Annotated in this window: 49 protein-coding genes and 2 tRNA genes (1 of these 51 running past the window's edge); 32 read left to right on the top strand and 19 right to left on the bottom strand. The window is 61.1% G+C overall.

Translation table 11 applies throughout. From position 1 onward, the window contains the following. Positions 1-33: 33 nt before the first annotated feature. The 5 genes from BM338_RS10260 to BM338_RS10240 all read right to left on the bottom strand — a co-directional run bounded on the left by BM338_RS10260 (position 34) and on the right by BM338_RS10240 (position 7,368). Positions 34-2,073 carry a hypothetical protein gene (locus BM338_RS10260; protein ID WP_090450776.1) on the bottom strand — a complete coding sequence of 680 codons (2,040 nt, stop codon included), beginning with the start codon at positions 2,071-2,073 and terminating at the stop codon, positions 34-36. Continuing rightward, a complete protein-coding gene (locus BM338_RS10255) occupies positions 2,070-4,148 on the bottom strand; it encodes a tetratricopeptide repeat protein (RefSeq protein ID WP_255367255.1) in 2,079 nt (692 codons plus the stop codon). The genes BM338_RS10260 and BM338_RS10255 overlap by 4 nt, the downstream gene beginning before the upstream one ends. A gap of 110 nt (positions 4,149-4,258) precedes the next feature. Beyond that, a complete protein-coding gene (locus tag BM338_RS10250; RefSeq protein ID WP_090450775.1) occupies positions 4,259-4,699 on the bottom strand; it encodes a pilin in 441 nt (146 codons plus the stop codon). Between the two features lie 342 nt (positions 4,700-5,041). Next, on the bottom strand, positions 5,042-5,476 hold the full coding sequence (locus BM338_RS10245; RefSeq protein ID WP_090450774.1) for a pilin: 435 nt from the start codon (positions 5,474-5,476) through the stop codon (positions 5,042-5,044). Positions 5,477-5,628: 152 nt separating this feature from the next. After that, positions 5,629-7,368, bottom strand: coding sequence for a peptide MFS transporter (locus BM338_RS10240; protein ID WP_090450773.1), 1,740 nt, complete (start codon positions 7,366-7,368; stop codon positions 5,629-5,631). A 139-nt stretch (positions 7,369-7,507) separates the two neighbouring features. On the opposite strand from BM338_RS10240, the gene BM338_RS10235 reads away from it, so the two are divergent. Continuing rightward, the gene (locus BM338_RS10235) at positions 7,508-9,613 is read left to right on the top strand and encodes a S9 family peptidase (protein WP_090450772.1); all 2,106 of its coding nucleotides are present in this window, start codon (positions 7,508-7,510) and stop codon (positions 9,611-9,613) included. Positions 9,614-9,676: 63 nt separating this feature from the next. On the opposite strand, the gene BM338_RS10230 is transcribed toward BM338_RS10235, so the two are convergent. Further along, entirely contained in the window at positions 9,677-10,648 is a 972-nt protein-coding gene (locus tag BM338_RS10230; protein ID WP_177229294.1) for a magnesium and cobalt transport protein CorA, read from the bottom strand. 221 nt (positions 10,649-10,869) lie between these two features. Between BM338_RS10230 and BM338_RS10225 the strand changes: the two genes are divergently transcribed. Further along, positions 10,870-12,882 carry an acyltransferase family protein gene (locus BM338_RS10225; RefSeq protein ID WP_090450770.1) on the top strand — a complete coding sequence of 671 codons (2,013 nt, stop codon included), beginning with the start codon at positions 10,870-10,872 and terminating at the stop codon, positions 12,880-12,882. A 69-nt stretch (positions 12,883-12,951) separates the two neighbouring features. Here BM338_RS10225 and BM338_RS10220 read toward each other — a convergent pair whose 3' ends face one another. From BM338_RS10220 to BM338_RS10205, 4 genes are all read right to left on the bottom strand, one after another. Continuing rightward, positions 12,952-14,172 (bottom strand): lipoprotein N-acyltransferase Lnb domain-containing protein, encoded by a 1,221-nt coding sequence (locus tag BM338_RS10220; protein ID WP_090450769.1) that lies wholly within the window; start codon positions 14,170-14,172, stop codon positions 12,952-12,954. 82 nt (positions 14,173-14,254) lie between these two features. Continuing rightward, a complete protein-coding gene (locus tag BM338_RS10215; protein WP_090450768.1) occupies positions 14,255-15,103 on the bottom strand; it encodes an HlyC/CorC family transporter in 849 nt (282 codons plus the stop codon). Between the two features lie 81 nt (positions 15,104-15,184). Continuing rightward, a complete protein-coding gene (gene ybeY, locus BM338_RS10210) occupies positions 15,185-15,679 on the bottom strand; it encodes an rRNA maturation RNase YbeY (protein WP_255367254.1) in 495 nt (164 codons plus the stop codon). Further along, a complete protein-coding gene (locus BM338_RS10205) occupies positions 15,676-16,656 on the bottom strand; it encodes a PhoH family protein (RefSeq protein WP_090450767.1) in 981 nt (326 codons plus the stop codon). Before BM338_RS10205 ends, ybeY begins: the two co-directional genes overlap by 4 nt. Positions 16,657-16,769: 113 nt before the next feature. Between BM338_RS10205 and BM338_RS10200 the strand changes: the two genes are divergently transcribed. Genes BM338_RS10200 through BM338_RS10185 form a run of 4 tightly spaced genes read left to right on the top strand, consistent with a single transcriptional unit; the run spans position 16,770 to position 20,480 of the window. Continuing rightward, the gene (locus BM338_RS10200) at positions 16,770-17,447 is read left to right on the top strand and encodes a TetR/AcrR family transcriptional regulator (RefSeq protein ID WP_090450766.1); all 678 of its coding nucleotides are present in this window, start codon (positions 16,770-16,772) and stop codon (positions 17,445-17,447) included. Then, positions 17,444-18,415: an HlyD family secretion protein gene (locus BM338_RS10195; protein WP_090450765.1), complete on the top strand. Its 972-nt coding sequence runs from the start codon at positions 17,444-17,446 to the stop codon at positions 18,413-18,415. Before BM338_RS10200 ends, BM338_RS10195 begins: the two co-directional genes overlap by 4 nt. A gap of 23 nt (positions 18,416-18,438) precedes the next feature. Continuing rightward, a complete protein-coding gene (locus tag BM338_RS10190; protein WP_090451242.1) occupies positions 18,439-19,374 on the top strand; it encodes an ABC transporter ATP-binding protein in 936 nt (311 codons plus the stop codon). Continuing rightward, complete coding sequence (locus BM338_RS10185) at positions 19,371-20,480, top strand: ABC transporter permease (protein ID WP_090450764.1); 1,110 nt, start codon at positions 19,371-19,373, stop codon at positions 20,478-20,480. Before BM338_RS10190 ends, BM338_RS10185 begins: the two co-directional genes overlap by 4 nt. Positions 20,481-20,484: 4 nt before the next feature. Here BM338_RS10185 and miaB read toward each other — a convergent pair whose 3' ends face one another. Next, positions 20,485-21,831, bottom strand: a complete 1,347-nt coding sequence (miaB, locus tag BM338_RS10180) for a tRNA (N6-isopentenyl adenosine(37)-C2)-methylthiotransferase MiaB (RefSeq protein WP_090450763.1) — start codon at positions 21,829-21,831, stop codon at positions 20,485-20,487. 221 nt (positions 21,832-22,052) lie between these two features. Between miaB and BM338_RS10175 the strand changes: the two genes are divergently transcribed. Next, entirely contained in the window at positions 22,053-23,162 is a 1,110-nt protein-coding gene (locus tag BM338_RS10175; protein ID WP_090451241.1) for a lytic transglycosylase domain-containing protein, read from the top strand. A gap of 4 nt (positions 23,163-23,166) precedes the next feature. On the opposite strand, the gene BM338_RS10170 is transcribed toward BM338_RS10175, so the two are convergent. Then, complete coding sequence (locus BM338_RS10170; protein ID WP_090450762.1) at positions 23,167-24,345, bottom strand: S1C family serine protease; 1,179 nt, start codon at positions 24,343-24,345, stop codon at positions 23,167-23,169. Positions 24,346-24,502: 157 nt separating this feature from the next. On the opposite strand from BM338_RS10170, the gene petA reads away from it, so the two are divergent. The 5 genes from petA to BM338_RS10145 all read left to right on the top strand — a co-directional run bounded on the left by petA (position 24,503) and on the right by BM338_RS10145 (position 28,327). Then, positions 24,503-25,108, top strand: coding sequence for a ubiquinol-cytochrome c reductase iron-sulfur subunit (gene petA / locus BM338_RS10165; RefSeq protein ID WP_090450761.1), 606 nt, complete (start codon positions 24,503-24,505; stop codon positions 25,106-25,108). Further along, entirely contained in the window at positions 25,108-26,415 is a 1,308-nt protein-coding gene (locus BM338_RS10160) for a cytochrome b (protein WP_090450760.1), read from the top strand. Before petA ends, BM338_RS10160 begins: the two co-directional genes overlap by 1 nt. Positions 26,416-26,428: 13 nt before the next feature. Continuing rightward, positions 26,429-27,163, top strand: coding sequence for a cytochrome c1 (locus BM338_RS10155; protein WP_090450759.1), 735 nt, complete (start codon positions 26,429-26,431; stop codon positions 27,161-27,163). A gap of 71 nt (positions 27,164-27,234) precedes the next feature. Next, a complete protein-coding gene (locus BM338_RS10150; RefSeq protein ID WP_090450758.1) occupies positions 27,235-27,858 on the top strand; it encodes a glutathione S-transferase N-terminal domain-containing protein in 624 nt (207 codons plus the stop codon). Between the two features lie 43 nt (positions 27,859-27,901). After that, positions 27,902-28,327 carry a ClpXP protease specificity-enhancing factor gene (locus tag BM338_RS10145; RefSeq protein ID WP_090450757.1) on the top strand — a complete coding sequence of 142 codons (426 nt, stop codon included), beginning with the start codon at positions 27,902-27,904 and terminating at the stop codon, positions 28,325-28,327. 22 nt (positions 28,328-28,349) lie between these two features. On the opposite strand, the gene BM338_RS10140 is transcribed toward BM338_RS10145, so the two are convergent. The 4 genes from BM338_RS10140 to BM338_RS10125 form a co-directional block, all read right to left on the bottom strand. Beyond that, positions 28,350-28,757 (bottom strand): DUF3301 domain-containing protein, encoded by a 408-nt coding sequence (locus tag BM338_RS10140; RefSeq protein WP_090450756.1) that lies wholly within the window; start codon positions 28,755-28,757, stop codon positions 28,350-28,352. A 40-nt stretch (positions 28,758-28,797) separates the two neighbouring features. Continuing rightward, on the bottom strand, positions 28,798-29,655 hold the full coding sequence (nadC, locus tag BM338_RS10135) for a carboxylating nicotinate-nucleotide diphosphorylase (protein WP_090450755.1): 858 nt from the start codon (positions 29,653-29,655) through the stop codon (positions 28,798-28,800). Next, positions 29,652-31,922, bottom strand: a complete 2,271-nt coding sequence (locus BM338_RS10130) for a DUF1631 domain-containing protein (protein ID WP_090450754.1) — start codon at positions 31,920-31,922, stop codon at positions 29,652-29,654. Before BM338_RS10130 ends, nadC begins: the two co-directional genes overlap by 4 nt. A 150-nt stretch (positions 31,923-32,072) precedes the next feature. After that, positions 32,073-32,345 carry a Trm112 family protein gene (locus tag BM338_RS10125; protein WP_090450753.1) on the bottom strand — a complete coding sequence of 91 codons (273 nt, stop codon included), beginning with the start codon at positions 32,343-32,345 and terminating at the stop codon, positions 32,073-32,075. Between the two features lie 64 nt (positions 32,346-32,409). Between BM338_RS10125 and purE the strand changes: the two genes are divergently transcribed. Together purE and BM338_RS10115 are read left to right on the top strand one after the other, a co-directional pair. Continuing rightward, a complete protein-coding gene (gene purE / locus BM338_RS10120; protein ID WP_090450752.1) occupies positions 32,410-32,913 on the top strand; it encodes a 5-(carboxyamino)imidazole ribonucleotide mutase in 504 nt (167 codons plus the stop codon). Then, positions 32,910-34,064, top strand: a complete 1,155-nt coding sequence (locus tag BM338_RS10115; protein ID WP_090450751.1) for a 5-(carboxyamino)imidazole ribonucleotide synthase — start codon at positions 32,910-32,912, stop codon at positions 34,062-34,064. Before purE ends, BM338_RS10115 begins: the two co-directional genes overlap by 4 nt. 77 nt (positions 34,065-34,141) lie before the next feature. Here BM338_RS10115 and sodB read toward each other — a convergent pair whose 3' ends face one another. Further along, on the bottom strand, positions 34,142-34,720 hold the full coding sequence (gene sodB / locus BM338_RS10110; protein ID WP_090450750.1) for a superoxide dismutase [Fe]: 579 nt from the start codon (positions 34,718-34,720) through the stop codon (positions 34,142-34,144). Between the two features lie 120 nt (positions 34,721-34,840). On the opposite strand from sodB, the gene grxD reads away from it, so the two are divergent. The 9 genes from grxD (at position 34,841) to BM338_RS10065 (ending at position 45,966) form a co-directional block, all read left to right on the top strand. Beyond that, the gene (grxD, locus tag BM338_RS10105; protein WP_090450749.1) at positions 34,841-35,167 is read left to right on the top strand and encodes a Grx4 family monothiol glutaredoxin; all 327 of its coding nucleotides are present in this window, start codon (positions 34,841-34,843) and stop codon (positions 35,165-35,167) included. Beyond that, positions 35,164-35,931: an SDR family NAD(P)-dependent oxidoreductase gene (locus tag BM338_RS10100; RefSeq protein ID WP_090450748.1), complete on the top strand. Its 768-nt coding sequence runs from the start codon at positions 35,164-35,166 to the stop codon at positions 35,929-35,931. Before grxD ends, BM338_RS10100 begins: the two co-directional genes overlap by 4 nt. 59 nt (positions 35,932-35,990) lie before the next feature. Next, positions 35,991-36,590 (top strand): YhgN family NAAT transporter, encoded by a 600-nt coding sequence (locus BM338_RS10095; RefSeq protein WP_090450747.1) that lies wholly within the window; start codon positions 35,991-35,993, stop codon positions 36,588-36,590. 99 nt (positions 36,591-36,689) lie between these two features. Next, entirely contained in the window at positions 36,690-38,402 is a 1,713-nt protein-coding gene (locus tag BM338_RS10090) for a bifunctional ornithine lipid synthase OlsF (RefSeq protein WP_090450746.1), read from the top strand. Between the two features lie 409 nt (positions 38,403-38,811). Next, positions 38,812-42,138 (top strand): TonB-dependent receptor, encoded by a 3,327-nt coding sequence (locus BM338_RS10085; RefSeq protein WP_090450745.1) that lies wholly within the window; start codon positions 38,812-38,814, stop codon positions 42,136-42,138. Positions 42,139-42,296: 158 nt separating this feature from the next. Continuing rightward, positions 42,297-43,694, top strand: a complete 1,398-nt coding sequence (ppnN, locus tag BM338_RS10080; RefSeq protein ID WP_090450744.1) for a nucleotide 5'-monophosphate nucleosidase PpnN — start codon at positions 42,297-42,299, stop codon at positions 43,692-43,694. A 77-nt stretch (positions 43,695-43,771) separates the two neighbouring features. After that, a tRNA-Asn gene (locus tag BM338_RS10075) sits at positions 43,772-43,848 on the top strand. 553 nt (positions 43,849-44,401) lie between these two features. Continuing rightward, positions 44,402-44,962 (top strand): hypothetical protein, encoded by a 561-nt coding sequence (locus BM338_RS10070; RefSeq protein ID WP_090450743.1) that lies wholly within the window; start codon positions 44,402-44,404, stop codon positions 44,960-44,962. A 101-nt stretch (positions 44,963-45,063) separates the two neighbouring features. Next, positions 45,064-45,966 (top strand): hypothetical protein, encoded by a 903-nt coding sequence (locus BM338_RS10065; protein ID WP_090450742.1) that lies wholly within the window; start codon positions 45,064-45,066, stop codon positions 45,964-45,966. A 215-nt stretch (positions 45,967-46,181) separates the two neighbouring features. Here the strand turns inward: BM338_RS10065 and BM338_RS10060 are convergent, their stop codons facing one another. Beyond that, positions 46,182-46,727, bottom strand: coding sequence for a GspH/FimT family pseudopilin (locus tag BM338_RS10060; protein WP_090450741.1), 546 nt, complete (start codon positions 46,725-46,727; stop codon positions 46,182-46,184). A gap of 153 nt (positions 46,728-46,880) precedes the next feature. On the opposite strand from BM338_RS10060, the gene uvrB reads away from it, so the two are divergent. The 3 genes from uvrB to BM338_RS10045 all read left to right on the top strand — a co-directional run bounded on the left by uvrB (position 46,881) and on the right by BM338_RS10045 (position 49,576). Next, entirely contained in the window at positions 46,881-48,902 is a 2,022-nt protein-coding gene (uvrB, locus tag BM338_RS10055; RefSeq protein ID WP_090450740.1) for an excinuclease ABC subunit UvrB, read from the top strand. A gap of 86 nt (positions 48,903-48,988) precedes the next feature. Beyond that, positions 48,989-49,063: transfer RNA gene (locus tag BM338_RS10050), tRNA-Val, on the top strand. 66 nt (positions 49,064-49,129) lie between these two features. Continuing rightward, on the top strand, positions 49,130-49,576 hold the full coding sequence (locus BM338_RS10045; RefSeq protein ID WP_090450739.1) for a CopD family protein: 447 nt from the start codon (positions 49,130-49,132) through the stop codon (positions 49,574-49,576). A 9-nt stretch (positions 49,577-49,585) separates the two neighbouring features. On the opposite strand, the gene BM338_RS10040 is transcribed toward BM338_RS10045, so the two are convergent. Then, positions 49,586-50,596: an NAD-dependent epimerase gene (locus tag BM338_RS10040; protein ID WP_090450738.1), complete on the bottom strand. Its 1,011-nt coding sequence runs from the start codon at positions 50,594-50,596 to the stop codon at positions 49,586-49,588. A 256-nt stretch (positions 50,597-50,852) separates the two neighbouring features. Here BM338_RS10040 and thrS point away from each other — a divergent pair, with 256 nt between their 5' ends. The 6 genes from thrS to pheT form a co-directional block, all read left to right on the top strand. Continuing rightward, positions 50,853-52,754, top strand: coding sequence for a threonine--tRNA ligase (gene thrS, locus BM338_RS10035; RefSeq protein ID WP_090450737.1), 1,902 nt, complete (start codon positions 50,853-50,855; stop codon positions 52,752-52,754). Positions 52,755-52,798: 44 nt separating this feature from the next. Next, a complete protein-coding gene (gene infC, locus BM338_RS10030) occupies positions 52,799-53,326 on the top strand; it encodes a translation initiation factor IF-3 (RefSeq protein WP_304529043.1) in 528 nt (175 codons plus the stop codon). A gap of 252 nt (positions 53,327-53,578) precedes the next feature. After that, on the top strand, positions 53,579-53,776 hold the full coding sequence (rpmI, locus tag BM338_RS10025) for a 50S ribosomal protein L35 (RefSeq protein ID WP_019467379.1): 198 nt from the start codon (positions 53,579-53,581) through the stop codon (positions 53,774-53,776). Between the two features lie 16 nt (positions 53,777-53,792). Further along, complete coding sequence (gene rplT / locus BM338_RS10020) at positions 53,793-54,152, top strand: 50S ribosomal protein L20 (RefSeq protein ID WP_090450735.1); 360 nt, start codon at positions 53,793-53,795, stop codon at positions 54,150-54,152. 146 nt (positions 54,153-54,298) lie between these two features. After that, positions 54,299-55,294, top strand: coding sequence for a phenylalanine--tRNA ligase subunit alpha (gene pheS, locus BM338_RS10015; RefSeq protein WP_090450734.1), 996 nt, complete (start codon positions 54,299-54,301; stop codon positions 55,292-55,294). A 22-nt stretch (positions 55,295-55,316) separates the two neighbouring features. Continuing rightward, a protein-coding gene (gene pheT, locus BM338_RS10010) for a phenylalanine--tRNA ligase subunit beta (RefSeq protein ID WP_090450733.1) crosses the window boundary here: on the top strand, positions 55,317-57,377 show its 5' portion. 318 nt of this gene lie beyond the right edge of the window; 2,061 of the gene's 2,379 nt are visible here — the first part of the coding sequence; it begins with the start codon at positions 55,317-55,319; the stop codon falls past the right edge of the window.

Here is a 57,377-nt window from a genome sequence, read left to right as displayed (position 1 = left end):
CGCGCTCGATTGTGACTTGGGGCGAGGGGGCGCTCATCGTCTATCCAGCTGGGTATGGAGTTCTTGAAGCGTATTGTTTAGTCGGCCACCAAGATTCAGGTGAGCTAATTGTTCCAGAGCCTGGTTGGCTTGGTCGTTGCGGCCGGTCGCAATCAGCATCCTGATTTCTGTAATTCTATAAGCGGGTTCGCTTGGATTCGAAGTGATTGCTTGCTGGGTCAGGCTTAAGCCAAAAGGGTAGTCGTTGAGGACGTTCCAAGCATAGTCGGCGTAGGTGGACAGCAAGCGTGCACTGGGGTTTGGGTGAGAAACGGCGGCGGTGAGCGCTTCAAGCATGCGTTCCCTTGGTAGATCACATCGATGTTCGCGCACACATTGGACCAGCGCAGCGAGCGAACTCTCATCTTGCACGCCCGGGCGAAGATTCTTGAGCTGACCGATCATTGAGTTCCACCATGAGTCTTTCACGGGGAGATGCATGTGGGAGTTCATGAAGATAAGGGCCTGCTGCGGAAGGATGGATGATCCGGGCAGCGCGATGGCTCGCTCCAGCGGTGCATAGGCCAGTTGCGTAAATGGTGATGCGGGGTCGTAGTGCGAATAGATGATGTAGGTGCGACCAAGTTCGTATTGGGCTCGAGGTGAATGAGGGGCGCGTGCGGCGAGTTCCTGCGCCAGAGCTAGAGGGTTGCTCCATGACTGTGCAGTCAAGGCCGTCATGGCGATCCACAACAATGTCAGGCAAACAAGCAATGCCTGGCGTGGTAGGACCAGAATGGGAGCTGTTTCATTCGATGAGGTTGCATCGCTAGCGCTTGTTGCTGCCAGGATCGTTCTTTCAGGTGGGACCGCCGCTAGTAGCGGTACAAGTGTTAATAGCAGGCCTAGGCTGGCAAAGTAATTGCGATGCTCGTAAATGAGTTCCAATGGCAGGATGGTCGCAGTTAACAGCTGACCGGCAAGGAACAGTGCGATGCCTAGCGCTGCGACAGGCTGACGTGCACGCCACCAGAAAACCAATGCGGCAAGACCAATGAGAGCAATGAGGCTCGCCAATGTGGTCCATGGAGTCAGCAAACTAGTCGAGACGCGGAAGTCATCGTGATAGAACGACAATACTTGCGGCGTCGGAACGAGCGTCCAGCCGATGTAGTCGACGACAATCCTGGCTTCGCTGAGCAGGCGGGTGCTCAGCGTGAAGCTGCGGCCAGCCCAGGCCTCGGGTCTCACTAGTCCTGGTAGCAGCCATATCAGGCCAACGATCAACGGCAGAATCAGCGCAATCACAAACAATGTGACGATACGCAGATCTTTGCGGTGGCAATTCTCTGGTTGCTGATGGGGGAGATTGAAGCGGAACAATATCCATTCGGTCAGCAGCGCATAGAGCGGAAGCATCACTGCCGTTTCTTTGGCCAACAAGCCGGTTGCTGTTGGTACGATGACGCTAGTTACACATAGCCAGAATCCTGGGCGACCAGCGCCCGCAAGCATGCGCTGGCGCCCTGTTACGTAGCCCAGTAGCCCTAGCAATACGAACAGATTCGCCAAGCTCTCCATGCGTTGGACCACGTACAGCACGCTGGTGAGATTGATCGGCAAAAATAGCCACCCTGCAGCGATCAGAGCCGCAGTAATACTGCTCTGGCGTGATGAGTTCCTTTTTTGAACAGCTTCAAGTGCGCTGCCAGAGGAGTTGGTTTCTATGGATGAAGGGGCTGTCGCGAGTAGTCGTCGGGCCAGAATAAATACCAGCAATCCATTGATGAGATGAATGACCAGGTTGGTCAACTTCATCCAGAATGGATCAAGTCCGGTTGTTAGGTAGTTCGCCGCGAAGCTCAGCGAGGAAAGTGGTCGTTTGAATTCGCTGGCAGGCGAAGAAAGTGCGGCGCCTACTAGCGAAGGGAGACTTGCGTCCGAGGGTTGGACTCCGTGGTTATCGACGATATTAGGGTAGTCGTCGAACAGATACGCTCCTGACAGCCCTGGCCAGTAAATGAGTGCCGTGACTGTGATGGCTACAAGGGTTAGCCACCAGCCAGAAATTCTGAGTCGTCCAGTCAGGGTCATTTCGCAGATGGGTTCTTTGCGCGTTCGTCAGTGAGAAGTGTATTGCGTAGCCGTATCAACTCATTCTCCCAGTATTGTTGGTGCTGAAGTACCCAGGCATGGATGCGAGGCATGCCAAGGCCGGGCCGGTCTTCATGTTGATGATTGGCTTCGTAATGGTCGAGATGAGCCAGCCCTTGACTTGGGTAGCCTGAGGCTCCGAGTAGGGCGGCTTGGCGCAATGCGGCAGGCGCACGTACCTGTTGATCGAGTGCGCGATTGAAATCGGCCAAAGCGATGTCTGCATCACCTTGCTTAAGAGCAATTCTTCCTTGCAAGAAATAGAGATCCTGTCTCCGCCCGGGTAGCTTGACGAGGTTCGGGTTGGATAGCGTGGCTTCCAGCATCCGGGTAGCCGTTGTCAAAGTCAGCTCAGGACAGGCCGGTTGGCTGGACTGATCGATCGCTCGTTCGAACCAGCTAGTCAGCAGGCTGCCAGTATCGCGAGTAGTACGCAGGGCGCTAGTGGTGGCATCCAGCGTGTCAACATCCACATGACCCGTCAGGCAAGCTGCGGAAAATAGGTTCAGCGCAAGCTGGATTTGGTCCGGCTGTGTTGCTAGTAAGGGGCGAAGACGTGCGACGGCCCGTTCGGGATGACCTGCATTGGTTTCGGCCATAGCGGCGCTGGCCTGTGCGCGTGGCGAATCTGGATTGAGCGCGGCCCATAGTAGGGCCTGGTCATGACCGTTGCCCCATAGCTCGGAGCTGGCATGCGTCATGGTGGCGAGACAGATCAATAGTACGGTCGCCAGGGCAATTTTCAGCCAGCGCTGAATGTTTGAGGTGGGATGTGTGAGTAAGGCTGGTGAGTAAGGAGTAGATTGCTTGACGCTGCATAGCCATAGCGCCAATGGCCAGAACATCAGTGCCGCTGGTAGATAATTGCGATGCTCAAAATAGAGCTCCAGCGCAATCGTGCTGGATTCCATGGACTGCCCAACGAAATAGAACAGCACAGCTACGGCTACTATCGGCCAGCGCTGGCGATATAGCCATGCGCCGGCAATCAGTGTAGAGATCGCGAGTAATGAAGGCAGCGTTGTTGCTGGCGCCCATATTGAGGTTGAAGCACGGATTTGATCGTTGAACAGACCTGCTGTGAAAGGGCGTGGGAACCAAAGCAGCTTGAGGTAATCCACCAGGATGCGCGGCTCAGTCAGCAGTCGTTGCCCTAATGTCCAGGATCGGACTGCTGAGATGTCCTGTGTGAAGCCGTACCAGCCCGCGTATACCAAATAGCCTGCAATGAGCACGGTCGGAAACCATGCGAGTGGCAACATAGCGTGGCGATAGAACCGTAGCTGCTGTGCTGAGTCCTGCGAGGGGTCATCGCTGATCAACGATTGCTCGCGAGTGCTGCCGTGTGGGCGTTGTAGGTTGGCGTTCCCCGGCGCCTGTAGTATTACGTGCTCGATCAATAAAGCTAGCGCGGGCAAGAGGATGCCGTTGGCTTTGCTCAGCATGCCAAGCAGAGTTCCGCCACAAAGACCAATGATTATCCAGGCAAGGCCCAGATATCGCTGTCCTCTTAATATGATGGAGCGGCCATGCAGCCACAGAAGCAGACCCAGTAAGGTAAAGGTGGTCGGCAGCATGGCCTCGCGCTGCACGATGTATAGGGTGGTTGAAACAAATAAAGGATGTAGAAGCCAAAAGGCTGCACCCAGTACGGCAGCCGTCGCGATGCGTTGTGTATCGGTGTGGCTCTTTTGCTTGAGGAATGGCTCGAAACGCAATTGACCCAATCGATAGAGTAGCCCAGCAAGCAAGGTGCCGTTCAGCAGATGCAGCAGCAGATTAGTGCGCTTGAAGGGGTAGGGGGCAGCAGGCCAATCGTGCGCGTCGAGTAGAAAGCTCAAAAGCGCCAAAGGGCGGCCCGTCGGATCAGCCTGGCCTGAGGTTACATAACGCCAGAAGGTAGCCCAGTGGGAGATTGGCCCATCCGCGCCCAGTGCAGGCAGGTTGATGTAGTCATCGAACAGGAAATCGCCATGCAGGCCGGGCAAGTAGGCCCATGATGCAAGTGCGATCATTCCGGCCATAAGGAGCAAGATGGGCAGCGAGCGCGGTAACACATTCACAACCTCGAAAAAGAAGGGCCGCGCAAGGCGGCCCTTCGGATCATGCGGAAGCTAAGCAACTATTAGCGGCAAGCAGTCGGTAGGTACTTCGGGTCGACGTTGGTGCTGCCATTGGTGGACTTGCAATTCCAGGAAATGCTGCCCGCGCCGGTAATCGCCGAAAATGCCAGGACCTTTGTGCTGATCTTGCTATTCGCCTGATTACCGAATGTCGCCTTGATGATGCCGCTCGAGGCATCGACCTGGGTTACGTACTTACCAACAATCTGGGTCGCAGTGGCAAGACCCGCAGATGAGTTGATGGTCGGGAAATACCCTTTGTTGTTGTAGAACTCAGAGATGGCAGTCTTGGCGCCATCGGACAGCACGGAACCTTCAGACACCTGCGCACGAATCACATAGTCCTGGTAAGCCGGAATGGCGATGGCGGCCAGGATCGCGATGATCGCCACGACGATCATCAACTCGATCAGGGTGAAGCCTTTCTGGATGTTCTTCTTCATGGTGGTCCTCTGTATTTTGGTTAGCTAACCGTTGAATTGCCCCCTGAGCCCCGGTCCCGAATCCCCCTAGGCGGGATCGGACCCCACAATCGCGGTCAGGAACGACCAGGAAGCTCGCGGAAGTTTAAGCAGCATGTATGCCACGACAACCGCTTTCATATTGCCTCACAGCGACAGGCTTCACGATTGTGCACATGGTCACGAAAGCCTACAAGATTTGTGAGAGTGGTCGTCCGAGTATTGGAAACGTGATCCTTACGGCATACTCATGGTGTGTCGCAAGCGGTCTTTAAGTGACCAATTTGGTCACTTGCTCGCTCGCTGCGGTAATTCAACTCAAAATTATCGGCATGCTGTAGGCAAATACTTGCTGGCCAGCGTGCTGGGTGTGCAGGTCCAGGAGATGCTGCCCGCATGGCTCGTCGGAGACAGTTTTAGTAACTGTTGACTGATGTTGGTATTCGCTTTAGGTCCTTGGAATGCGACCACGATCACGCCGCCGGTAGCATCGACGCTGGAAACGTAATTGCTTTTGATTGCCAATTTGGTAGCCAATCCGGCAGATTGATTGTTCGGCGGATAGCGACCGGTATTGGAGAAGAAATCCCAGACGGCCGCCTTGGCGCCCGATGAAAGGACCATGCCTTCTGCAACCTGTGAGCGGACCACATAGTCCTGATAGGCTGGTATGGCAATAGCTGCAAGAATGGCAATGATCGCCACGACGATCATCAGCTCGATCAGAGTGAAGCCCTTAGCAAGGCGTTGGCGCAACATGTCAGTCCCCTGTATGTACCATCAAGGGAAAGGCATGTTTTGTACCAACGAATGAAGAGGGGGGCGGCTTGGCGAATCGAGCTCAGGGTGCCATAGGATTTCGTGATGCGAAGCACGCTCCAGGCCAAATCTGGGCTCGGCGTTTGCCGGTCTCACCTCACCCCATGCATCCACCGCCTGACCACCGGCGTCAAAACCAGCGCAAGCACGGCAGCTCCCAGCCCCAGCCAGACCATATGCTGAAACAGCTCCCCATACTTTGCCTGCGCCACGGCCATATCGATCTTCCCATCGGCCGGTATATCCAGTGCCGCGAACTTGCCGAAGATAGAAGCGAGCTGCTCTGAGAAGGATGTCCCCAGCCACCAGGCTCCCATCATCAAACCTGCAACCTGCGGCACCGAGAGTTGTGTCACGGCCGACAAGCCGATGGGCGATAGCGCAACCTCACCGATTTCGATCAGCAGATAGGCCAGCACGATCCACCACACGCTGCCAAGGCCGTCCGCACCCACCGTTTGATTACCCGCAATCAACGGCAGAAAGGCGAGACCCGCGAAGGCAAGCCCGATCGCACTTTTCACCGGCTTGGACGGGTTCATCCCATAGCGCTCGAGAAAAGGCCACAACCACGCCATGATCGGCGAGAGCAGCACGATGAAGAGTGCGCCGAGGTAGGTGAGTGAGCTGGCGCTTTGCGGTAGTACCACGCAGTCGCGAATGATCAGCACGGTGCCAAGCAGGGTAAGGCCGCCGAGCAGAAGTGTGGGCATCAGGCCAGATCGCATGCGCAAGGCTGCGGCGACAACGAAGGGGCTGAGCAGCAGTGGGAGTATCGACCACGGTACCAGATGGCCTTCGCGGATCACCAGCGAGGGAAACAGATCTTTGGTGAGCATGCGGTCGTTGAACAGGACCCATGAACCGTAGGTCTGCTCGTACAGTGCGAAGAACAGCAGGCAGATCGCCACGAAGAACACGCAAGCGAGCATCTGTTGTCGCTGTACGGGATTGCAGCGCGCGGTGACATACCAGCCGAGCCAGCCGAGCCACACGGCCATGGTCAGCAACTGCAACCACAGCACGGCGCTGCCAAGTTGCATCAGTGCCCACAACACAGGCAACGCCAGCGCGGCGCAGAGGTAGATGGTCCACTCCACATTCAGTGGTCCGAGCAGGCGCCGACGCAGCGCTTCCGGGTTCGGCGGTTCTGCGTGGCCTTGCAGATATTTCTGGCCGGTGAGGAAGACAGTCAGTCCGGCGAGCATGCCGATGCCGGCAGCGCCGAAGCCATAGCCCCAGCCGAAGCGATCACCGAGGTAGCCGCAGATCAGGGCGGAGAACAACGCGCCGACATTGATGCCGGCATAAAACAAGGTAAAGCCGGAATCGAGGCGCGGATCGCCCTCCGGATACAGCTTGCCGACGACGGTGGAGATGTTCGGTTTGAGGAAGCCGACACCGCTGATGATCAGGGCGAGCGACAGATAGAACACGCTCAGCGCGAACAGGTCGCGATGTACGACGCCGTCCGCTCCGATGGTTGCGGCATGTCCCTCGACGGCCATGCCGAGATGGCCGAGGCAGAGTAGTACGCCGCCAAGCACGACGGCTTTGCGCATGCCCAGATAGCGGTCCGCCAGCAGGCCGCCCAGCACAGGCGTGGCATAGACCAGGCCGCCGTAAGCACCGAGCACCGACAGGCTTTCCGCGTCGCTGAAACCGTGGTGTTTGATCAAGTACAGCGCCAGCAGCGCCTTCATGCCGTAGAACGAAAAGCGCTCCCACATCTCGGTGAAGAAGCACACGTACAGGCCTTTGGGATGGCCGAACAGCTCGTCGGGGTGGTCGGTGGCTGCGGTTGTCGCGGCGAGCGTGGCGGTATCGGTCATGGGCGCAAGGGCACAAAAACGCTGAGTATAGCGATGGCCGCCGGACCGAAAGCGCCGCGGGCTTGCTGCGTTATTCCTTGCGTCTCGCGGCATGGGCACTTACCGTCATGCCTTTCGCAACGCCAAGGGAATCCCGCTTATGAAGCCCCTGTTTGTCGCGCTGGCGCTCGCGCTGGCGACCGCCCCCGTGGTCGCGGCCGAGGTCGAGAACCACGCGCCGCACCCATTCACCATCCGCGATCTGGTGATGATGGATCGCGTTGGCGATCCGCAGCTGTCGCCGGATGGGCGCTATGCGCTGTACACCGTGCGCAGTACCGACTACGCCGCCAATAAGGGCGTTACGTCGATTTATGTGCTGGATCTGCAGCAGACGGGCAGCAAGCCGGTCAAGATCGTTGAGAAGGGTTCTTCGCCGCGCTGGGCGGAGGATGGCTCCGTCTACTATCTGGCGGCGAAGGACGGTGTGTCGCAGCTGTGGCACTGGGGTTCGAACAAGCCGGCGTCGGGTTTGTTGGGCAAGACGGCCGCTACCTCCAGCCAGATCACCCATGCGCCGATCGACGTCAACGGCTTCAGGCTTTCGCCGGACGGCAAGCAGGCATTGTTGACCTTCGACGTGTTTACCGATTGCGCCGACCTCGCCTGCACCAAGGAGCGCCTCGACGGCCGCGAAGCGGACAAGTCGACCGGCACCGTCTACAACAAGCTGTTTGTGCGCCATTGGGATACCTGGGCCGATGGCCGCCGCGCGCAGCTCTACATCACCGACCTGAGCGGTGGCGACGAGCATCCTCGCCTGTTGAGTCGCGGTATCGATGGTGACGTGCCCAGCAAGCCGTTCGGTGGCGACGACGAGTTCGCTTTCTCGCCGGATGGCCGCACGGTCTATTTCGACGCGCGTATCGCTGGCAAGACCGAGCCGTGGTCGACCAATTTTGATGTGTTCAGCGTGCCGGCGGATGGCTCCGCCGCGCCCAGGAATCTCACGGTGGCCAACCTTGCCTGGGACGCGTCCCCGGTGCCTTCGCCTGATGGCAAAACGCTGTACTACCTGGCTATGAAGGAGCCGGGTTCCGAGGCGGATCGTTTCGGCATCATGGCGCTGGATCTCGACAGCGGGCAGAAGCGCGAGGTGGCCCCGAGCTGGGATCGCTCCGCCGGCGCCCTGAAGATTTCCGACGACGGCAAGACCTTGTATGCAACTGCCGACGACAACGGCCAGCATCCCTTGTTTGCCATCTATGTTGCGAGCGGCAAGGTGGATACGCTGGTAACCAGCGGCGCGGTGGGCGGCTATGCGCTGGGCAAGTCGCGCTTGCTGGTGGAGCGCGACGATCTCAAGCGTCCGGCCGATCTGTATGTGACCGATCTGCGCGGCAAGGGCCTCAAGCAGGTCACGCACTACAACGAGCAGCGCCTGAAGAATGCGCAGACCGGCGATGCCGAGTTCTTCACCTTCAAGGGCTGGAATAACGAGACGGTTCAGGGCTACGTGGTCAAGCCGGTGGGTTACAAGTCCGGCAAGAAGTACCCAGTGGCCTTCATCATCCACGGTGGTCCGCAGGGTGCAATGAACAATGGATGGAGTTACCGCTGGAATCCGCAGACCTATGCCGGCCAGGGTTTCGCGGTCGTCACCATCAACTTTCATGGTTCTACTGGCTATGGCCAGGCATTCACAGATTCCATCTCGGGCGACTGGGGCGGTAAGCCGCTGGATGACCTGAAGGCCGGCTGGAAGGCTGCGCTGGGTAAGTACAGCTTCCTGGATGGCGATCGCGCCTGCGCGCTGGGCGCCAGCTACGGTGGCTACATGGTGTATTGGATCGCCGGCGTGTGGAACGAGCCGTGGAAGTGCCTGGTGGATCACGACGGTGTGTTTGATGCGCGCGCCATGTACTACGACACCGAAGAGCTGTGGTTCGAAGAAAAGGAAAACGGTGGCACGCAGTACGACCATCCGCAGAACTACGAGAAGTTCAATCCGGTCAACCATGTGAAGGACTGGCGCGTGCCGATGCTGGTCGTCCATAGCGCCAAGGATTTCCGTATTCCGGATACGCAGGGTCTGGGCGCGTTCACTGCGCTGCAGCGTCGTGGCATCCCGAGCCAGCTGTTGCATTTCCCGGACGAGAATCACTGGGTACTGAAGCCGCAGAACAGTGTGCAGTGGCACGAGACGGTGAATGCCTGGCTCAAGCAGTGGACGGCTAAGGACGCAGACAAGAAAGCCGGCAAGTAAGCTGGCCTGCATGAGAAAACGGCGCCCTTGAGGCGCCGTTTTCTTTTGTCTATCGCGAGATGTTCAGAACCACTTGGCACGTTTCAAGCCGAGGAAGATGCCCGCGACGACGCTGATCACCACGATAATGATCACGGGGTAAGCCCAGGGCTGGCTGAGCTCCGGCATATGAGTGAAGTTCATGCCATACCAGCTGGTCAGCAAGGTAGGTGCTGCCAGCATGGCGGCCCAGCCGGCGAGCTTCTTCATTACTTCGTTCTGGTTGAAGGTCACCAGGGAGAGGTTGACGCTGATCGCCGCAGCTAGCATTTCGCGCATGGCACTGATGGATTCGTTGACGCGGAACACGTGATCATAGACATCGCGGAAATAGGCGCGCAGCTCGTCCTGGATAAGATGCGGATGCATGCGCACCAGCTGGCTGATGATGTCCTGCAGCGGCGCGGCAGCCAGGCGCAAGGTCATCAGGTCGCGCTGCATGTCGTACAGGCGTCGCACCGTGCCGCGGTTGAAGGTGTCGGCGAAAATGTCCTTCTCGAGTTCCTGCAGTTCTTCGCGGAACTCACGCACGATCGGCAACAGGTTGTCGACGATAAAGTCGAGCACGCCATAGAGACCGTAACTGGGGCCTATGGCAAGCAAGTCGGGCGTGTGCTCGCAGGCACGCCGTGCTGGCGCATACGACAGCGATGCGCCGTGGCGCACAGTGACCAGATAGCGCGGGCCGAGGAAGATATGCGTTTCACCGAAGGCGATATGGCCATTCACCAGTTGCGCCGTCTGCACCACGATGAACAGCGAGTCACCATAGGTCTCGATCTTGGTGCGCTGGTGCGCATGCTGCGCATCCTCGATCGCAAGATCGTGCAGATCGAACTCTTCCTGCAATTTCAGCAACAGCGATTCGTCGGGTTCGTGCAGGCCGACCCACACGAAGGTGTCCGGTTCTTTCAGCACATCACTGATGGCATCCAGCGTGATGTCGCCGATGCGATTGCCGTCGCGTTTGTTGTACGCAACGCAGTTGACAACCATGCCGGTTGCGGCGGATGGGACTGGCGAGGCGGATGGGTTAGGCAGCGACATGGCGGAATGATGCCGTTTTCAGGCGGCCAAGGGCAATCAGAGGAAGCCTAGCGTCCGTCTGGATGGCATTTAGGCTGGGGCAGCGTTGTGATGCCCTGCCAGTTGCGCCGATAGTGGACAGGATAAGATTCAATCTTGGCAGATCGAGAACACAGGGGCATGGTCGGTCGATGGGGACGAAAGAATATCGATTGGGTTTTCGTGGCGATATCGAAGGACTTCGTGCTGTAGCCATTCTTTTAGTGGTGGCAGCACACGCCGGAGTGCCCTGGCTCACAGGTGGCTTCGTTGGAGTGGACGTGTTCTTTGTCCTTTCCGGGTACCTGATCACGGGGTTACTCGTGCAGGAAATGGCCGGCAGCAATCGCCTCGATTTCCTGGCCTTCTATGTGAGGCGCTTGCGCAGGCTTTTGCCGGCGCTTCTGGTCATGTTGTTGGTGACCTGTCTTCTGGCGGCGCAGCTGTTAGCTCCAGTCGAGCAGCGTGGGCAGGCAAGCGCATCTGCAATGGCGGCAATCTGGCTGAGTAATGTCCATTTCGCGCTGGCCAAGCTTGATTATTTTTCTCCCGGAAGTGAGTCCAATTTGTTTCTTCACACTTGGTCCCTGGGTGTTGAGGAGCAGTTTTATCTGTTATGGCCGGCCTTGTTGCTTGCAATTTTTGTCGGGAGAAATGGCGGCAAAGCTTTTACGCGCCTGAAATGGGCGATGCTCATTATTTTGCTCGCCAGTTTCGCGTCATGTGTGGTGCTTACTCAGACGTCCCCGCAACTGGCTTTTTACATGATGCCGATGCGCGCGTGGCAGTTTTCGCTTGGGGCACTTGTGTGGCTGCAGTTCCAAAGAGATGGCAACAACAACATCGGATCCCGTACGAACGATGTTGAATACAAAGGGCTGCATCTGGCAGGTTGGCTCGGCTTGGCGCTTATCGTTGGTGCGGGGCTATTGCTCAGTGCCAACGTGTCTTATCCAGGGTGGTGGGCCTTCTTGCCGACCATAGGGGCGGGTTGTGTTTTGGCCGCCGGATATGGTCGGCCCATGAGCGGGGTCTCGAGGCTACTGTCCTGGCAGCCTATGCAGATGATTGGGAAGATTTCCTACTCCTGGTATTTGTGGCATTGGCCGGTGCTTCTTCTTGGACGCTTTGCATTCGGCATCAACAGCCCCGCCTATCGAGCTGCTGAGGTGCTTGTCTCGCTCGTGTTGGCTATCGCTTCTTATGTAGTGATCGAGGCGCCGATTCGCCACCAATCAGGTTGGCTGACCCATCGGCGGGCAGCATTGATAGGGGCCGTAGCGATTATGGTCGTCGCCAACGTGGCCTCCATTCACTGGTTTAATCAGGCGTTTGATCAGATGAGGAGCCCCGAGACGCAGCGATTTACAAGGGCGCATATGGACGCGCCCATCATCTATTCGCAAGGGTGTGACGATTGGTATCAAAGCAGTCGGGTGAATATCTGCGCTTTTGGCGCTGAAGACGCCAAACATACGGCGGTATTGATGGGGGATAGCATTGCGGGGCAATGGTTCCCTGCGGTCGCGACAGCTTTCGACCGGCCCGGTTGGCGTCTGCTGGTTCTGACTAAGTCTGCATGTCCGATGGTGGACGAGCCCTTCTTTTATGGTCGGATTGGGCGCGAATACACTGAATGCGCAGCCTGGCGCGCCGCGTCGCTTTCTCGGGTTGCTGCGATCAAACCGGACGTGGTCTTGCTTGGATCGGCCGAGGCAAATGGATTTACGGAATCGCAGTGGATCGATGGTTCTACCAGGGTAATGAATGTCATCAGTCCTGCTTCGGGGCATGTCTATGTGCTGCGAGGCACGCCTAGCCTGCCTTTTGACGGGCCTGATTGCCTCGCAGAGAATCAAGGGCGACCCAAGTGGCTAAGCTCTTTGCGGACTTGCAGCGCACCTTTGAACAACGCGCACTCAGATATGGTCTTTCATTGGCTGCAACAGGTTGCTTCCCGCTATGGGAACGCCACTGCCATGGATTTGAACGATTTGGTCTGTCCTGAGGGAGTGTGCAGGGCCGAGTTGCAGGGAAGAATTGTCTTCCGCGATTCGCAGCATATGACGGCAAGTTTCGCCGAGTCGCTGGGAGGCGCAATGCAGCAGCGACTCGCTATAGATCAGCAGTCAAGTGGACAAGGCAGTCCTACGGCGATTCAATAAATGAACTGGCTGGGTAAGAGGTATTCGAAGGTCGCGCCTGTTGAAATTGCTTTGGGCTTTCCGGCGGATCTACGTATAGAGTTTGCGTAGCCCCCGCCGCAGCGACCACGACAACGCCAGCCAGCACGGCAACGCAAACAGCAGCCACGGCTGATTCTGTTGCACCACCCCTGGCAGCAGATGCAATAGCACCGCAACGACCAATGCCAGCAGTTGCAGCACGATGATCTTGTCGGCCCAGCGCGAAGCGGCCATGCCGCGACGGGTGCGCCAGAGGGTAGGCAGCAGGGCAAAAGCCAGTGGGTTGAATAGCAGCAGGTTGGCGTTGGCCCAGGCGGAGTGGTGGGTGGTGAGGGTCCACAGCACCAGCAGCAGCACACCGACGATACCGGCGGCGATGAGATAAGCGGAGCCGAGCAGGGCGAGGCCGATGGGCCAGAAGCGGGCGGCGAGTACGAGCAGGGCGGCGAACACCAGACCGGCGAGCGCCAATGGTAAGCGTAGGTCGGGAGCCTGGTCTGGTGGTACGGCGAGGCGGTTGGGCGAGATCAATTGACCGTCCTGCGCCAGCGGTCGCATGCCGCCCTGGCCATCGCTGACTTGCGTGTGGGCGAGTTCGTGCTCAAGCACCATGGGTAGGAAGCTTTCCTGCCAGGCGTTGAGGGGCTGGTCGGCATACGGGCCGAGGCCGAGATCGAGGATCAGCATCAGCCACGGCTGCGCGCTCATCAGTCGGGCGGTCTGCTGACGATAAGTCATGCCGCCGGAGCGCGCTTCGAGTTGCTTCTGCAGGATGCCGCCGAGGGCGCGATTCAATGCGTCGCGCACGCGCGTGGTGCAGTTGTCGGCGTAGTAGTCGTAGTCGTAGCGCACGTTCTCCGGGCGCAGATTCCACAACAGGAAATCGCGTAGCGCGGACGCCTGTTCAGCGGTGAGCGCCAGCGATTGACGCGTTACCGAACGGCCGGATTCAACGTAGTAGCGCTGATCCATCTCGGTGGGTGCGGCATCCATCAGGTAATGCATGCGGCCGCGCGCGAAGTTGAACAGGAATCCGCGCTCGTCGAAATCGAATACGCCGTAGTTGAAGTTGATCGCCTCGCCGCCGACGGAGTCGCGCAGTTCGATGGCGTCGTGGCCGAAGCGCTCCCAATAGGTTTCGCCAGGGCCGTAGGTGATCAACGAGACTTCGAGATTCGCGCCTGGTGCGTTCGCCACGCCGGCTTGGGCTGACGGCAGCGCGGCCAGCAGCAAGGCGAGCAACAGGAGGATGCGAGCAGTCAGGCTCATCAGCGGGCGTTCCGGTTCAGGGCGTCCGGCCATTTTGCAGGAGTGGCCTCCGTCGCGACAGCGCAGGCGACGGAGGTGAGGTTCAATCTTCCGCAGGCCGGGTGACGCGGAACTGCTGCACGCGACGATCATCCGCCTCGGTGACGTGGAACAGGTAGCCGCCGATGGCGATTTCCTCGCCCACTTCAGGCAGATGGCCGAACTCCGAGGTGGTCATGCCGCCTACGGTGTCGAACTCCTCGTCGGAGAACGAGGCGCCGGCCTCTTCGTTGAAGTCGGCGATCGGGGTAAGTGCGCTCACCAGCCAGCCGCCGCCAGCCTGCTCGTGCATCAGCTGGGGCTCTTCCTCGTCGTCATGCTCGTCGTCGATCTCGCCGACGATCTGTTCCAGTACGTCTTCGATGGTGATGAGGCCGGCAACGCCACCATATTCGTCCACCACCAATGCCATGTGGTTGCGCGTGTGGCGGAACTCCGCCAGCAGCACATTGAGGCGCATAGCCTCCGGAATCAGCACGGCAGGGCGCAAGATAGTGGCAATGCTAAAACTGTCGCCGTCGCCGACGAACTTCAGCAAATCCTTGGCCAGCAGAATGCCGAGGATCTCGTCCTTGTCATCGCCGTGCACGGGGAAGCGTGAGTGGCCGGATTCGACCACGGTGGCGAGGATCTCGCTCAGTGGGGCGTCGGCGGAAAGCATCACGATCTGGGCGCGCGGGACCATGACATCGTCCACGCTCAGCTCGGTGACCTTGATAGCGCCCTCGACCATGGTGAGGGTGTCGTTCGACATCAGGCCGTTGGCCTGGGCGGAGCGCAGCTCTTCAATCAGCTCTTCGCGATTGCGCGGCTCGCCGGAAAACAAATGGCCCAGTCGATCCCACCACTTGCGGTGGGCCGGGCCGTTGGTACTGCCAGGGTCGTCGTTCATTACTCTTGTAAGTGCAGCCCAAACGCGGGCGGAAACCCCAGTCTAGCTGAAAATTCGTGACAATTCAGAGCTCAAGCCCGCTCAGGCGTAGGGGTCGGTGACGCCCAGCCCTGCCAGGATGCGGGTTTCCAGGGCCTCCATGGCCTCGGCTTCGGCGTTGTCGATGTGGTCGTAGCCGAGCAGATGGAGCACGCCGTGCACCGTCATATGTGCCCAGTGGTCGCGCGGACGCTTGCCCTGTTCGGCGGCTTCGCGGGCCACCACCGGGGCGCAGATGGCGAGGTCGCCGATTAGCGGCAGGTTGATGCCCGGCGGCAGTTCGGCCGGAAACGAGAGCACGTTGGTGGCGTAGTCCTTGCCGCGATAGTCGCGGTTGAGGGCGCGGCCTTCATCGGTATCGACGATGCGGATCGACAGCTCCGTCGCCCTGCGTCGGCGCGCGCCGCGCAGAGCGGCTTCGGCCCATTGGCGGAAGCTGGCGGAGGAGGGCACGCCGGTGCGCGCCACCGCATAGCCTACCGAGAGCTGCAAACCCGGAGCGGGCTTGCCGGGCGCTGCCTTGCGGGCAGGGCTCACTTTGGCTCCTCGTTCTTCGCCTCGAACGCCTCGTAGGCACGCACGATCTTGGCTACCAGCGGGTGGCGCACCACGTCGCGCGAGGTGAAGAAGGTGAAGCTGATGCCGTCCACGCCACGCAGCACTTCGATGGCGTGGCGCAGGCCCGAGCGAACATGGCGAGGCAAGTCGATCTGGCTGACGTCGCCAGTGATCACCGCCACCGAGCCAAAGCCGATGCGGGTCAGGAACATCTTCATCTGCTCGACAGTGGTGTTCTGCGCCTCGTCGAGAATCACGTAGGAGTCGTTGAGCGTGCGACCGCGCATATAGGCGAGCGGCGCAATCTCGATCACGTTGCGCTCGATCAGCTTGGCCACTTTTTCGAAGCCGAGCATTTCATACAGCGCGTCGTACAGCGGGCGCAGATAAGGGTCGACCTTCTGTGACAGGTCGCCGGGCAGGAAGCCGAGTTTTTCACCGGCTTCAACCGCGGGGCGCACCAGCAGCAGACGTTGCACGCGGTTGGCTTCCAGTGCCTCCACCGCGCTGGCAACCGCTAGGTAAGTCTTGCCGGTACCGGCCGGGCCGACACCGAAGTTGATGTCGTGCGTGGTGATCGCGTGCAGGTAGCGCGCCTGGTTGGGGCCGCGACCTTTAATCACGCCACGCTTGACCTTGATTAACACTTCCTGCGCGCCTTCGGCCGCATCCGCGGTGATCGCGTCGATGCCGGAGTCGGCCAGGTGCAGGTTGATCTTGGCGCCGGTGAGCGATTCGTTCCCGGTGCCGGCGTAGAGCGCGCGCAGCACTTTCTCTGCGGACTTGGCGGCAGCGTCTTCGCCGATCACCTGGAACAGGTTGCCGCGATGGTCGATTTCCACGCCGAGGCGCAGTTCGATCTGGCGCAGGTGTTCGTCGAACGGGCCGCAGAGGTTGGCGAGGCGGGCGTTGTCTTCGGGGTCGAGCGCGAAGTCGCGCTGATTGAGCTCAGTCATAGGCGCGCGAGAGTAACGCGCGGCAGGGGCGAGGGCTACCGGGAGGCGCCCCGTCGTGCCTGCGGGGGTATGGAGGACTTGCATATAATTAATCATTTAATTAATTTAAGGCCATGGCCAAATCCAAAGCCCCATCAGCCCCCCGTCGACGCAGCGCGGGCCGACCCAGTGGCGATGAGCGCGATCTGCGTGCGCATCTGCTGGATGTCGCCATCGCGCGCTTTGCCCGCGATGGCATCGGCGCGACTTCGTTGCGCGCTATCGCGACCGATGCGGAGGTGACGCCGGCGATGCTGCATTACTACTTCGGCGACAAAGCGCAGTTGAAGCAGGCGCTGATCGAAGAGCGCCTGCTGCCAGCATTGCTGCCGATGCGTGAGCATCTGGCGCAGGCGGGTGACGATCCTGCGGTGCTGGTCGCGGGTTTTGTGCAGGGAATCGGTGAAGTGGTGGCGCGGCATCCGTGGTTGCCGCCGCTGTGGGTGCGCGAAGTGTTGTGCGAGGGCGGTGAGTTGCGCGAGGTGTTGTTCAATCAACTCATTCCCAGCTTGCCGCAGATGCTGGCGCGGCGATTCGCCGCCGCGCAGGCAGCCGGTCGTCTGAATCCAGCGCTCGATCCCCGCTTGCTGGTGGTCTCGATGGTGGGGCTGACCCTGTTCCCCGCCGCGGGTGCGCCGATCTGGCGGCGTGTGTTTCAGGCTGACGACCTCGGGCCGCAGGCCATGCTTACGCACACGCTGGCGCTGCTGAAGGACGGTGTCGGCGTGAGCGACTCGGGAGGCTCCCCATGATAGGCAACGTACGTGCTGTAACTCGCATCTTGTTGCTGACTTGTATCGCGACACTTGCCGCTTGCTCAAAAGCACCTCCGCAGGCGCTGGGGACCTTGGAATACGACCGCATCAGCCTGCCCGCGCCGGCCGCCGAGCGCGTGGTGGCGGTCAGTGTGCGTGAGGGCGAACAAGTCGTCGCCGGGCAGCCGCTGCTGAAGTTGGATCCGACGCATACGCAGGCAGAACTCGCCGCCGCTCTGGCCCAGGCGCAACAACAGCAGGCCTCGCTGTTGGAATTGCGTGTAGGACCGCGCCAGGAAGATATCGCCAAGGCACGTGCGGATTTGGGCGCTGCCCAAGCGCAGGCACGTGATGCGCGTGCCTACTACGAACGCTTGCTGCCGTTGCGCAAAGACAACTATGTGGCGGCCGCCGATCTTGATCGCGCACGCGCCGCCGCAGGTAATGCTGACGGACAGGTGGGCGCGGCACGCGCCGCCCTCGATGCGCTCCTGCATGGCACTCGCCCCGAGCAGATTGCGCAAGGCGAAGCGGCGCTTGCCTCCGCGCAAGCGCAGGCCGAGGCGCAGAAGGTGCTGCTAGGTAAGCTGGATGTAGTGGCGCCGCGTGCGGGTCGTGTCGATAGCATCCCCTACAAACTCGGCGATCAGGCACCCGTCGGCGCACCGTTGGCCATACTGCTCGCAGGCGATGCGCCGTATGGGCGCATCTATGTGCAAGAGCCGATGCGCGCCCATGTGCATGTGGGAGACACGCTGCGTATGCATGTGGATGGCCGCGACAAAATCTATGTAGGCAAGGTGCGCCTGGTTCGTAGCGAGCCCGAGTTCACGCCGTACTACGCGCTGATTGGCGAGGACGCGGCGCGCCTTAGTTATGTGGCGGAAGTAACACTGGGACCAGACGCGGCTGATCTGCCGGTGGGCCTGCCGGTGCGGGCCGACTATCCAGGGGCTGGCCAGTGAGTGTGAACGGCCAGGGCGTTGCGATCCGGGCGCGCGGCCTGACCAAGCGCTTTGGCGAGCTGGTGGCGGTCGATCACGTGAATCTGGAGGTGTCGAGCCGTCAGGTCTATGGCTTTCTCGGGCCGAACGGGTCCGGCAAGTCCACCACTATTCGCATGCTGTGCGGTTTGCTAACGCCGAGCGAGGGTGAGATCGACGTGCTCGGTTTGCACATTCCGCAACAGGCGGAAGCTTTGCGCAGCCGCATCGGTTACATGACGCAGAGGTTCTCGCTGTTCGAAGACCTCAGCGTTCGCGAGAACCTGGAGTTCATGGCGGCGGTGCAGGGTGTGCCGAAGGCGCGGACGCCGGCCCGTGTGAAAGAGTTGATCGAGCAATATCACTTCGGCGACCGAGAGCGGCAATTGGCTGGCACCATGAGCGGTGGTCAAAAGCAACGTCTGGCGTTGGCCTGCGCGGTGATTCACGAACCGGAGCTTCTATTCCTTGACGAGCCCACCAGCGCCGTCGATCCGGAATCGCGTCGCGATTTCTGGGAGAAGCTGTTCGAGTTGGCTGATGCTGGAACCACTCTGTTGGTTTCCACGCATTTGATGGATGAAGCGGAGCGCTGCCATCGCCTGGCCATTCTCAATCGCGGCGTGTTAGTGGCGGATGGCACGCCGACCGAGCTGACCGGCAAACTGGAAGGGCGCACCTTTGTGGTCGATTCAAGTGACCCTCGTCGCGCACAGCGGGCGTTGGTCGATTTGCCGGAAGTGCTAGGTGTTGCACAAGTGGGGCATGCCCTGCGCGTGTTGATCCGCGATGGGAATAGCGGAGACGCGCTGACGCCGCTCCGCACCGCGCTCGCCAACGTCGATCCGCAAGCCGTCATGCAATCAGCACCGCCGAATCTGGAAGACGTCTTCGTCGCGGTGACGCGCGAGAAGCGCGAACCGCAGGAGCGCGCAGCATGAGTTGGCGCCGGCTATGGGCCATCGTGGTGAAAGAGTTGCGGCAGATGAGTCGCGACCGCGTCACCCTGGCAATGATTATCGGCATTCCGGTGATCCAGCTGGTGCTGTTCGGCTACGCCATTAACACGAATCTGCGCGGGCTGGAGGCCGGCATTGCGGATCAGGCCAACACCGCCGGTTCACGCGCGCTGGTGATGGATATGTTGGCGACGGGTGTGATCGCACCCGTCGCGAGTGCGGATACGCCGGAGCAGTTGGTGGCGATGCTGCGTCGTGGGCAGATCAGCATCGCCGTGACCGTGCCACCGGATTTCGAGCGGCGACGTATCGACGGGCGGCCGGTGGCGCAGGTCATGGTCGACGGCAGCGACAATGTGGTGCAAAGCGCGGCTGCGCAATTGGCCCAGGTTCCGATCGACAGCGCTACACCGGACACGCGCGCGCCACTGATCAGTACGCCGCAGGGCGGGCCGATCAGTATTGTCAGTTTTTACAATCCGCAGCGGCGCTCGGCGGTCAATATCGTGCCGGGGCTGATTGGCGTGATCCTGACTATGACGATGGTGTTGTTTACGGGCATCGCCATCGTGCGCGAACGAGAGCGCGGCAATATGGAGTTGTTGATCGCCACGCCTTTGAGCAGTGCGGAGCTGATGATCGGCAAGGTGTTGCCGTATATCGCTATCGGCCTGGTGCAGGTCACGGTGATCCTGGCGTTGGGGCGCTGGCTTTTCACTGTGCCGATCAGCGGCAGCCTGCTTGACGTCTATCTGGCAGCGGGGCTGCTGATCCTGGCAAATCTCACCATGGGTCTGCTGATCTCGACGCGGGCGCAGTCGCAGTTTCAGGCGATGCAGATGACGTTCTTCGTGTTTCTGCCGTCAATCCTGCTGTCGGGCTTCATGTTTCCGTTCGCCGGTATGCCGAAGGTGGCGCAATGGCTGGCCGAAGTGTTGCCGCTGACGCACTTTCTGCGCTTGATCCGTGGCGTGATGCTGCGCGGGGCCAGCCTGTGGGAGCTGTGGGCGGATGTGCTGGCGCTGGTGGCCTTTACCGCAGTGATGATGACCGCGGCGATCCTGCGTTTTCGCAAGCGGCTGGATTAACGATTTACGCTGCCTGCTGATCGTCTGCCGTTGTCACGCGGCCGCGCAGTGAGTTGCTCATCGCCTCAGTGATCACGACGTTGACGAACTGGCCGATCAGGCGCGCGGGTGCTGCGAAGTTCACGTAGCGCATGTTTTCGGTACGGCCGGTGAGCTCGTTGGGGTCTTTCCTGCTGGGCTTCTCGACCAGTACGCGCTGCACAGTGCCGACCATCGCTTGGTTGATCTTCCGGGCGTTGGCGTTGATGGTGGCCTGCAGGCGTTCGAGGCGCTGGTGCTTCATTGCCATCGGCGTGTCGTCGGCGAGATTGGCGGCCGGTGTGCCGGGACGCGAGGAGAAGATAAAGGAGAAGCTCTGGTCGAAGCCGACGTCATCGATCAGCTTCATGGTCTTCTCGAAATCCTCGTCGGTTTCGCCGGGGAAACCGACGATGAAGTCGGAGGAGACACAGATGTCCGGGCGCACCGCGCGTAGCTTGCGGATCTTCTGCTTGAACTCCAGCGCCGTGTAGCCGCGCTTCATCGCAGTGAGGATGCGATCCGAGCCGGCCTGCACCGGTAGGTGCAGGTAGTTGGCCAGCTGTGGCACGTTGGCGTAAGCCTCGATCAGCGAGTCGGAGAACTCCAGCGGATGCGAGGTGGTGAAGCGAATGCGGCCGATGCCGTCGATCTGCGCAATGGCATGGATCAGCACGGCGAGGTCGGCGATGCCACCGTCGTGGGTAGCACCGCGATAGGCGTTGACGTTCTGGCCCAGCAGGTTCACTTCGCGCACGCCCTGTGCAGCGAGCTGAGCGACTTCAACGATCACGTTGTCGAACGGGCGGCTGATTTCCTCGCCGCGGGTGTAGGGCACCACGCAGTAGGAACAGTACTTGGAACAGCCTTCCATGATCGAGACGAAGGCGGTCGGGCCTTCGGCGCGCGGCTCGGGCAGCCGGTCGAACTTCTCGATCTCGGGGAAGCTGATGTCCACCTGGGATTTGCCAGTGGCGCGCTTGGCCTCGATCAGTTCGGGTAGGCGGTGCAGGGTCTGGGGGCCGAACACCAGATCCACATAGGGCGCGCGCTTGAGGATGGCGTCGCCTTCCTGCGAGGCCACGCAGCCACCCACGCCGATCAGCACCGGCTTGCCGCCCTGCTTGTGTTCCTTCCAGCGGCCGAGCTGGCTGAAGACCTTTTCCTGGGCCTTTTCGCGGATGGAGCAGGTGTTGATCAGGATCACATCCGCTTCCGACTCGTCCTGGGTCAGTTCCAGGCCATGCGACGCCTTGAGCACGTCGGCCATCTTGGCCGAGTCGTACTCGTTCATCTGGCAACCGTGGGTTTTGATGAAAAGCTTGCCGCTCATGGCGTGGTACCGGGAATCAAGGCAGAAGGGGCGATAGGCGCCGAACCGCGTAGTTTACGCGCCTCCGGGGCGGGCTGCCAGCAACGGAGGCGAGTGGGATCAGAGACTTGCGCTTGTATTGCGGCATCGCGGGGAGCCAGTGCGAGGGCAAGTTTGTTCCGGCGCACGAAACGGCGGCTCTGTGCTTGGCTTGCCCGGCGGGTGGCGGCACACTGCGCGCCATGTCTGACGCCGAGCCACAGGGGGAGAGCATCGGCGGCTCGCCCTCACGGATTTTCCGGCCCGGCCTGGCCTTGGCCTGGCTGACGGCAGCGTGCGGCCTTTTGCTTGGCTTCCCAGTTGCGCCAGCACATGCGGGCGGCCTGTTTCGCTGCACGGGTTCGGCAGGCGAGACGGTGTACAGCAACAGCACGCAGGGTTATCAGGGCTGCCAGAAGATCGCGACGGTGGCGGACCCGGCGCCGCGTCGCAAGCCGAAGCCGGTGGCGCCAGTGGTGTCGCTCGCTGGTGTGCATGGAGCGGTGCAGACCACGGGCCGGCCGGTTTCTTCGGATTCGCCGGCCGTCGCTTCATTGAGCGATGTGCAGGGCTCGGTAGTGACTTCTGCCAAGAGAGTTGATGCGACCGCACCGGCAGGCAAGCCTGGACAGTGGACGTATAGCGAATCAAAGCAGGTGCCTGAAGCCGTGGCTCAGGCGGACGTCTCGGCGGCTCCGGGCGACAAGGTTCTGCGTGGCGCGGTCTATCGCGTCACGCGTGCGGATGGCAGCGTCGAGTACACCAACCTGCGCCCGGCTGGGCAGGGCGGTCACGCCGTCACCATGCTATTCACTTATATATCGACGTGTGTGGCCTGCAACCTGCACTCGCCAATCCACTGGGATAGCGTGCAGCTCAACCTCACCGCCTATGCCGACACCATTCGCGCGGCGAGCATGGAGTTCGGTCTGGATGAGGCCTTCCTGCGCGCGATCATCCACGCAGAAAGTGCATATAACCCACGCGCCCTGTCGATGAAGGGTGCGCAGGGGCTGATGCAGCTGATGCCGGCGACGGCTGGCGACATGGGCGTGCGCGATGCTTTCGATGCGAGCCAGAACATCCGCGGTGGCGCGCGTTATCTGGCCTTGCTGCTGCGCAGCTTCAACGGTGATGAACGACTTGCGGCTGCGGCTTACAACGCCGGTGCTGGCGCGGTGCAGCGTTATAGCGGTGTGCCGCCGTATGCGGAAACGCGTGTCTATGTCGAGCGCGTGGGGACTTTGCGCAAGCGCTATGGGCTGGCGATCCGGCCACCAGTAGCGTCGTCGCAAGGACCGGGACGGGGTTGAGGTTTTAGCTGTCCGTGGACGCGGTAGGTGTCATCGGCGGCCGCTGAGCCAGTGTCACTTCGGCATGGAACGGACTGCCGTTGCGCAGGCCTGAGACTTCCACCTTGCTGCCCGGCTTGATAGCCGCCTCGCGCTTGCGCAGGTCGGCTGCATCGACGATGTCGTTGTCGCCGATGCGCAGCAGGATGTCATGTGGCTGGATGCCGGCCTGCGCGGCAGGGCCACCCGGGTAGACATCGGTAACTTGTGCGCCGCGTGCGGCAGCCGGCAGGCCGCTGTCGGCGGATACCGGTACGAAGGCATAGTCGGCGCCGAGCCAGCCACGCACGACATGGCCGCTGTCGATGATCTGGTCCAGCACTTTCTTGGCGCTACTCACCGGAATGGCGAAGCTGATGCCTTCGGCATTGGCGGCCTTGCCGATCAGTAAGGTGTTGATGCCCACCAGTTCGCCGTCGGTGTTGACCAGGGCGCCGCCGGAGTTGCCGAGGTTGATCGCCGCATCGGTTTGGATGAATTCTTCCGGATTGGTGCTGCTCAGCTGTCGTCCGATCGCACTGATGATGCCCATGGTCACGGTTTGGTTGAGGCCGAGCGGGTTGCCGATGGCGAGTACCACGTCGCCGGTGCGGGCGGGGTGCTCGTCGGCAAGGGGGATCACAGGCGGGTTGGAGACGTCGATCTTCAGTACGGCGAGGTCGGTCTCGATATCGGCGCCGACCAGTTGCGCCTTCGCCACGCGGCCGTCGTACAGCAATACCTGGATGTCGTCGGCCTTGGCGATCACATGATTATTGGTGAGGACATAGCCCAGTGCGCTTACGATCACGCCCGAGCCGAGGCTCTGCTCACGCCGCTGATAAACCGTCGGGCGGCCGCCGAACAGGCGCTGTAGTACCGGGTCGGAATACATCTGCACGCCTTGCTCGGTGACCATCTTGTTGGCGTAGATGTTGACCACTGAGGGTGCAGCCTTGGCTACCGCGTCGGCGTAGGAGGCGGGACCGCTTGAGCGGACCGGGCCTGCCGAGGTTCGCTGCGTGGGTTGCGCCTGATGCAGTCCGATGCTAGCGCGCAGGTGATCGCCCACGCCGGGCCAGAGCAGGCTGACCACGAAGGCCACCGCCAGCCCGAGGATGACGAAGCGGGCAATAAATGCGAGCGTGCCGGCGGCATGTTTCATGTCGTGGGGGGCTGGTGGCGAAGCGCTTGGGTGGCGGGAATGGATCGACGCAGGCGCCTGTCCAGTTTTATTGTACGTGGCAGGGGCTGACGCTACACTAACGCGATTTTTGCGGCCCCTAAAGTCGCACCTCAATGGCAAAGTACCGGAGAGCCTGATGGCGAACGAAGTCGTCGATCACGGCCGCCGCCGCTTCCTCACAGCGACCACGGCCGTGGTCGGTGGTGTGGGAGTCGTCGCGGCAGTCGTGCCCTTCATTAAGTCGTGGGAACCCAGCGCTCGAGCTAAGTCGGCTGGTGCTCCGGTCACGATCGACATCAGCAAAGTCGAAGCAGGCCAGAAGGTCACCTACCCGTGGCGTGGCCTTCCGGTGTTTGTGGTCAATCGCACCAAGGAACAGCTGGACGTCCTGCCAAGTCAAGACGCCCGCCTGGTCGACGCCAAGTCGAACGGGAGTTCTGCGGAGCAGCAGCCGGCCTATGCGCAGAACGAGACCCGCTCGATCAAGCCCGAGTGGCTGGTGATGGTCGCGCTGTGCACCCATCTGGGCTGCGTGCCGGATTTCGTGCCGGTGATGAAGCCCGAACCGTTCGATCCGGAATGGAAGGGTGGCTTCTACTGCCCCTGCCACAAGTCGCGCTATGACATGTCGGGCCGCGTCTACCAGGGCGTGCCGGCTCCGAAGAACATGTTGATCCCGCCGTACCATTTCGTGGACGACACGCATATCCAGATTGGCGTGGATCCGAAGGAGGCCGGCTGATGGCCAGCGTATTCACGCGTATCGGCGACTGGGTCAATGAGCGCGCGCCTAATCTGGCGCCGACCTATCGCAAGCACATGACCGAGTACTACGCGCCGAAGAATTTCAATCTTTGGTACTACTTCGGTTCGCTGGCGGTCCTGGTGCTAGTCAACCAGATCGTCACCGGTATCTTCCTCACCATGAACTACAAGACCAGCGCGGCGGAAGCCTTCGCCTCGGTCGAGTACATCATGCGCGACGTGGAGTGGGGCTGGCTGATCCGCTACATGCACTCCACCGGCGCTTCGCTGTTCTTCGTGGTGGTGTTCCTGCACATGTTCCGCGGCCTGATGTACGGCTCGTACCACAAGCCGCGCGAACTGGTGTGGCTGCTGGGCATGCTGATCTTCCTGGTGCTGATGGCCGAGGCCTTCATGGGTTACGTGCTGCCTTGGGGCAACATGTCGTTCTGGGGCGCCAAAGTGATCATCTCGCTGTTCGGTACGGTGCCGGTGATCGGCAACACCCTGGTCGAATGGATCATGGGTGATTACTTGCCGGCCGACGCCACGCTCAACCGCTTCTTCGCACTGCACGTGATCGCGCTGCCGCTGGTGCTGTTGCTGTTGGTGGTGTTGCATCTGGCCGCGCTGCATGAAGTGGGCTCGAACAACCCGGACGGCGTCGAGATCAAGAAGGGTCCCAAGGGCAACCGCTGGGATGCCACCAAGCCCGCCGACGGCATTCCCTTCCATCCGTACTACACGGTGAAGGATCTGTTCGGCGTCAGCTGCTTCCTGCTGATTGCCGCCTTCATCATCTTCTTCGCACCGACTTTCGGTGGCTGGTTCCTCGAGCACGACAACTTCGTGCCGGCAAATAACCTGGTGACGCCGACGCACATCAAGCCGGTGTGGTACTTCACTCCGTTCTACGCGATTCTGCGCATGATCCCGTCGTTGTTCAGCACGGCGATCTGGGGTGTGCTGGGCATGTTCGGTGCGATCGTGCTGCTGTTCCTGCTGCCGTGGATCGATGCCGGCAAGGTGCGTTCCATCCGCTACCGCGGTGTGGGCTACAAGGTAGGCCTGGGTCTGTTCGTGATCTCCTTCATCGCGCTGGGTGCTGTGGGCGCCGGTGTGGTGGCGGAACTCATCCCGGCCTGGTTCGGTAGCCATACCGACGTGACCTTCTGGGAGAACCTGTTCGGTCGCGTGATGACGGCGGTCTACTTCGGTTACTTCGTATTCCTATGGATCTACACGCATCGCGGTCTCGAGAAGACCAAGCCGGTCCCGGAGCGGGTGGTGTATGACCATGACTAAGCGGCAGTCCCTGATGAAGCGCACTATCTCCTCGATTGCCCTTGCGGTCGGCCTGCTGGTCGGCAGCACCACGGTCATGGCTTCGGAAGAGGGCGGTCTGCCTTCCGCCGGCACCAACGTGAGCGACAAGGCTTCCCTGCAGCGTGGCGCCAAGTTGTTCTTCAACTATTGCGTCGGCTGCCACTCGCTGAAGTACGCCCGCTACTCGCGCATCGCCGAGGACCTCGGCCTGAGCGAGAAGGACGTGATGGACAACCTGAACTTCACGGGTGCCAAGTTCGGTGAGCCGGTGATCTCGCATATGCCGGAAGAGTCCGCCGCGACTTTCTTCGGCAAGGCGCCGCCAGACCTGTCGCTGGAAGTGCGCGCCAAGGGTGCGGACTGGGTCTACGGCTACCTCAACTCGTTCTACCTCGACCCGACCCGCCCAGTGGGCTGGAACAACACGGTGTTCCCGAACGCCTCCATGCCGAACCCCCTATGGGAACTGCAGGGGCTTCAGGTCGCTGATATGAAGAAGGTCGATGGCGACGAAGTGGTTGAGAAGCTTGAGTTGGCCCGTCCAGGCAAGCTCACGCCGGCGCAGTTCCAGCAGGCGACCCGCGACCTCACCAGCTTCCTGGAGTATGTTGCGGAGCCGGCGGCCCTGCAGCGTCAGCGCTACGGCATCTGGGTGCTGTTGTTCCTGGCCGGCTTTTCGCTGCTGGCGTACGCGCTCAAGAAGGAATATTGGAAGGACGTCCACTAAGACGTCGCTCCGTGGCCAGCAGGCGGCGGCTTCATGCCGCCGTCTGCGCATAGTCGATGGGGAGGCAGCGCATGGTTCAAAGCGCACGTTCGCGGTCCGTACTCACTCTGTACTCCACTGCCGATGACATCCAGTGTCACCGCACGCGACTGGTGCTGGCGGCCAAAGGGGTCAGCTATGAGCGGGTGCTGGTCGATCCGAGCAAGCCACCGGAAGACCTGATCGATCTGAATCCTTACGGCACCACGCCTACTCTAGTCGACCGTGACCTCACGCTCTACGGCACCTCGGTGGTCTGCGAGTATCTCGACGAGCGTTATCCCCACCCGCCGTTGATGCCGATCGATCCGCTGTCGCGCGCGCGCCTGCGTTTGGCGACTCTGCGGATCGAGCTGGATTGGTTGCCCGAGGTTGATACCATCCGTGCCGGTGGCCGCCCGGCGGATGCGGCACGCAAGCGTTTGCGCGAGCACTTGCTGGCTTCGCTGCCGTTGTTCAAGGCATCCAAGTTCTTCTTGAATCCTGAGATGAGCCTGGCCGATTGCCTGGTGTCGCCGGTGGTGTGGCGTCTACCCTGGCTGGGGGTGGAGTTGGGGCGTGAGGGCAAGCCGATCCTCGACTATGGCGAGCGCTTGTTCCACAGCCAGGGTTTTGCGCGCAGTATGACGGCCGAAGAAAAGGCCATGCGATCTTGAGGTCGCCTTAGGAAGTATGAGTAATAACGATCAACACGTTCCGATGAGTTCCAATCGCCCGTACTTGCTGCGGGCGATCTACGACTGGATCACCGACAACAACCTCACACCCTACGTGCTGGTGGATGCCGCGCGCGAAGGCGTGCGGGTGCCGCCGCAAGTGGTGAAGAATGGCCAGGTGGTGCTCAACCTGGCCATGCGCGCGGTGGCCAATCTGGATCTCGGCAACGAGTGGATCAGTTTTCAGGCGCGCTTTTCCGGCGTCAGCCATTCGATCCTGATTCCAGTGCAGGCCGTGCTGGCTTTGTATGCGCAGGAAAATGGGCAGGGCATGATGTTTCCGGCCGACGAAGGCGGTGACACGCCGCCGCCCACACCGGAGCCGCCGAACGATACGCCGCCATCCGATGGCGACGATGCCGGAGAGAAGCCGCGCCGTGGCGCGCCGTTCCTGCGCGTGGTGAAGTAATCGCGGATACCCCGTCGCCGCCTCAGTGAAGGCGGCGATCGCTGTTTCGGTCGTGACTCAATCCGCGTAAGGGAACCACATTGCTGGTGCCATGAGGCGCGCTGCCCGGCTCGGGAATGCGTGTTTCGATGGTGGGCAGGCTAAGTCCGGTCAGCCGCCGCTCGACTAGCCACATACGCCCTGGTTCGCGATCATTGCCGTCGATGCTCACTTCGAAGGTGTAGCTGCGTTCGAACACGTGTCGTCCGTCGAGGCGACGCAAACGCAAGCTGCGCAAACCGACCGTTTCGTCGAGCAGCTGCAGGCCATGCCGTTCGCATTGACGGCGCGCCTCGGCCATGGCCAGTTCGCGGGCGCGGCTGAGCTTCAGCCACAGGCCAATCACGCCAAGCAGCAGCAACAGCCAGATCATGTCGGAGAACTTGCCCATGCCTGCAGTGTGTGGGCGGCAGGCAGGCGCCGCAAGGCTCTCAGCGCAGTTGCAAGCGCAACGAGAGATCGACGGCCTGCACGTGCTTGGTCAGGGCGCCCACCGATATGAAATCCACGCCGGTACGGGCGTACTCGCCGATGGTATGGAGGTCGACATTGCCCGAGACCTCCAGTGGCACACGGCCGGCGGTGATGCCAACGGCCTCACGCATCAGCGGTGGCGTGAAGTTGTCGAGCATGATGCGGTCCACGCCCGCGTCCAGTGCTTGTTGCAGTTCGTCGAGATTCTCGACTTCCACTTCCAGCAGCAGCTTGGGGTGCAGCCGGCGCGCGGCCTCCACCGCGGCGGCGATGCCGCCGGCGGCGATGATGTGGTTTTCTTTGACCAGGATGGCGTCGTACAGGCCGACGCGATGGTTGTGGCCACCGCCACAACGCACGGCGTATTTCTGCGCGATGCGCAGGCCGGGTACGGTCTTGCGCGTATCCAGCACTTTCACGGCAGTGCCCGCGACTGCGCTTACATAGGCGGCAGTTGCGGTAGCCGTACCGGACAGCAGTTGCAGAAAATTGAGGGCGGAGCGTTCGGCGCTCACCATGGCGCGCGCCATGCCTTCGAGGCGACAGATCACTGCGCCGGCCGTGGCACGGTCACCATCGCCAAGCTGCCAATCGATGTGGATGCTGGGATCCAGGCGGCGGAAGCAGGCGTCGAACCAGGCGCTGCCGGCAATCACCGCGTCTTCGCGGCAAGTCAGCGTGGCGCTGGCCCGCGCATCGGCGGTAAGCAGTTCGGCGGTGGCATCACCCGCGCCGATGTCTTCGGCAAAGGCGCGTTCAATATCCGCCTGGACCTGCGCGGTCGGCGGTGGGGCAAGCGGCTGCAAAGAAGTCATTCGATGTCGGAGGCGGAGGCCGTCGCTGGTTGGCTCAGTCTGCCGACAATGGCATCCAGCGCGCGATCAAACAAGGCGGTGGATTCCAATACGCGCGCACGTCCGGCGGCGAGCTCGATGGCCAGTTCATGCGGGGAGTAATCCGCGACCTTGAGGCCGCGACGATTGACGAACAGATAGCGGCCGCTCATCGGGCTGATCCACGAGAGCTTGGCGCGCTCCAGGGTGTCGCCTTCGGTAACAAACTCGAGCCAGATGCCCGGCTTCAGTTCACCCACCATGCGCAGCTCCGGTGTGTCTTCGACGGGCTCGGGCGGAGGTTCGATGGCATCCAGCGCAGCTTCGCTCTCGGCGATCGGCTGGATGCTCTCCGGAATCGGTAGCGTGGCCGCAGCTTCGGCTGCCTGTACTTCCGCCGCCGGCACAGATTCACCGAGCTGATGGCGGTAATAGGTATGCAGCTGCGCCAGCAGACGCTCGATGTCGTTTTCCTGGAAGGCAACATTGGCCAAGCCGCGGCGCAGCGAGCGTTCGATGCCGGGCAGCATCTGCCGCAGCGTACGACGCTCCTCGATGCTACGAGCCGGACGGGTGCTATCGATGAAGTCATTGACGAAACGCAACGCGTCGCGAAACTCAGATGACTCCTCACCCTGGCGCAGAATGGTGAGCACCATGTAGTTCGCCCATGCGCGCGACAGGATGCCGTGGATCAGCGGCGGCAGTGAGTGATCGCCAATGCGAGTGAGGATTTCGCGTGCGGCGCGACGGCGCGCCTGTTCCAGCTTCTCGCGGCCGCGGGTGGATTCGGCCACACGCTGCTCGGCCAGTTCGGCACGGCGACGGCTCTGATCCTGGAAATCCTGCAACTCAATATTGAGCCGCTCGAAGATGCTCAGGTCGTCGTCGAATTCTTGCAGCAAGCTGTCGACGACCGACTTCACCTTGTCGTGCAGGCGATGATCGCGATCGGACTCGGCCGACCAGCCCTTCGCGGCATCCGCCAGGCTGTCGAGCAGGCGGCGAGCCGGATGCTGGCGATGGGCAAACAGACGACGGTCGAGAATGGCGGCCTTGAGGTAAGGAATCTGCAAGCGCGCCAGCATGACCTGCATTTCCGTCGGCAGGTTGCGGTCTTCAAGGATGAACTCGAACAGCATGCCGACCAGGTCGATGGTGTCTTCGTCCATGGTGGCCACTTGGCCAGGACGCTCACCACGCAGCGAACCGATCTGCGAGAGCAACTGCTCCTTGAGATGTGCCACTTCCTGCAGCACGCTGGCGGTGGACTGGCTGCCGCGCAGAGGCAGGGGGCTGCCGATGGTGGCGGCCTGGCTTTGCAGCACGCTGAGCGCACCGATCAGCTCATTAACTGTGGGCACTTGCAGCGGCCCGCCGATCGGGAGGTTCTCCGGCAGGTCACCGCGGCGAGCACTGAACAGCGTGCGCAGTGTCTGCAGCAGTTCCGCGGAAGCACCGCCATCGTCCGGCAGTACGCCCGGCAATGCCTGGGCAACAGCTTCACCACCGATACCAGCGCTGCCGGGTGCTGCACTCGGCTGGCGCAGCACTTCGTGGCGGAGTTGCGGCAGCACGCCGGCACGAACCAGTTCGGCGTTGATTTCCTGATACAGCTCGTCCAGCGAGGCGAGCACATAGCGGTCGAACAGCTTGTAGATGATCAGCTTGACGCGCATCTCGGCGGAGAGCTCGCGCATCGCCTGGCGGAAAGCCTGGGTGAGCGCGGCCGGTGCGACCGGATTGTTCGCGTCATCGATACGGGTGCCGCCGTAGATCACCGACAGGCGCTGGTTCACCGCGAACAGGTCGCGGGTCAGGCGCGTTTCGTTCTTGCCGATCATGCTGGTGATCGCGAGCGATTCTTCCAGCTCGTTATCGGCGACCAGGGTCAGTTCGACCGAGCCGATGGGCAAGGGCACGCCGCTGGCGGTCTGGCGTTGCTGTGATGCGAAATCGGCGATACCGCGCGTCACGGTACTCAGGAACGTGCGCTCCACCGCTGGCCTGCGCTTGCGTACCTCGCGCATGCCGTCGAAGTAGTGCATCTGCGCGGCATTGTTCTCGGCCTTCTCGGCCAGATCGAACAGCGCGTCGTCGACATGTTCGAACATGCCGTTGACCAGCAACTGCAGACGCCGCGAGGCGATATCACGGACCGTATTCAAGAGCGCGCCCCCGCGCTCGCTGGACGGATCCAGGCGCTGACTCAGGCTGACGATATTGGAAGGCTCACTGGCGTCTTTCATCGCCACACCCCTGAAGTGTCCATCGCGCGATGGCGGCCTACAGGCCGCATGGCACAAACGATACGCGAAAATCCGTGGTCATGTCATGCGCGGGTTGGCATACGCCGCATCCTGTGAACCGCATCAAATTGCGGTCCGGGTCGGCCTGGCTCAGGCGGCGGCCGGGAAGTCGCGCAGCTGGGGGGTGCCTATACCTTCTTCGGGCAGCATCACCGGGATGCCGTCGTCGATGCGGTAGATCACCTTACGGTCGATGGTGATCAGGCCTTCGGTGAGCGGGGTGCGCACCGGGGTGCCGGCGACGGTGTCGACCTGGCCCTGGCCGATGGCGGTATTTAATGCCTCGAGTTCGCTCTTGCCGAGTAACCGTACCGGGGTCTTGCTGACCGGGCAGCAGAGGATGTCGAGCAGGCGCTTGTCCATGGGTCGCAGGGTCGTGTGATAACGCGGAAAGTCCGTACAATATCCCCTTTTGGATGGCCGAACCATGACTTCGACTGCCAAGCTGCCACGCGTTGGCGTAGTGATGGGCTCCCGCTCGGATTGGGAGACCATGGAACATGCGGCCAGCGTGCTGACCGAGTTGGGCGTGCCGCACGAAGTGCAGGTGGTCTCGGCCCATCGCACCCCCGACCTGCTGTTCCGCTATGCCGAAGAAGCAGTGGCGCGCGGTATCCAGGTGATCATCGCCGGCGCCGGTGGCGCGGCCCACCTGCCGGGCATGCTCGCAGCCAAGACTCGCCTGCCGGTGTTCGGCGTGCCGGTGCAGTCCAAGGCACTCAATGGCATGGACTCGCTGCTGTCGATCGCGCAGATGCCGGCCGGTATTCCGGTGGGTACCCTGGCCATCGGCCGCGCCGGTGCAGTGAACGCGGGGCTGCTTGCCACCGCCGTGCTGGCGTTGAACGACCCGGCTCTGGCGGCGGCGCTCGACGCTTATCGCACCCATCAGACCCAGACCGTTCTGGATAATCCGGACCCGCGCTCGTGACCTCACGTCGTCAACCTGTGCTGGGCATCCTTGGCGGCGGCCAGTTGGCGCGCATGCTGGCCCTGGCGGCGGCTCCGCTCGGGGTGAAAACATTGGTGGTCGATAGCGCGGCCGATGCCTGCGCAGGCCAGGTCGCCACGCTGATTACCGCGGACTGGACCGACTATGTCGCGCTGGAAGCTTTTGCGCGTCAGGTCGATGTGGTCACCTTCGATTTCGAGAACGTGCCGGCCGAGACTGCTCACTGGCTGGCGCAGCGCGTGGCGGTGTTTCCTGCGCCGCGTGCGCTGGCCGTGGCGCAGGATCGCCTGGCCGAGAAAACCCTGTTCCGCGATTGCGGTCTTGGCACGCCAGAGTTCATGGCGATCGATACGCGGGCCGACCTGGACCGCGCGCTGTCGACCATCGGCGCACCGGCCATTCTCAAGACCCGCCGGCTCGGTTACGACGGCAAGGGCCAGTTCCGTTTGCGCAGCCTCGCGGATGCTGATGCGGCCTGGGCGGCCCTCGGCGCGCAGGCGTCCGCCCATGGCCTGATCCTGGAAGCCTTCGTGCCGTTCGAGCGCGAGCTGTCGGTGATTGCTGTGCGCAGTAGGGATGGCGACTTCCGCACCTGGCCCCTGACCCAGAACTGGCATACCGACGGCGTGCTGTCGTTGAGCCTGGCACCCGCACCGGACGTCGGCACCTTGCAGGAGCGCGCCACTCAGTTGGCTCGCACGCTGGCCGAGCGTCTGGAGTATGTCGGCGTGTTCGCCCTGGAGCTGTTCGTGAAGGATGGTCAGCTGCTCGGCAACGAGATGGCCCCGCGCGTGCACAACTCAGGTCACTGGACCATCGAGGGTGCCATCACCAGCCAGTTTGAGAACCACGTGCGTGCCGTGCTGGGCATGCCGTTGGGCGATACCGCAGCGCGTGGTTTGTCCGCCATGTTCAATTGGATCGGCGAGCTGCCGGACGCCGCGCCGGTGTTGTCCGCCGTCGACGCGCATTGGCATGACTACGGCAAGCAGCCGCGGCCGGGGCGCAAGGTAGGTCATGCGACGGTTTGCGCGGTCAATGCGAAACAGATGGTGGAGCGCCTGGGCGGCATGGCTCATGCGCTTGGCCGCGATCAACAGGTGGACCCGGCAGTACGCGAGCTCGGCTGAAGAGACAGGGCTCCTACATGGGCAAAGAAAAAGGCGGCGCCATTGAATGGCGCCGCCTTTTTTTGTCTACGTAGGGATCAGGCCAGGTTCTTGGCCGCGAAGTCCCAGTTCACCAGCGCCCAGAACGCCTCGAGATACTTCGGGCGGAGGTTGCGGTAGTCGATGTAGTACGCGTGTTCCCACACATCGCAGGTCAGCAGCGGCTTGTCGCTTCCAGTGATCGGCGTGGCAGCGTTAGAGGTGTTGACGATGCCCAGCGAACCATCGGGACGCTGCACCAGCCAGGTCCAGCCCGAGCCGAAGTTGCCCACGGCGGACTTGGTGAATTCCTCTTTGAACTTCTCGAACGAGCCGAAGGCCTTGTTGATGGCGTCCGCCAGCTTGCCGCTGGGCTCGTTGCCGCCCTTCGGGCTGAGCGAGTTCCAATAGAAAGTGTGGTTCCAGACCTGGGCGGCGTTGTTGAACACGCCACCGGAGGACTTCTTGATGATGTCTTCCAGCGCGGCGTTCTCGAACTCCGTGCCCTTGATCAGGTTGTTGAGGTTGGTCACATAGGCCTGGTGATGCTTGCCATAGTGATAATCCAGCGTTTCCTCAGAGATATGCGGCGCGAGCGCGCTCTTTTCAAAAGGCAGGGCGGGGAGTTCGATCGCCATGTGATGGCTCCTGTGGCGGTTGGCTAAGGGGGAGTCGGGCCGGCGCGACCGCGAACGGTGGCCGATGCACGACTGATACACTACCGATCTGCCTGCATTGTAATGATGAAAACCCGAGCTATGGACGTTAACGAGCGAATCAAGGCCGTGCTGGCCGAGCACCCCATCGTGCTTTTCATGAAGGGCACGCCGCAATTCCCCATGTGCGGCTTTTCCAGCCGCGCTGCGGAGGCATTGAAAGAGGCGGGCGCGGACTTCCATGCGGTGAACGTACTTGCCGATCCGGAAGTGCGTGCCGCGCTGCCGCACTATGCGAACTGGCCGACCTTCCCGCAGCTGTTCATCCAGGGCGAGCTGATTGGTGGTTGCGACATCGTTGAAGACCTGAAGGCGTCCGGTGAATTGGCGCGCATGGTGGTCGACGTGGGCGGGGCAGCCCAGGCATGACGCTGGCCCGTTCGTTTCTGCCCGCCGGCTGGGTGCCGGCCGAAGGCTCGCTGTCGGGTCGCGTGGTGTTGGTCACCGGTGCCTACGGCGGCCTCGGTAGTGCGGTGGCGCGTGCGGCTTCACGTGCCGGCGCCACCGTGGTGATCACCGGCAAGCGCAAGCGCCAATTGGAGCAGCTGTATGACGCCATGGTGGCCGAACAGCTTCCCGAGCCGGTGATCCATCCGCTCGATATGGAAATCGCCACGCCAAACGATTACCTCAACATGGCCGAAGGGTTGGAGCGCGATTTTGGCCGTCTGGATGGCATTGTGCATGCGGCGGTGAGTTTCAACGGACTGGTGCCGCTGGCAATGCACAAGCCGGACGACTGGCTGCGCGCGTTGCACGTGAATGTGTCGGCGCCATTCGCCCTGACCCAGGCTTGCATGCCGCTGCTGACGCAGGCAGCCGATAGCTCCGTGGTGTTCGTGCTTGACGATCCGGAGCGAGTAAGTAAGGCGCATTGGGGCGGCTATGGCGTGTCCAAGGCCGCGCTGGAGCGCTTCGCCGAAATCCTGCATCAGGAGACCGAGAGCAGTCCGTTGCGCGTGCATGCCTTGTTGCCAGCACCGATGCGCACCGCGCTGCGTCGCGAGGCGTACTTCGGCGAGGACACTAGCAAGCAGCCGTTGCCGGATGCCACGGCGGAAGCCGCTGTCTACCTACTCGGCCCACAGGCTGTCGCGGCGCGTGGCACCGCGCTTGATCTGCGCAGTGACTGAGCGCACCGTGCACGCCAATCGCTCTATGCGCGCCACAAGGGGCTGAGATGGAAGCGCAGATGACCACGCTGTCGGCGGCGATCCTGCTGTTCCTGATCATGGACCCGCTCGGCAACATCCCGATCTTCCTGAGCCTACTCAAGGATGTGGCGCCGAAGCGCCGCCGTTATGTGATGGTGCGCGAGTTGCTGATCGCACTCGGCGTGCTGCTCGGTTTCCTGATGGGTGGGCAGCTCATCCTGAAGTTGCTGCAGCTGCGGCAAGAGTCGATCAGCATCGCCGGTGGCATCGTGCTATTCCTGATCGGCATCCGCATGGTGTTCCCGCCAGCGGATGGTGGCGGGATCTTTGGCAAGCCGGGCGAAGGCGAGCCTTTTATCGTGCCGATGGCCATTCCTGGTGTGGCCGGCCCTTCGGCAATGGCGGCGTTGCTACTGCTGACCAATACGCAGCCGGGTCGTACGGCAGATTGGGCCATCGCGTTGCTTGGCGCGTGGCTGGCTACGGCTGTGATCCTGCTGTGTTCGACTTATTTGTTCCGCTGGTTAGGTGAAAGCGTTCTCACCGCACTTGAGAGAGTGATGGGTATGCTGTTGATCGCCTTGTCGGTACAGATGTTCCTCGGCGGCGTGGCCGCTTACTTGCATCTGGCTGTTTGAAACGTCGCTGCGCGTAGGGCAAGCGTTGGCTTGCCCTTTGCCGATCACCTTGCTGTCATAATCCACAGCCAGCATGGGCGAAAGCATAAGGAGACGATCATGCTAAGTGTCGAACAGACCCTCAATGAACGTCTGCCATGGCTGGCTCAGCATCCTGGCATCATGCGTCCCGTGGCGGGCATGTTGGGGCGGCTTGTGGATGAGGATGGTTTCAATCGCGTCCTCACCGCGGTAGGCGACGTTGAAGGTTTCGACTTCGTCGAGCGGGCGCTCGACGTGCTGGGGGCTAGCTACTACGTCAATCCTCGCGAGCGCGAGAACATCCCTGTCGAGGGTGGCGTGCTGATCGTGGCCAATCATCCCTTGGGGATGGTCGACGCGCTGGCGCTGCTTCAGTTGGTGGGTTCAGTGCGCAGCGATGTGCGTCTGCTGGCGAACGATTGGCTGGCTTCGATTCCCCAGTTGAATCGCGTGCTGCTGCACGTGGATGTGTTTGGCAAGGGCGCCGCTTCGCGCATGCGTGCAATCTACCGTGCGCTCGACAACGGCGAAGCGTTGATCCTGTTCCCGGCGGGCGAGGTGTCACGCGTGCGTGCCGACGGTGTGCGCGATGGTCGTTGGTCCGATGGTTTCGCGCGCCTGGCTTTGCGCAGCAAAACGCCGGTGCTGCCGATCCATGTCGCCGCGCGCAATTCCGCGATGTTCTATGGCCTGTCGATGCTGGCCAAACCGCTCAGCACGGCCATGCTGCCGCGCGAAGCGGTGGCGCCAATCAAGCGCCGCATCGGTTTCAGCGTCGGTGCGTTGATCGGTGCCGAAGAACTGGAGCAGCGCAGCGGCGGTTCGACCGAGCAGGTCGCAAAGCTGATGCGCCGGCATATCTATCGAGTTGGTCGCCGTCGCGGTCTGATCTTCGGCGGTCAGGCGCCGCTGGCGCATCCCGAGCCGACCGAGCGTGTCGTCGCCGAGTTGGCGATGCATGCGGAGAAGCTGGCCGATCTCAATGACGGCAAGCAGGTCATGCTGTTCAAAGGTGCTGTCGATAGCGTGGTGTTGCGCGAGATTGGCCGTCTGCGCGAGTTGACCTTCCGCAAGGTCGGCGAGGGCACCGGCGCGCGTCGCGACCTGGATGCTTACGACCCTCACTACGAGCATCTCGTGCTATGGGATCCCAAGGCGTTGCGCATCGTGGGTTCCTACCGGTTCGGTCACGGCGGTCGCCTGATTGGCGAGCGTGGCATGGCCGGTCTCTATACCTCCAGCTTGTTCAACTATTCGCCGGCACTGGAATCGCGCTTGGCGCAGGGACTTGAGCTGGGTCGCAGTTTCATCGCACCGGCCTACTGGCGCTCTCGCGCGCTGGATCAGCTATGGCAGGGCATTGGCCTGTATCTGCAACGACATCCTGATCTGCGCTATATGTTCGGCCCGGTCAGCATGTCGGTAAGTCTGCCGCGCGAAGCGCGCGAGTGGATCGCTGCCGCGCATCAGCATTACTTCGGCGCACCGGGCCTGGCGGCGGCGCGTCAGCCGTTCGTGATCTCCCCGGCGGTGATCGACGTGGTGCGCCATGCACTGGAAGGACTCGATTCCACGGCAGGCCTGGGCAAGCTCAAGCACCACCTGGATGCGCTCGGCGTCAGCCTGCCGGTGCTGTATCGCCAGTACGTCGACCTGGTCGATCCCGAGGGCGTGCAATTCCTCGATTTCGGCGAGGACCCCGGTTTTTCGGGTTGCGTCGATGGCCTGGTGATGCTCGACCTGGCCACCCTGAAGCCGGCCAAGCGTGCGCGCTATCTCGGTAAGGCCTAGGCACATTTCCTATCCCATCCTTAGGATCGGGCTGGTAGCCTGAGTTAACTTCCTGGCGATCCATTAGGGGTGGGTGGCCAGGAAGTTGAGGTGGGGAGGAGTCTACCTCTGGTTTCAAGTGATTGTTTTCGCGTCACTTGTCTAGCGAGCCACTTCAAGGCACTCGACTGGGTAGAGATAAAAACGACGTGAATTCGTCATAGAACTGTCTTACACTATCGTTAAAGTCCGCTTAACACTTTGTTGGCAGGCGGGGCGGTCTCGCCGCTTAGTAAGCTCGGACCAAGCAAGAACATTCCGGGGAAATCAAAACAGAGCTTTCGATGAATGCCTGGCATGAGCCGGGCATCGCCATGTTTGATTCCCGATTCGTAAATATTTTCGTTGCGCGCCCAAGGGGTTAATCACAGTGAATAGCCGAATTCGTGCCAAAGTCCTGCCGTTTGCCATCGCGTCCATGCTGGCCATGTCGGTACCCGCCATCGCCCAGGACACCTCGTCCTCCATCAGTGGCCGCGTGCTTGATGCCAGTGGTCAGCCGGTAGCCGGCGCCACCGTGCAGATCGTGCATGAGCCGTCGGGCACCACCAAGACCACCACCACCGACTCCAACGGTCGCTACGCTGCGCAAGGTTTGCGCGTGGGCGGCCCGTTCGACGTGAAGGTGTCGAAGGACGGTCAGCTGGCGACCGAGCAGGACAATGTCTACCTGCAGCTGGCGCAGGACACGGCGGTCAATCTGACCGTGGGTGCTACGGCACAAGCCGCGCAGAACCTGTCGGGCGTGACAGTGTCTGCGAGCGCTTTGTCGCAGACCTTTACCCCGGATAACAAGGGTCTCAGCACGAACGTTTCGCGTCGTGAAATCGAAGCCACCCCGACCCCGGGTCGCTCGATCCAGAACATCGTTCGTCTTGATCCCCGCATCGTGATCAGCGATCGCGATCGCGGCGAGATCTCGGCCGTTGGCCAGAACAGCCGCTACAACAACATCACGGTCGACTCAGTCAGCGCGAACGATCCGTTCGGCCTCAATGCGAACGGCCTGCCGACGCTCGGCACACCGATTTCGCAGGACACGATCGAGGAATACAACATCTCGACCGCCAACTATGACGTGGCCACCCGTCGTGGCGTCGGTGCGATCGTCAATGCGGTGACCAAGAGCGGCACCAACGATTTCCACGGTTCGACCTATTACGCGTTCCAAAACCGCGACGCCATGATCGCCGACTACAACGGCCAGCCCTACGGCGGCTACCGTCGTACCTGGACGGCCGGCGCTACCGTCGGTGGTCCGATCATCAAGGACAAGCTGTTCTTCTTCGCTTCGTATGAAAAGAGCAAGCAGATCGGCCCGTCGAGCCAGTACGGCGTGCAGGGTTCGGGCGCGACCACCGAAATCCGTGGCCTGACCCAGCAGAACGTCAACGACATCGTCAATGCAGCACGCGCCAAGGGTTTTGGTGATGTCGGCGGTGTGGGCGGCGGCAGCTCGGACCTGCAGGACAAGCGTTACCTGGCCAAGATCGACTGGAACATCTCGAACAGCCATCGTGCCAGCTTTACCTACAGTCAGACCAAGGAAAACAAGCCGATCATCACAGGCAGCAACAACGTGCTCGTGCTGTCGAGCGGCTGGTACAAGACCAGCGTCGATAACAAGAGCTACGCGCTGCATTTCTACGATGACTGGTCCGACATCTTCTCGACCGACACCACCTTGTCGTACGCGGATTTCAATCAGGTGCGTGGCCCGTACAACGGCCAGAACATGCCTGACGTTTCCGTGTGCCTGAACTCCACCTCCGGTTGTACCAGCACCTCCAGCTCGCCGGGCGTCGAGTTCGGTACCGAGTACTCCAGCCAGGCCAACATCCTGCGCGTGAAGACTTTGAATGCAGCTTTCGCCGGTACGTTCTATCTGGGTGAGCACACCGTCAAGTTCGGCGCGGACTTTGAGCGCGGCAAGTACTACAACCTGTTCCTGCAGAACGCGTTCGGTAGCTACCAGTTCAACTCAATCAGCGACTTCGTCAACGGCAAGTACAACCTGTACCGCCTGAATGCGCCTGCGGCGGGTCTGGGTCTGGGCGACGTGGCTGCCAATTTCGAATTGAAGCAGTACGGCCTGTTCCTGCAGGACACCTGGCAGGTCAACAATAATCTGTCTGTGCAGTACGGTTTCCGCGTCGATATCCCGATGACCAGCGACAAGCCGCTGTTCAATCCGTGCTACTCGGCTCCGGTCGGCCAGGCCATCACGGCCAGCAATTGCGTGTCGGCGACGGGTGGCTTCGGTCGTCGCAACGACTACACGATCAACGGCAACCGTCAGGTGCAGCCGCGTGTGTCGTTCAACTACACCTTCGACACCGAGCACATGACGCAGCTGCGTGGTGGCGCGGGTCTGTTCATTTCGAATCCGCCGAGCGTGTGGCTGGGCAACATCTACCAGAATTCCGGTATCACCCAGGTGCAGTTCGCTTGCGGCCCGAACTCGGCTGCTTCGGCCGCCTGTAAGCCGGGTAGCGCGGGCTATCCCGTTTTCAGCAGCGACGCCGCTCACCAGAACGCCGGCTCAGCCCCGATCCCGGGCGCCCGGGGCGCACAGATGGCCGTCAGCACGGTCGACGATGGCTTCCAACTGCCGAGCGTGTGGAAGATGTCGCTGGGCTTCGATAAAGAGCTGCCGTGGTATGGCCTCGTGTTCACCGCTGACTACGAGCACCTCAAGACCCGCAATGCGATCTGGTATCAGAACCTGAATATCGGTGCTCCGACGGGTGTGCTGCCGGATGGCCGCAACACTTATTACCTGAACCCAAAGGGTGGTCAGACCGGCAATACCGCTCGTGCAAAATCGAACCAGGCGTTCGGTGATTCGGTGATCAACCTGGCCAACACCAGCCGTGGCAAGGCCGACAGTCTGGCCCTCTCGTTGAAGAAGTCCTTCTCCAACGACTGGTCCGCCATGGTCGGCTTCACCTGGAGCCGTGCGACCGAGGTGAACCCGGGTACGTCGAGCGTGGCTCGTTCGAACTACAGCAACAACGTGTGGGTGAACCCGAACGAGAACATCGCCAGCCCGTCGAACTACTCGGTGCCGAAGCGCGTGATCGCGTCGTTGACCTGGCAGCATCGCTTCTTTGGCGATTACGCCAGCAGCGTCAGCGCGTTCTACGACGGTCACTCGGGCGCTCCGTACAGCTGGCGCTTCGGTAACGACGCCAACGGCGACGGTTTCGTCTCGGATCTGGCCTACATCCCGCGCAAGGGCGATATCAGCTTTGCGCCGGGTACCACGCAGCAGCAGCAGGATTCGTTCTGGAAGTACATCGAGAACAACGAGTACCTGCGTGACCATCAGGGCCAGATCGCCAAGCGTAATGACACCCGCGCCCCGTGGATCAACCAGATCGACCTGAGCTTCCGTCAGGAGATCCCGGGCATCTTCAAGGGTAACAAGGGTGAGATCCGTCTCGACATCTACAACTTCGGCAACATGCTGAACAAGAAGTGGGGTGTCGATCACCGCGCGAGCTTCCCGCTGACGCGCAACCTGGCTGACTTTGCCGGCGTGGACGCCAACGGTAAGTACATCTACGACATCAGCAAGGCGGCTTATAAGGACAGTGCTGGCAACTACAGCCCGCTGCCGCTGCCGCGTGCGGATGAGCTGAACGGCCCGACTCAGCGTTGGTCCATATTGGCGACGGTTCGCTACACGTTCTAAGCCAAAGCTGTTCTCGCAAGAACGAAGGCCGGCGCCCTAGGGCGCCGGTTTTTTTATGGAAGAGGTTGACCCGCAAGGCACCCCGGAGTGAAGCTAGCCGGCCGACTCGAGCATGAGCCCGGTGTTTTGCCACGGACAACGTGGCCGAAGGAGATCCAATGAACGACGTTCAGTCCGGCAAGGCCGGCAAGTCAACCGTCAGCGCGCGCATTTCGCCCGCTGGTGGTCTGGACATTCTGTCCCGCAACGAAGTGGCGCGCCTGCGCGACGCCAGCGGTTCGGGCCTGCACGCGCTGCTGCGCCGCTGCGCGCTGGCGGTGCTGACCTCGGGCAACATCAGCGACGATCCGCGCTCGATGTTCGAGCAGTTTCCGGATTTCGATATCCAGGTGCTGCAACAAGATCGCGGCATCAAGATCGAATTGAGCCATGCACCGGCGCAAGCTTTTGTGGACGGCCAGATCATCCGCGGTATTAATGAGCTGCTGGTCGCCGTGGTGCGTGACATCGTCTACGTGTCGACGCAGCTGGAGCAGGGCGGTTTCGATCTGGACGATTCGGTGGGCCTGACCCATGCGGTGTTCGAGATCCTGCGCAATGCACGCATCCTCAAGGCGCAGATCGATCCGAATCTGGTGGTGTGCTGGGGCGGCCATTCGATTTCGCGCGACGAGTACGAGTACACCAAGCAGGTGGGCTATCAGCTGGGCCTGCGCGGCATGGATATCTGCACCGGCTGCGGCCCGGGTGCGATGAAAGGGCCGATGAAAGGCGCCACCATTGCACATGCCAAGCAGCGCCGCCGCAACAACCGCTATATCGGTGTGACCGAGCCGGGCATCATCGCGGCGGAGTCGCCGAACCCGATCGTGAATCACCTGGTGATCATGCCGGACATCGAGAAGCGCCTTGAAGCCTTCGTGCGCATCGGTCACGGCATCATCGTGTTCCCGGGCGGCGTAGGCACGGCGGAGGAGATTCTCTACCTGCTTGGCATCCTGCTGCACCCGGACAACGCAGGCATTCCGTTCCCTCTGATCTTCACCGGCCCTAAGCAGTCGGCCGCGTATTTCGAGCAGATCGATCGCTTCCTGCGCCTGACCCTGGGCGACAGCGTGGCGCAGTACTACCAGATCATCGTCGACAATCCGGCCGCCGTGGCGCATGCGATGGTGCGTGGCATCGATAAGGTACGCAATCACCGTCTGGACAATAAGGACGCCTTCTTCTTCAACTGGGCGCTCAATATTCCGCTTTCGTTCCAGATGCCGTTCCGTCCAACCCATGAGGCCATGCGCGGCCTGGCGATCCATCGCGACCGCCCACGGCATGAGCTGGCGGCGGATCTGCGTCGTGCCTTCTCCGGCATCGTCGCCGGCAATGTGAAGGAAGAAGGTGTGCGTGCCATCGAACAGTACGGCCCGTTCGATATCGACGGCCAGGCCGACATCATGCGTGCGCTGGACGAGTTGCTGCAGGCGTTCGTGGTCCAACACCGCATGAAACTACCCGGTGGCGCCGCTTACGTGCCCTGCTATCGCGTGCGCACCAGCTGAACAAATTCGGAGCATTTTCAGGGCTGTCAGTGGCTTGACAGCCCGGCATCCAATATTCAAACTACGCAGCTCACCCCGCCCGAATAGCTCAGCCGGTTAGAGCACTTGACTGTTAATCAGGGGGTCGTTGGTTCGAGTCCAACTTCGGGCGCCATAAATTCAAGGGCTTACCTCCGGGTAGGCCCTTTTTTATTTTTCCACACATTTTCTACGCCAGCGGCATGCTCATGCCGCGAAGCCGCGCCATTGCTGGGCTTCGGTGGGAAAAGGCGACTTGATCGCGAATGCTGCTGCGGCGGGCAGCGCACAAATTACAGACAAAAAAGAGCCGCCTGAATGAGGCGGCTCTTGGTCTTCGTGTGCGCTAGATGAGTGTCTGCTATGGGTCGGAAGTGGACATCCAAGATTCCACCTAGTTAGAACACAGACATCCAGTCGTGACGGTCCAGATACAGGCGTGCATCTTAGCCAGGGGCAACTGGCAATGTGGCCTCGCTGGTGTGTGCAGAAAATGGATGTATGACGATTGATGCCCAATGCGCTCGCAAAAATCGAGGGCGTCGAAAACGAATCGCAATAAATTGCGAAATTCGCAACTTGCGGCGCACTTCACCTTATTGTCATGCAACAAAGAGATACAAGGTTGCGGTCGGCCCCTTCTTGGTGTTGACGTGGAGCTAGTACTACACATTCAAATGGAGATTAGAATGAAAAAACTTGCATGCTTTATGTTCGTCGCCGGAATGACCCTGGCCGGAGGCGCGGCAGCGGATCAGCAGAATGACTTGAACGCTCGCTCGGTCAATCCTGCTAACGGTACCCAGCTGACCCCAGGGAAAATCGATGTTGCTACGGCTTTGATTACCTCACGTGATCAGTTGTTGACTCATCTGGCGGCGACGCCCACATCGCCCATCTATAGGCTCTCGCCAATTGCGCGGTCAAACTTCATCGCGTCGCTCGTCTTCACTCCTCGCGGTCTAGGTTCCTACTCTTACGTAGACTTGGCGGGGCTTTCCGTCGCGGACGCATACAGCATTTTGAGCCTGTTTGGTGCTCAGTCGACAATCAACTCAATCCCCGGGTTGAGCACTACTACGACGCTCGATCAAGCAATTAACGCTCGGTTTCATGCAAGCACCCAGTCGATCGGTGGCAAGGTCATTCCGATGTCTGACCCGCGCATTGATCACATCTGCGAAGTGCGCCCTGGCGGTTCAGGGGGCTGCGTAGAAGAAGCTGGCCATCGTTGCACCGATGGCTGCTAGTTGCTGGCTGCAGCTGGAGCGACAACAAGGTGGGCGGCTTTAACCCGCCCATCTCTCGGTTTTCAGAAGGTTGTGCTGTTGTACCAAGGAGTTGGTCACAAATGCTGCTTTACACGTTACTCGTCGTTAGCTCCGCCATCACGACCGCTGTTCATGGTCAGTCGCTGAATAACTATCAGTCGGAAGTGACAGCTATCAATGAATCGCGCAAGCTTAGCGTGAAAGAGAAGTCGGACGCTATTAACAAAATATATGAAGAAAATATACCAGCGATTCAAGGTGATTTGACCGGCCTGTCAGGCGAAGAGCTACATGAATTATTTTCGATAACAAATATCGCTTTCTTCTATTCGCAGTTCGCAAACGTGGAACGCAAAAACTCCTATATTCGAGACCTCAGAAATGATTATTTGGAGTTGATGAAAAGGGGCGTGGCCACCAACGATGAGGTGGCGACTGCCTACCGTAGGCTTATTAGCGCTCGCGCGTTTGGTGACGCCGAGAAACTGTTGCGACAGAGTGGCGCATTGGGACTTGCATCCACGCCCGTAATTAGTACATCTCCGACATTTGATGCCGCCATGCCGGCAGTTTATAGCCTCGCAAAAGACGGAAGTAGTCTAAATCTACATAATGTAAGTACCCGCCAGCATCACCTAATTGTCGTCGTTGCGCAATGTCACTTTGCGCGCGATGCGGCACTAATGATAGCCAGCGATTCCACGCTATCGAATGGATTTAAGAAAAGCAGTGTCATCTGGGTTGAAAATGCAAGTGAGCCATTGGATGTTAGTGACCTAAAGGCGTGGAATGAGCAATTTCCAGAGCATCCCCTGTCAATTGTCTATGACAATGCGACCTGGCCCTACATTGACTTCTCAATCAGTCCCACATTCTTCTTTTTCGAGGATGGGAGGCTAGTATCAAAACGTACAGGGTGGTCTCAGAAGACAAGCAGAGCTGACCTGGTAGAATCGTTGAAGTTACTTGGCGTATTGGATTGAGCGATGTGGAAAAATAAGCCACAAAACGCGTTGCCAAGCGGGCAAAACTGGCAAGCTGTGGAAAATTAAGTCGAATAACTTGCTGATCCTAATCTTTAATCGGGCTGACTGTTAATCAGGGGGTCGTTGGTTCGAGTCCAACTTCGGGCGCCATATCTGACAAGGCCTTGCAGCGATGCAAGGCCTTGTTTTTTGCGGAATCACGTCCCGCGAATTTATCCCGTCCCCGCGCATTGAGCGGCTTCATCGGCGGTCGCGTCGGCGCCGCGTACACGCCCGGCCTGCGAAACCTTCACGCTCACTACATGGCTGGGATCGCTGCGACGGCAGATCAGTACGGTGAGGTTGCTGCCGCCGGAAAAGCCGCTGGACTGGAACTGGACGTAGTGACGGCCAGTGTTGCTTTGGATGGTCAGCTGCCTGGCGGTATCCACGCGGCTGTATTGCGGTGGGCCATCCAACTGATTGGCCTGGTCTCCCCGGAACCCGACCAGCCAGCCGCCATCCCACGAGGCTTCGTCGCTGCAATGCGTGCCGTCCCGCGTGGGGCAGGCCACGGTGCGGCGGCCGGTCTGCGCGGCCAGTGCGCGGGCCTGCTGCAGCGAGGCGATCAGGCTGGTCTGCGCCGTGCGTACTTCGTGGCGGGCCAGCAGGCGTCGCAACGAAGGCAGGGCGACGCAGGTCAGGATGGAGGCGATGACCACCACCATGATCTGCTCGATCAGCGTGGTGCCTCGATGTTGGAGGCGGATGGGATTCAAGGCGGTGCTCCTGCGTGGGCAGGAGACTGATGGTAGGTAGCGTCCGCGGCGTTGCCTGCAAGAGTGCGCGGTTCTACGGTGTGAGGCTCTGCTGACACGTCCTGTCAGCAGGGGCAATTTAAAATGCCCTTACGCGACCGCATGTGGACTGCCATGACTGACCGCTTCGAGCTCGTTTCCCCCTATAAGCCCGCTGGTGACCAGCCGCAGGCCATTGAGCGCCTGACCGAAGGTTTCGAGGCGGGTCTCGCCGCGCAGACCCTGCTTGGGGTGACCGGCTCCGGTAAGACCTTCACGATCGCCAATGTGATCGAGAAGATCCAGCGGCCGACCATTGTGCTGGCGCCCAACAAGACGCTGGCCGCACAGCTGTACGGTGAGTTCAAAGAGTTCTTCCCGCACAACGCGGTGGAGTACTTCGTCAGCTACTACGACTACTACCAGCCGGAAGCCTATGTGGTGGCTTCGGACACCTTCATCGAGAAGGATGCTTCGATCAACGAGCACATCGAGCAGATGCGTTTGGCCGCGACCAAGGCGCTGCTGTCGCGCAAAGATTCGTTGATCGTCGCCACCGTGTCGGCGATCTACGGGTTGGGCGATCCGGAAGACTATCTGTCGCTGCGGCTGATCCTGGCGCGCGGCGAGCATATTGAGCAGCGCGCACTGATCCGCCAGCTGACCGAATTGCAGTATTCGCGCAACGAATTGGAATTGAAGCGCGGTACGTATCGCGTGCGCGGCGAGATCATCGATGTGTTTCCGGCCGAATCGGAAACCGAGGCGCTGCGCATCGAGCTGTTCGATGGCGAGGTGGAGAATCTCTCGCTGTTCGATCCACTCACCGGCGAGACCATCCGCAAGGTACCGCGCTACACCGTTTATCCACGCACGCACTACGCCAGTACGCGCGAGAGCGTGCTCAACGCGATCGAGACGGTCAAGGTCGAGCTGAAGGATCGCCTGGAGCAGTTGTACAAGGACAACAAGCTGGTCGAGGCGCAGCGCCTGGATCAGCGCACCCGCTTCGATGTGGAAATGATGGCTGAGGTCGGCTACTGCCAGGGCATCGAGAACTACTCGCGCCATCTGACGCGTCGTGGTCCCGGCGAGCCGCCGCCGACACTGTTCGATTATTTGCCGCCGGATGCCTTGCTGGTGGTCGACGAATCTCATGTGACCGTGCCGCAGCTAGGCGCCATGTACAAAGGCGACCGTTCGCGCAAAGAGACGCTGGTGGAGTTCGGCTTCCGCCTGCCATCAGCGATGGACAACCGGCCTCTGAAGTTCGAGGAATGGGAGCGCCGCGCGCCGCGTTCGATCTATGTCTCGGCGACGCCGCGCGACTATGAATTGCAGAAGTCCGGTGACGCCGTGGTCGAGCTGGTAGTGCGCCCCACCGGCCTGATCGATCCGGAAGTGGAGGTGCGTCCAGTACGCACCCAGGTCGACGACCTGCTTGGCGAAGTCCACAAGCGCGTGGCGATGGGCGATCGCGTGCTGGTTACCACACTCACCAAGCGCATGGCCGAAAACCTCACCGAATACCTCGGCGAGCACAACATCAAGGTGCGTTACCTGCACTCGGACATCGAGACGGTGGAGCGTGTGGAGATCATCCGCGACCTGCGCCTGGGCGAGTTCGACGTGCTGGTCGGCATCAACCTGCTGCGCGAAGGTCTGGATATGCCGGAGGTGTCATTAGTGGCGATCCTCGATGCCGACAAGGAAGGCTTCCTGCGGTCCACCGGTTCGTTGATCCAGACCATCGGCCGCGCGGCGCGTAACGTACGCGGCAAGGCCATCTTGTATGCGGACAACATCACGCGCTCGATGCGGGCGGCGATGGATGAGACGGCGCGTCGTCGCGAGAAGCAGGTGGTCTACAACGAAGCGCACGGCATCACGCCGCAATCGGTGGTGCGCCGTATCGCCGACATCATGGAGGGCGCGCGCAGCGAGGGCGGGTCTCGTGGCCGCGGTGCCAAGGGGGCGAGGGGCAGGGCGGTGGCCGAGCAGGGCGCCGATTACGCCGCGCTCAGTGCGGATCAGGCCAGCGCTATGATCAAGCGGCTGGAGGCGCAGATGTACAAACATGCCGAAAATCTGGAGTTCGAGAACGCCGCCCGGCTGCGCGACCAGATCCACCAATTGCGGGAGAAGGCCTTGCGCTGAGCGGCTGCGGAGCCGGCGGGGGAGTTGTCGAGGGATGGGGGCTCACGTATACTACGCGGCTCGCACGGCATGCCGGCGCGAGCTTCGGGCGGTTAGCTCAGCGGTAGAGCACTACCTTGACATGGTAGGGGTCACAAGTTCGATCCTTGTACCGCCCACCAATACCGTACGAAACGGCGCGGCCCCAGGGTCGCGCCGTTTTTGTTTGTGAATTTCAGGAGTCAGCGATGACCTATCTGTGGATCAAGAGCCTGCATCTGTTGTTCGTGATGGCCTGGGTCGCGTCAATTTTCTATCTGCCGCGCATTCTGGTGAATATCGCCGAGGCCGGCGCCGAGCCAGCAACAAAGGCCCGGCTGGAGTTGATGGGACTGCGCTTGTACAAGTTCGGCCACAGCATGTTCGGCATGGCGCTCCTGTTCGGCCTGACCCTGTGGCAGGGCTGGCGTCTGTTCCCGGGCACGCTGCCGAATTTCGGTGAAGCAGGCTGGCTGCACGCCAAGCTGAGTCTGGTCGTGTTGTTGTTGGTCTACTACATCTGGACCGGGCGGCTGGTGAAACGTAGCGCCAAGGGCGGCGCGCTGCCGTCGGCGCGTACGCTGCGCTTGCTCAATGAGCTACCGGTGTTTGTGCTGCTCGGCGTGATTTTCCTGGTGATCGCCAAGCCGTTCTGACGGAAGGGCTCAGCGGAGGCCGTGGTATTCGCGATACCAGGCCACGAAGCGCTTTACGCCTTCTTCGATGGACGTGCTGGGTGCGTAACCGACGTCCCGGCGCAAGGCGGAGACGTCGGCCCAGGTGTCGGGCACGTCGCCGGGTTGCATCGGCAGCAGGCGTTTTTCCACGGTGCGGCCGAGGTTCTGCTCCATCAGCTCGATAAAGCGCAGCAGCTGCACCGGCTGGTCGTTGCCGATGTTGTAGACGCGGTACGGCGCGTTTGAGGTGCCGGGATTGGGTTGCTCGGCGTTGTAGCCGGGATCGGGTTGGGCTGGGTGGTCCAGCGTGCGGATCACGCCCTCGACAATGTCGTCGATATAGGTGAAGTCGCGGCTGTGGTTGCCGAAGTTGAACACATCGATGGGCTCGCCCTTGCTGATGCGATCGGCGAACAGCATGGGTGACATGTCCGGTCGGCCCCAGGGGCCGTACACGGTGAAGAAGCGCAGGCCGGTGGTCGGCAGGCCGAACAGGTGGCTATAGGTGTGTGCCATCAGCTCGTTGGCTTTTTTGCTAGCGGCGTACAGGCTAACCGGGTGGTCCACTGGGTCTTCCACCGCGAACGGCAACTTGCGGTTGGCGCCATAGACTGAGCTGGATGACGCATAGACCAGATGCTCGACCTGGTGATGGCGGCAGGCTTCCAGGATGTTGGTGAAGCCGACCAGGTTGCTCTGCACGTAAGCCTGCGGATTCTTCAGCGAATAGCGCACGCCGGCCTGTGCCGCGAGGTTGACTACGCGCTGCGGCTTGAAGGTCTCGAAGGCCTGGTTGATTGCCACAGCGTCTGCGAGATCGGCGCGCAGGTGGGTGTAGGCCGGATGCTGGTTGAAGCGGGCCAGGCGCGCTTCCTTCAACGATGGGTCGTAGTAGTCGTTGTGGTTGTCGATGCCATAGACCTCGTCGCCACGGGCCAGCAAACGTTCGGTGAGGGCGGCGCCGACGAAGCCGGCTGTTCCGGTGACGAGGATGCGCATCGGGTGTCCAGGATCGGGGTAGCGCGCCATTCTATCGTCGGCGGCGGGAAAGGCATTCGGAATGCGCTGAATTGACAGCAGGTCATGGGCTAAACTAGCTTTCTGCGACCCCATCCGAGAGACAAGGTGGCCCGCGTCAAAGCGCCGGCCGAGTGTGCGACATGGCAACTACCACCTCCAAACGCTGATCTCGCCACGCCTTGTGCTTCCAAGAGGGCGCGCGGCGCCCTTTTTTTGTTTTCAGAGAAACGTTTCCATGATCGAAATCACGCTACCCGACGGCAGCAAGCGTCCCTTCGACCACTCCGTCACCGTACAGGAGGTGGCTGCCTCCATTGGCGCCGGCCTGGCCAAGGCCACCCTGGCCGGCAAGGTAGACGGCAAGCTGGTGGATGCCAGCTTCCCGATTGACCACAACGCCAGCCTCGAGATCGTCACAGAGAAGAGTCCGGAGGCGCTGGAAATTCTGCGCCATTCCACTGCGCATCTGCTGGCGCAGGCTGTGCAGCGCTTGTACCCCGGCGCGCAGGTAACCATCGGTCCGGTGATCGACAACGGTTTCTATTACGACTTCGCCTACGAGCGCCCCTTCACGCCGGACGATCTGGTGAAGATCGAGGCGGAGATGGAGAAGATCGTGAAGGAGCAGCTGCCGGTGACGCGCAGCGTGAAGTCGCGCGACGAGGCAGTGAATTTCTTCCGTGGCATCGGCGAGGAGTACAAGGCAGAGATCATCGAGAGCATTCCCTCGAACGAAGAGCTGTCGCTGTATACGCAAGGCGAGTTCACCGATCTCTGCCGCGGCCCGCACGTGCCTAACACCGGCAAGTTGCGCGCATTCAAGCTGATGAAAGTGGCTGGGGCGTATTGGCGTGGTGATTCCAACAACGCGATGCTGACGCGCGTGTATGGCACCGCGTGGCTCAACGACAAGGATCTCAAGGCCTATCTGCATCAGCTCGAAGAGGCTGAGAAGCGCGACCACCGCAAGATCGGTAAGGCGCTGGATCTGTTCCATCAGCAGGAAGAAGCGCCGGGCATGGTGTTCTGGCATCCGAACGGCTGGGCCATCTGGCAGGTGGTGGAGCAGTATGTGCGCGGCGTGTATCGCAGCAGCGGTTACCAGGAGGTGCGCGGTCCGCAGATCATGGACGTGAGCCTGTGGAAGAAGTCCGGTCATTGGGACAACTACCAGGAAAACATGTTCTTCACCGAGTCGGAGAAGCGCACCTATGCGCTGAAGCCGATGAACTGCCCGGGCCACGTGCAGATCTACAACACCAACCTGCACAGCTACCGCGATCTGCCGGTGCGCTACGGCGAGTTCGGCGGCTGCCATCGCAATGAGCCTTCCGGCGCATTGCACGGCATCATGCGCGTGCGTGCTTTCACGCAGGACGATGGCCACATCTTCTGCACCGAAGCACAGATCGAGCCAGAGGTGACGGCGTTCCATCAGCAGGCCATGAAGGTCTACGGTGATTTCGGCTTCGACGATATCGCGTTGAAGATTGCCCTGCGTCCAGACAAGCGCATCGGCAGCGATGAGGTATGGGATCGTGCCGAGGACGCGCTGCGCGCCGCCTTGCGTTCGGCGGGGGTCGAATGGGAGGAGCTGCCAGGCGAGGGCGCCTTCTACGGCCCCAAGATCGAGTACCACATGAAGGACTCCATCGGCCGTGCATGGCAGGTTGGCACCATGCAGGTGGATTTCATGATGCCCGAGCGCCTGGGGGCCGAGTACGTGGACGAACACAGCCAGCGCAAGCATCCGGTCATGCTGCACCGGGCTATCGTGGGCTCCATGGAGCGCTTCATTGGCATCCTGATCGAGCACCACGCCGGCAACCTGCCACCCTGGCTGGCGCCAGTGCAGGCCTCAGTGTTCAGCATTACGGACGCCCAGTCCGACTATGTCCGCCAGGTCACGCAAACCCTTGTCGATAAAGGCTTCCGGGTTCAGGCCGATTTGCGCAATGAGAAGGTCGGCTATAAAATCAGGGAACATACGTTGCAGAAAGTCCCTTACCTGCTGGTGGTCGGTGATCGCGAGAAGGAGTCTGGGGGCGTTTCCGTACGTACCCGTTCCGGTGAAGACCTGGGCAGCATGCCGCTGGCAGGCTTCATCGAACGCCTGGAAACTGAGACTCGGCGCTAAGCGCATGGCCGGTCATTTCAAGAACTCTTCTGGAGGATAGTGGTATCGCTACCACCGACAACAAGGGCAATCGCCGTAACCTCGAAATCCGCGTCCCGCGCGTTCGCGTGATCGGCGCGGATCAAGAACAGCTCGGCATCCTTACCCGTGACGAGGCGCTGGCACTGGCGCAAGAGGCGGGCATGGATCTGGTCGAGATCCAGCCGAACGGCGACCCGCCGGTCTGCCGCATCATGGATTACGGCAAGTTCAAGTTCGAAGCCCAGAAGAAGGCCCAGGCGGCCAAGAAGAAGCAAAAGCAGGTCGAGATCAAGGAAGTGAAGTTCCGTCCGGTCACGGACGTGGGCGACTACCAGATCAAGCTGCGCAACATGCTTCGCTTCCTGGAAGAGGGTGACAAGGTCAAGGTCACCATCCGCTTCCGCGGTCGCGAGATGTCCCATCAGGATTTGGGCCAGAACCTGGCCAAGAAGATCCAGGAAGACGTGGGCGAGAATGGCCAGGTCGAGTCCTTCCCGCGTCTGGAAGGCCGTCAGATGGTCATGATGATCGGACCCAAGAAAAAGCAGTAACGGACGAAACGGCGGCCTTGGGTCGCCGTTTTTCCTTGCGGGGTGCTGGTTTGTGCCCCTTTGCGACTCCGGGCGTGACTTCCGCCCGTTGTGGTGAAATCTCTCCAAGACTGGCAATGCGGCCAGTCCCTCCGTATAATCGCCGGTTCGACCCGCCAGGAAGGGTCGTGAACCGATCGTGGCAGGACGGAAAGCGTGGCTTACTTAGGGCCACCGCCAGATCAGTCAGAAACCGAGATACGGAGCATTTCCATGCCCAAGATCAAGACCAACCGGGCGGCAGCGAAGCGTTTTCGCAAGACCGCTTCCGGCAAGTTCAAGGCCGGTCACGCCTTCAAGTCGCACATCCTGACCAAGAAGTCGACCAAGCGTAAGCGCAATCTTCGCGCTACCAACCACGTCAAGGCATGCGACACCAAGGGTGTAGCACGCATGTTGCCGTACTTGTAAGGCGAGGAGATAAACCATGGCTCGTGTAAAGCGTGGCGTTACCGCCCGTCGTCGTCACAAGAAAATCATCGGCCGCGCGAAGGGTTACTACAACGCCCGTCGCAAAGTCTTCCGCGTTGCCAACCAGGCTGTCATCAAGGCCGGTCAGTACGCCTATATCGGCCGCAAGCAGAAGAAGCGCCAGTTCCGCGCCCTGTGGATCGTGCGTATCAATGCTGCTGCCCGCCAGTTCGGCCTGTCCTACAGCCGCCTGATCAACGGCCTGACCAAGGCCGGCATCACTGTCGACCGCAAAGTGCTGGCGGACATCGCCGTGCACGACATCAAGGCGTTTGGCGCGATTGCAGAAAAGGCGAAGGCCAGTCTGGCGGCGTAATCTGTGCGCTCATCCTTGATCGCGAAGATCAAGGAGCGGCCATCCTTGGCCGCACTTCTCAATGAAGAGCGAACATCCGCGGGGAGGAGGCCAAACGCCTCCTCCCCGTTTTCGTTTCTGTGGACTTCCAAACCGGGATCGCATCGATGGACGACTTGGAAAGCCGGGCCGCACAGGCGCAGGCTGAAATCGACAAGGCCGATACGCTCGAAGTGCTTGAAGCGCTGCGCGTCGGGCTGCTGGGCAAGAGCGGCATTGTCACCACCGCGCTGAAAGCGCTGGGTGCGCTGGCACCGGATGAGCGCAAAGCGCGCGGCGCCGAGGTCAATCGCGTCAAGGACCGCCTCGCCGAAATTCTCGCCACCCGCAAGCAGGTGCTGGAGCAGGCCGAGCTGGATCGTCGCCTGGCTTCCGAAAAGCTCGATATCACCTTGCCGGGCCGCGATAGCGAGCGCGGTGGCATCCACCCGATCACGCGTGCCCTTGAGCGCATCAGCGCGATCTTCGCGCGTCTGGGTTATCAGCGCGCCGACGGTCCGGAAATTGAGGACGATTGGCATAATTTCGAGGCGCTGAATTTTCCGCCGCACCATCCGGCGCGCGCCATGCACGACACCTTCTATTTCGGTGACGGGCGCCTGCTGCGCACGCATACCTCGCCGGTGCAGATCCGTTCGATGCAGGGCCGGCAGCCGCCGATCCGCATCATTGCGCCGGGCAAGGTCTACCGCAGCGATTCGGATCAGACCCATTCGCCGATGTTCCATCAGATCGAAGGTCTGCTGGTCGACGAGACCTCCAGCTTTGCCGATCTGAAAGGCACACTGGCCGAATTCATTCGCGCCTTCTTCGAGCGCGATTTCGAGATGCGCTTCCGCCCCAGCTACTTCCCCTTCACCGAGCCTTCGGCGGAAGTGGATATCCGTTGGGACGCCGAGGACGGTTCCACGCGCTGGCTGGAAGTACTGGGCTGCGGCATGGTGCATCCGAACGTGCTGAAGAATTGCGGCATCGATCCGGAGCGCTATACCGGCTTCGCTTTTGGCTTGGGTGTGGAGCGCTTCGCCATGCTGCGCTATGGCGTCTCCGATCTGCGCGCGTTCTTCGAGAACGACCTGCGCTTCCTCAAGCAGTTCGCCTGAACGCACCCAGGAATCGATAAGCATGAAATTCTCTGAGAACTGGCTGCGCGAACTGGTCGAGATCAAGGCGGGCCGCGCCGCCCTGGCCCACGCGCTGACCATGGCCGGTCTGGAAGTGGAAGAGCTCACCCCACTGGGCGAAGGCCTGGCGGGTGTGGTGGTGGCCGAGATCATCAGTGCTGAGAAGCACCCGGAAGCTGATCGCTTGCAGGTCTGCAAGGTGAGCGTGGGGCAGGGCGAGCCGCTGCAGATTGTCTGCGGTGCGCCGAACGCACGCGTTGGCATCAAGGTGCCGCTGGCGACCGTGGGTGCAAATCTGCCCGGCGGCATCGCCATTAAGGCGGCCAAATTGCGCGGTGTGGAATCGTTCGGCATGTTGTGCTCGGCCAAGGAGCTGGGTATCGATGCCGATGCGTCCGGTCTGCTGGAGCTACCGCTGGATGCGCCAGTGGGCAAGCCACTGGCCGATTACCTTGGTCTGCCCGACGCCAGCATCGAACTGAAGCTCACGCCGAATCGCCCGGACTGTTTGGGTCTGGTTGGTCTCGCGCATGACGTGGCCGCTCTGTTCGGCAGCGCGGTGAAAGTGCCCGCGCAGGGCAGTGCGCCTGTCACCGGTGAAGCACGTCGCGGCATTCGTCTTGAAGCGGGCGCCGATGCGCCGCGCTATCTGGGTCGCATTGTTGAAGGCATCGATCCACAGGCGCGCACGCCGCTGTGGCTGGCTGAGCGCCTGCGCCGTGCCGGTCTGCGTCCGATCAGTGCCGTGGTCGACATCACCAACTACGTGATGCTGGAGCTGGGCCAGCCGCTGCACGCCTTCGACAACGACAAGCTTGAGGGGGACATCGTGGTTCGCCATGCGCGCACAGGTGAAACGCTCAAGCTGCTGGATGCTTCGGAAGCAAAGCTCGACAGCAGCTTCGTGCTGATCGCCGACGAACGGAAGGCGCTGGCAGTGGCAGGCGTGATGGGCGGTTTCGATTCGCGCGTCACCGACACTACCCACAACATCTTCCTCGAGGCTGCTCATTTCGCGCCGGCCGCGATCATGGGCCGTGCACGCAAGCTGGGCATGCACACGGATGCTTCGCATCGCTTCGAGCGAGGCGTCGATCCGGAACTACCGCGCCGTGCGCTGGAGCGCGCTACCGAGCTGTTGCTATCCATCGCTGGCGGCAAGGCCGGTCCGGTACTAGTCGCGGAAAATCCGGCCGACCTGCCCAAGCCGGCGACGGTGACCTTGCGGCGTGCACGCCTCAAGCGGGTGCTGGGTGTGGAGGTTGCCGACGCGGAGGTCGCACGCATCTTCACCGCGCTGGGTATGGGCACCGAAGCCACGACGGACGGCTGGCGTATCACTGCGCCCAGCAGCCGCTTCGATATCGAGCGCGAAGAGGATCTCGTCGAAGAAGTGGCACGCATCTTCGGCTACGACAACATTCCCACGCTTACACCTGCGGGTGCGTTGACCCTGGCCGTCGAGCCGGAAGCGCGCATCAATGAGCTTGCCCTGCGCGAGCAGTTGGCCGCGCGCGGTTACTACGAGGCAGTGAACTTGTCGTTCCTGGCGGCCGAGTTGTTGACCCGCTGGGGTTTCACCGAGCGCTTGGTGCCGCTGGCCAACCCTCTCTCTGCCGATCTGGCGGTCATGCGTCCTTCGCTGTTGCCGGGCTTGGTCGAATCGCTTCGCCACAACCGTGCCCGCCAGCAGGAGCGTGTGCGCCTGTTTGAAGTGGCACGTGTTTTCGCCGCCGGCGATCCGCCGCTGGAAACCCCGAGCCTGGCCATCGTCGCCAGCGGCTCGGCGCAGGCCGAGCAATGGGGCGAGGCCGCGCGCCCGCTCGACTTCTACGACCTCAAGGGCGACCTGGATGCCGTGATCGCGTGGGGCGGTGAGCCGCAGCGCTGGTCGATGCATGCCGATGGCCTGCCGGGCTGGTTGCATCCGGGGCGCGCTGCCCGTATCGCACGGGACGGCCAGACTGTCGGCTACCTTGGCGCCCTGCATCCGCAGCTGGCCAAGGCGCTGGACCTGGGGCCGGACGTGCATGTGCTGGAGCTGGCCCTCGAGCCGCTGCTG

Source organism: Dyella sp. OK004, from assembly GCF_900114495.1.
Taxonomy (GTDB): Bacteria; Pseudomonadota; Gammaproteobacteria; order Xanthomonadales; family Rhodanobacteraceae; genus Dyella_D.
This window is presented reverse-complemented; position numbering and strand designations above follow the sequence as displayed.

What these genes read in the sequence shown, in the direction of transcription:
- BM338_RS10260 (WP_090450776.1), bottom strand. Translation starts at nt 2,073, where the DNA reads ATGACCCTGACTGGACGACTCAGAATTTCTGGCTGGTGGCTAACCCTT.
- BM338_RS10255 (WP_255367255.1), bottom strand. Translation starts at nt 4,148, where the DNA reads ATGATCGCACTTGCATCATGGGCCTACTTGCCCGGCCTGCATGGCGAT.
- BM338_RS10250 (WP_090450775.1), bottom strand. Translation starts at nt 4,699, where the DNA reads ATGAAGAAGAACATCCAGAAAGGCTTCACCCTGATCGAGTTGATGATC.
- BM338_RS10245 (WP_090450774.1), bottom strand. Translation starts at nt 5,476, where the DNA reads ATGTTGCGCCAACGCCTTGCTAAGGGCTTCACTCTGATCGAGCTGATG.
- BM338_RS10240 (WP_090450773.1), bottom strand. Translation starts at nt 7,368, where the DNA reads ATGACCGATACCGCCACGCTCGCCGCGACAACCGCAGCCACCGACCAC.
- BM338_RS10235 (WP_090450772.1), top strand. Translation starts at nt 7,508, where the DNA reads ATGAAGCCCCTGTTTGTCGCGCTGGCGCTCGCGCTGGCGACCGCCCCC.
- BM338_RS10230 (WP_177229294.1), bottom strand. Translation starts at nt 10,648, where the DNA reads ATGGTTGTCAACTGCGTTGCGTACAACAAACGCGACGGCAATCGCATC.
- BM338_RS10225 (WP_090450770.1), top strand. Translation starts at nt 10,870, where the DNA reads ATGGGGACGAAAGAATATCGATTGGGTTTTCGTGGCGATATCGAAGGA.
- BM338_RS10220 (WP_090450769.1), bottom strand. Translation starts at nt 14,172, where the DNA reads ATGAGCCTGACTGCTCGCATCCTCCTGTTGCTCGCCTTGCTGCTGGCC.
- BM338_RS10215 (WP_090450768.1), bottom strand. Translation starts at nt 15,103, where the DNA reads ATGAACGACGACCCTGGCAGTACCAACGGCCCGGCCCACCGCAAGTGG.
- BM338_RS10205 (WP_090450767.1), bottom strand. Translation starts at nt 16,656, where the DNA reads ATGACTGAGCTCAATCAGCGCGACTTCGCGCTCGACCCCGAAGACAAC.
- BM338_RS10200 (WP_090450766.1), top strand. Translation starts at nt 16,770, where the DNA reads ATGGCCAAATCCAAAGCCCCATCAGCCCCCCGTCGACGCAGCGCGGGC.
- BM338_RS10195 (WP_090450765.1), top strand. Translation starts at nt 17,444, where the DNA reads ATGATAGGCAACGTACGTGCTGTAACTCGCATCTTGTTGCTGACTTGT.
- BM338_RS10185 (WP_090450764.1), top strand. Translation starts at nt 19,371, where the DNA reads ATGAGTTGGCGCCGGCTATGGGCCATCGTGGTGAAAGAGTTGCGGCAG.
- miaB (WP_090450763.1), bottom strand. Translation starts at nt 21,831, where the DNA reads ATGAGCGGCAAGCTTTTCATCAAAACCCACGGTTGCCAGATGAACGAG.
- BM338_RS10175 (WP_090451241.1), top strand. Translation starts at nt 22,053, where the DNA reads ATGTCTGACGCCGAGCCACAGGGGGAGAGCATCGGCGGCTCGCCCTCA.
- BM338_RS10170 (WP_090450762.1), bottom strand. Translation starts at nt 24,345, where the DNA reads ATGAAACATGCCGCCGGCACGCTCGCATTTATTGCCCGCTTCGTCATC.
- petA (WP_090450761.1), top strand. Translation starts at nt 24,503, where the DNA reads ATGGCGAACGAAGTCGTCGATCACGGCCGCCGCCGCTTCCTCACAGCG.
- BM338_RS10160 (WP_090450760.1), top strand. Translation starts at nt 25,108, where the DNA reads ATGGCCAGCGTATTCACGCGTATCGGCGACTGGGTCAATGAGCGCGCG.
- BM338_RS10155 (WP_090450759.1), top strand. Translation starts at nt 26,429, where the DNA reads ATGAAGCGCACTATCTCCTCGATTGCCCTTGCGGTCGGCCTGCTGGTC.
- BM338_RS10150 (WP_090450758.1), top strand. Translation starts at nt 27,235, where the DNA reads ATGGTTCAAAGCGCACGTTCGCGGTCCGTACTCACTCTGTACTCCACT.
- BM338_RS10145 (WP_090450757.1), top strand. Translation starts at nt 27,902, where the DNA reads ATGAGTTCCAATCGCCCGTACTTGCTGCGGGCGATCTACGACTGGATC.
- BM338_RS10140 (WP_090450756.1), bottom strand. Translation starts at nt 28,757, where the DNA reads ATGGGCAAGTTCTCCGACATGATCTGGCTGTTGCTGCTGCTTGGCGTG.
- nadC (WP_090450755.1), bottom strand. Translation starts at nt 29,655, where the DNA reads ATGACTTCTTTGCAGCCGCTTGCCCCACCGCCGACCGCGCAGGTCCAG.
- BM338_RS10130 (WP_090450754.1), bottom strand. Translation starts at nt 31,922, where the DNA reads ATGAAAGACGCCAGTGAGCCTTCCAATATCGTCAGCCTGAGTCAGCGC.
- BM338_RS10125 (WP_090450753.1), bottom strand. Translation starts at nt 32,345, where the DNA reads ATGGACAAGCGCCTGCTCGACATCCTCTGCTGCCCGGTCAGCAAGACC.
- purE (WP_090450752.1), top strand. Translation starts at nt 32,410, where the DNA reads ATGACTTCGACTGCCAAGCTGCCACGCGTTGGCGTAGTGATGGGCTCC.
- sodB (WP_090450750.1), bottom strand. Translation starts at nt 34,720, where the DNA reads ATGGCGATCGAACTCCCCGCCCTGCCTTTTGAAAAGAGCGCGCTCGCG.
- grxD (WP_090450749.1), top strand. Translation starts at nt 34,841, where the DNA reads ATGGACGTTAACGAGCGAATCAAGGCCGTGCTGGCCGAGCACCCCATC.
- BM338_RS10100 (WP_090450748.1), top strand. Translation starts at nt 35,164, where the DNA reads ATGACGCTGGCCCGTTCGTTTCTGCCCGCCGGCTGGGTGCCGGCCGAA.
- BM338_RS10095 (WP_090450747.1), top strand. Translation starts at nt 35,991, where the DNA reads ATGACCACGCTGTCGGCGGCGATCCTGCTGTTCCTGATCATGGACCCG.
- BM338_RS10090 (WP_090450746.1), top strand. Translation starts at nt 36,690, where the DNA reads ATGCTAAGTGTCGAACAGACCCTCAATGAACGTCTGCCATGGCTGGCT.
- ppnN (WP_090450744.1), top strand. Translation starts at nt 42,297, where the DNA reads ATGAACGACGTTCAGTCCGGCAAGGCCGGCAAGTCAACCGTCAGCGCG.
- BM338_RS10070 (WP_090450743.1), top strand. Translation starts at nt 44,402, where the DNA reads ATGAAAAAACTTGCATGCTTTATGTTCGTCGCCGGAATGACCCTGGCC.
- BM338_RS10065 (WP_090450742.1), top strand. Translation starts at nt 45,064, where the DNA reads ATGCTGCTTTACACGTTACTCGTCGTTAGCTCCGCCATCACGACCGCT.
- uvrB (WP_090450740.1), top strand. Translation starts at nt 46,881, where the DNA reads ATGACTGACCGCTTCGAGCTCGTTTCCCCCTATAAGCCCGCTGGTGAC.
- BM338_RS10045 (WP_090450739.1), top strand. Translation starts at nt 49,130, where the DNA reads ATGACCTATCTGTGGATCAAGAGCCTGCATCTGTTGTTCGTGATGGCC.
- BM338_RS10040 (WP_090450738.1), bottom strand. Translation starts at nt 50,596, where the DNA reads ATGCGCATCCTCGTCACCGGAACAGCCGGCTTCGTCGGCGCCGCCCTC.
- thrS (WP_090450737.1), top strand. Translation starts at nt 50,853, where the DNA reads ATGATCGAAATCACGCTACCCGACGGCAGCAAGCGTCCCTTCGACCAC.
- rpmI (WP_019467379.1), top strand. Translation starts at nt 53,579, where the DNA reads ATGCCCAAGATCAAGACCAACCGGGCGGCAGCGAAGCGTTTTCGCAAG.
- rplT (WP_090450735.1), top strand. Translation starts at nt 53,793, where the DNA reads ATGGCTCGTGTAAAGCGTGGCGTTACCGCCCGTCGTCGTCACAAGAAA.
- pheS (WP_090450734.1), top strand. Translation starts at nt 54,299, where the DNA reads ATGGACGACTTGGAAAGCCGGGCCGCACAGGCGCAGGCTGAAATCGAC.